Origin of the sequence: Pseudovibrio sp. W64 (assembly GCF_001623145.1) — a bacterium.
GTDB lineage: Bacteria > Pseudomonadota > Alphaproteobacteria > Rhizobiales > Stappiaceae > Pseudovibrio.
In genome coordinates, this window is record NZ_LMCI01000047.1 from 32636 (window position 1) to 90122 (window position 57487).

Annotated in this window: 54 protein-coding genes and 1 tRNA gene; 15 read left to right on the forward strand and 40 right to left on the reverse strand. The window is 52.6% G+C overall.

Features of this window, described 5'->3' with window-relative positions; translation table 11 throughout:
• Positions 1-42 precede the first annotated feature (42 nt).
• On the reverse strand, positions 43-492 hold the full coding sequence (locus PsW64_RS25790) for a GFA family protein (protein WP_063305477.1): 450 nt from the start codon (positions 490-492) through the stop codon (positions 43-45).
• An 84-nt stretch (positions 493-576) separates the two neighbouring features.
• On the opposite strand from PsW64_RS25790, the gene PsW64_RS25795 reads away from it, so the two are divergent.
• Positions 577-933, forward strand: coding sequence for a winged helix-turn-helix transcriptional regulator (locus PsW64_RS25795; RefSeq protein WP_057464141.1), 357 nt, complete (start codon positions 577-579; stop codon positions 931-933).
• Positions 934-987: 54 nt separating this feature from the next.
• Here PsW64_RS25795 and PsW64_RS25800 read toward each other — a convergent pair whose 3' ends face one another.
• From PsW64_RS25800 to hutI, 7 genes are all read right to left on the reverse strand, one after another.
• The gene (locus PsW64_RS25800; RefSeq protein WP_082831225.1) at positions 988-2547 is read right to left on the reverse strand and encodes a TRAP transporter large permease; all 1560 of its coding nucleotides are present in this window, start codon (positions 2545-2547) and stop codon (positions 988-990) included.
• Positions 2544-3062 carry a TRAP transporter small permease subunit gene (locus PsW64_RS25805; RefSeq protein WP_063305478.1) on the reverse strand — a complete coding sequence of 173 codons (519 nt, stop codon included), beginning with the start codon at positions 3060-3062 and terminating at the stop codon, positions 2544-2546. Before PsW64_RS25805 ends, PsW64_RS25800 begins: the two co-directional genes overlap by 4 nt.
• A gap of 190 nt (positions 3063-3252) precedes the next feature.
• On the reverse strand, positions 3253-4353 hold the full coding sequence (locus tag PsW64_RS25810; RefSeq protein ID WP_063305479.1) for a TRAP transporter substrate-binding protein: 1101 nt from the start codon (positions 4351-4353) through the stop codon (positions 3253-3255).
• Between the two features lie 158 nt (positions 4354-4511).
• Complete coding sequence (gene hutU / locus PsW64_RS25815; RefSeq protein ID WP_063305480.1) at positions 4512-6197, reverse strand: urocanate hydratase; 1686 nt, start codon at positions 6195-6197, stop codon at positions 4512-4514.
• 11 nt (positions 6198-6208) lie between these two features.
• Complete coding sequence (gene hutG / locus PsW64_RS25820) at positions 6209-7036, reverse strand: N-formylglutamate deformylase (protein WP_082831226.1); 828 nt, start codon at positions 7034-7036, stop codon at positions 6209-6211.
• Positions 7037-8605 (reverse strand): histidine ammonia-lyase, encoded by a 1569-nt coding sequence (gene hutH / locus PsW64_RS25825; RefSeq protein ID WP_063305481.1) that lies wholly within the window; start codon positions 8603-8605, stop codon positions 7037-7039. It lies immediately after the preceding gene.
• Positions 8606-8619: 14 nt separating this feature from the next.
• The gene (gene hutI / locus PsW64_RS25830; RefSeq protein WP_063305482.1) at positions 8620-9855 is read right to left on the reverse strand and encodes an imidazolonepropionase; all 1236 of its coding nucleotides are present in this window, start codon (positions 9853-9855) and stop codon (positions 8620-8622) included.
• 274 nt (positions 9856-10129) lie between these two features.
• Here hutI and PsW64_RS25835 point away from each other — a divergent pair, with 274 nt between their 5' ends.
• Both PsW64_RS25835 and PsW64_RS25840 read left to right on the forward strand, forming a co-directional pair.
• Positions 10130-11506: a formimidoylglutamate deiminase gene (locus PsW64_RS25835; protein WP_063305483.1), complete on the forward strand. Its 1377-nt coding sequence runs from the start codon at positions 10130-10132 to the stop codon at positions 11504-11506.
• Positions 11507-11549: 43 nt separating this feature from the next.
• Positions 11550-12260, forward strand: a complete 711-nt coding sequence (locus PsW64_RS25840) for a UTRA domain-containing protein (protein WP_063305484.1) — start codon at positions 11550-11552, stop codon at positions 12258-12260.
• A gap of 6 nt (positions 12261-12266) precedes the next feature.
• On the opposite strand, the gene PsW64_RS25845 is transcribed toward PsW64_RS25840, so the two are convergent.
• From PsW64_RS25845 to pdxR, 5 genes are all read right to left on the reverse strand, one after another.
• Complete coding sequence (locus PsW64_RS25845; RefSeq protein WP_063305485.1) at positions 12267-13136, reverse strand: SDR family oxidoreductase; 870 nt, start codon at positions 13134-13136, stop codon at positions 12267-12269.
• Between the two features lie 327 nt (positions 13137-13463).
• Positions 13464-14333 carry an ABC transporter permease gene (locus tag PsW64_RS25850; protein WP_057464094.1) on the reverse strand — a complete coding sequence of 290 codons (870 nt, stop codon included), beginning with the start codon at positions 14331-14333 and terminating at the stop codon, positions 13464-13466.
• Between the two features lie 9 nt (positions 14334-14342).
• The gene (locus tag PsW64_RS25855; protein WP_057464093.1) at positions 14343-15125 is read right to left on the reverse strand and encodes a taurine ABC transporter ATP-binding protein; all 783 of its coding nucleotides are present in this window, start codon (positions 15123-15125) and stop codon (positions 14343-14345) included.
• A 123-nt stretch (positions 15126-15248) separates the two neighbouring features.
• Complete coding sequence (locus PsW64_RS25860) at positions 15249-16235, reverse strand: taurine ABC transporter substrate-binding protein (RefSeq protein ID WP_063305486.1); 987 nt, start codon at positions 16233-16235, stop codon at positions 15249-15251.
• Between the two features lie 292 nt (positions 16236-16527).
• A complete protein-coding gene (gene pdxR, locus PsW64_RS25865; protein ID WP_063305487.1) occupies positions 16528-18042 on the reverse strand; it encodes a MocR-like pyridoxine biosynthesis transcription factor PdxR in 1515 nt (504 codons plus the stop codon).
• Positions 18043-18213: 171 nt separating this feature from the next.
• On the opposite strand from pdxR, the gene PsW64_RS25870 reads away from it, so the two are divergent.
• Entirely contained in the window at positions 18214-19551 is a 1338-nt protein-coding gene (locus PsW64_RS25870; protein ID WP_063305488.1) for an aminotransferase class III-fold pyridoxal phosphate-dependent enzyme, read from the forward strand.
• Between the two features lie 79 nt (positions 19552-19630).
• Positions 19631-22105 (forward strand): GcvT family protein, encoded by a 2475-nt coding sequence (locus tag PsW64_RS25875; protein WP_063305489.1) that lies wholly within the window; start codon positions 19631-19633, stop codon positions 22103-22105.
• Positions 22106-22143: 38 nt separating this feature from the next.
• Here the strand turns inward: PsW64_RS25875 and PsW64_RS25880 are convergent, their stop codons facing one another.
• The 7 genes from PsW64_RS25880 to PsW64_RS25910 all read right to left on the reverse strand — a co-directional run bounded on the left by PsW64_RS25880 (position 22144) and on the right by PsW64_RS25910 (position 30539).
• Positions 22144-22722: an AAA family ATPase gene (locus tag PsW64_RS25880; protein ID WP_063305490.1), complete on the reverse strand. Its 579-nt coding sequence runs from the start codon at positions 22720-22722 to the stop codon at positions 22144-22146.
• A gap of 212 nt (positions 22723-22934) precedes the next feature.
• The gene (gene xsc / locus PsW64_RS25885; protein ID WP_063286688.1) at positions 22935-24713 is read right to left on the reverse strand and encodes a sulfoacetaldehyde acetyltransferase; all 1779 of its coding nucleotides are present in this window, start codon (positions 24711-24713) and stop codon (positions 22935-22937) included.
• Positions 24714-24895: 182 nt separating this feature from the next.
• On the reverse strand, positions 24896-26701 hold the full coding sequence (gene pabB, locus PsW64_RS25890; protein WP_063305491.1) for an aminodeoxychorismate synthase component I: 1806 nt from the start codon (positions 26699-26701) through the stop codon (positions 24896-24898).
• A 243-nt stretch (positions 26702-26944) separates the two neighbouring features.
• Positions 26945-28417, reverse strand: a complete 1473-nt coding sequence (locus PsW64_RS25895) for a methyl-accepting chemotaxis protein (RefSeq protein WP_063305492.1) — start codon at positions 28415-28417, stop codon at positions 26945-26947.
• A 415-nt stretch (positions 28418-28832) separates the two neighbouring features.
• The gene (locus PsW64_RS25900; RefSeq protein ID WP_063286691.1) at positions 28833-29312 is read right to left on the reverse strand and encodes a MarR family winged helix-turn-helix transcriptional regulator; all 480 of its coding nucleotides are present in this window, start codon (positions 29310-29312) and stop codon (positions 28833-28835) included.
• Positions 29313-29520: 208 nt separating this feature from the next.
• Entirely contained in the window at positions 29521-30195 is a 675-nt protein-coding gene (gene msrA, locus PsW64_RS25905) for a peptide-methionine (S)-S-oxide reductase MsrA (RefSeq protein ID WP_057464084.1), read from the reverse strand.
• A 26-nt stretch (positions 30196-30221) separates the two neighbouring features.
• On the reverse strand, positions 30222-30539 hold the full coding sequence (locus tag PsW64_RS25910; protein ID WP_208981041.1) for a hypothetical protein: 318 nt from the start codon (positions 30537-30539) through the stop codon (positions 30222-30224).
• A gap of 310 nt (positions 30540-30849) precedes the next feature.
• Here PsW64_RS25910 and PsW64_RS25915 point away from each other — a divergent pair.
• Positions 30850-30939, forward strand: a tRNA-Ser gene (locus tag PsW64_RS25915).
• Between the two features lie 74 nt (positions 30940-31013).
• Here PsW64_RS25915 and PsW64_RS25920 read toward each other — a convergent pair.
• From PsW64_RS25920 to PsW64_RS25955, 8 genes are read right to left on the reverse strand one after another with little or no spacing between them, the layout of a single operon-like run.
• Positions 31014-32060 carry a site-specific integrase gene (locus tag PsW64_RS25920; protein ID WP_063305493.1) on the reverse strand — a complete coding sequence of 349 codons (1047 nt, stop codon included), beginning with the start codon at positions 32058-32060 and terminating at the stop codon, positions 31014-31016.
• The gene (locus PsW64_RS25925) at positions 32057-32245 is read right to left on the reverse strand and encodes a hypothetical protein (RefSeq protein ID WP_057462193.1); all 189 of its coding nucleotides are present in this window, start codon (positions 32243-32245) and stop codon (positions 32057-32059) included. Before PsW64_RS25925 ends, PsW64_RS25920 begins: the two co-directional genes overlap by 4 nt.
• 8 nt (positions 32246-32253) lie before the next feature.
• The gene (locus tag PsW64_RS25930) at positions 32254-32586 is read right to left on the reverse strand and encodes a DUF2190 family protein (protein ID WP_063305494.1); all 333 of its coding nucleotides are present in this window, start codon (positions 32584-32586) and stop codon (positions 32254-32256) included.
• 15 nt (positions 32587-32601) lie between these two features.
• A complete protein-coding gene (locus PsW64_RS25935; protein ID WP_063305495.1) occupies positions 32602-32814 on the reverse strand; it encodes a phage head-tail joining protein in 213 nt (70 codons plus the stop codon).
• A complete protein-coding gene (locus PsW64_RS25940; RefSeq protein ID WP_063305496.1) occupies positions 32814-34595 on the reverse strand; it encodes a prohead protease/major capsid protein fusion protein in 1782 nt (593 codons plus the stop codon). The genes PsW64_RS25935 and PsW64_RS25940 overlap by 1 nt, the downstream gene beginning before the upstream one ends.
• Positions 34592-36007 (reverse strand): phage portal protein, encoded by a 1416-nt coding sequence (locus PsW64_RS25945; protein ID WP_063305497.1) that lies wholly within the window; start codon positions 36005-36007, stop codon positions 34592-34594. Before PsW64_RS25945 ends, PsW64_RS25940 begins: the two co-directional genes overlap by 4 nt.
• Before the next feature lie 6 nt (positions 36008-36013).
• On the reverse strand, positions 36014-36532 hold the full coding sequence (locus PsW64_RS25950) for a hypothetical protein (protein WP_063305498.1): 519 nt from the start codon (positions 36530-36532) through the stop codon (positions 36014-36016).
• A gap of 57 nt (positions 36533-36589) precedes the next feature.
• Complete coding sequence (locus PsW64_RS25955) at positions 36590-37006, reverse strand: hypothetical protein (RefSeq protein ID WP_063305499.1); 417 nt, start codon at positions 37004-37006, stop codon at positions 36590-36592.
• An 87-nt stretch (positions 37007-37093) separates the two neighbouring features.
• Here PsW64_RS25955 and PsW64_RS25960 point away from each other — a divergent pair, with 87 nt between their 5' ends.
• From PsW64_RS25960 to PsW64_RS25970, 3 genes are all read left to right on the forward strand, one after another.
• Complete coding sequence (locus PsW64_RS25960; protein ID WP_206599583.1) at positions 37094-37333, forward strand: helix-turn-helix domain-containing protein; 240 nt, start codon at positions 37094-37096, stop codon at positions 37331-37333.
• 48 nt (positions 37334-37381) lie between these two features.
• Positions 37382-37579 carry a hypothetical protein gene (locus PsW64_RS25965; RefSeq protein ID WP_063305500.1) on the forward strand — a complete coding sequence of 66 codons (198 nt, stop codon included), beginning with the start codon at positions 37382-37384 and terminating at the stop codon, positions 37577-37579.
• A gap of 323 nt (positions 37580-37902) precedes the next feature.
• Complete coding sequence (locus PsW64_RS25970) at positions 37903-39159, forward strand: hypothetical protein (RefSeq protein WP_063305501.1); 1257 nt, start codon at positions 37903-37905, stop codon at positions 39157-39159.
• 71 nt (positions 39160-39230) lie between these two features.
• Here the strand turns inward: PsW64_RS25970 and PsW64_RS25975 are convergent, their stop codons facing one another.
• From PsW64_RS25975 to PsW64_RS25990, 5 genes are all read right to left on the reverse strand, one after another.
• Positions 39231-41129, reverse strand: coding sequence for a phage terminase large subunit family protein (locus PsW64_RS25975; protein ID WP_063305502.1), 1899 nt, complete (start codon positions 41127-41129; stop codon positions 39231-39233).
• Complete coding sequence (locus PsW64_RS25980; RefSeq protein WP_063305503.1) at positions 41122-41661, reverse strand: hypothetical protein; 540 nt, start codon at positions 41659-41661, stop codon at positions 41122-41124. The genes PsW64_RS25975 and PsW64_RS25980 overlap by 8 nt, the downstream gene beginning before the upstream one ends.
• A 118-nt stretch (positions 41662-41779) precedes the next feature.
• Positions 41780-42604 carry a helix-turn-helix domain-containing protein gene (locus PsW64_RS25985; RefSeq protein WP_063305504.1) on the reverse strand — a complete coding sequence of 275 codons (825 nt, stop codon included), beginning with the start codon at positions 42602-42604 and terminating at the stop codon, positions 41780-41782.
• Positions 42601-42777 (reverse strand): hypothetical protein, encoded by a 177-nt coding sequence (locus PsW64_RS27710; protein ID WP_161831347.1) that lies wholly within the window; start codon positions 42775-42777, stop codon positions 42601-42603. The genes PsW64_RS25985 and PsW64_RS27710 overlap by 4 nt, the downstream gene beginning before the upstream one ends.
• 237 nt (positions 42778-43014) lie before the next feature.
• Positions 43015-43860: a LysR family transcriptional regulator gene (locus tag PsW64_RS25990; RefSeq protein WP_063305505.1), complete on the reverse strand. Its 846-nt coding sequence runs from the start codon at positions 43858-43860 to the stop codon at positions 43015-43017.
• A gap of 92 nt (positions 43861-43952) precedes the next feature.
• Here PsW64_RS25990 and PsW64_RS27715 point away from each other — a divergent pair, with 92 nt between their 5' ends.
• Positions 43953-44123, forward strand: coding sequence for a hypothetical protein (locus tag PsW64_RS27715; RefSeq protein ID WP_193757866.1), 171 nt, complete (start codon positions 43953-43955; stop codon positions 44121-44123).
• A gap of 258 nt (positions 44124-44381) precedes the next feature.
• Here the strand turns inward: PsW64_RS27715 and PsW64_RS25995 are convergent, their stop codons facing one another.
• Both PsW64_RS25995 and PsW64_RS26000 read right to left on the reverse strand, forming a co-directional pair.
• Positions 44382-44654 carry a hypothetical protein gene (locus tag PsW64_RS25995; protein WP_063295098.1) on the reverse strand — a complete coding sequence of 91 codons (273 nt, stop codon included), beginning with the start codon at positions 44652-44654 and terminating at the stop codon, positions 44382-44384.
• A gap of 561 nt (positions 44655-45215) precedes the next feature.
• Complete coding sequence (locus PsW64_RS26000) at positions 45216-45506, reverse strand: GIY-YIG nuclease family protein (protein ID WP_063305506.1); 291 nt, start codon at positions 45504-45506, stop codon at positions 45216-45218.
• Positions 45507-46037: 531 nt separating this feature from the next.
• On the opposite strand from PsW64_RS26000, the gene PsW64_RS26005 reads away from it, so the two are divergent.
• The 3 genes from PsW64_RS26005 (at position 46038) to pheT (ending at position 51117) form a co-directional block, all read left to right on the forward strand.
• Positions 46038-47015, forward strand: coding sequence for a DUF2971 domain-containing protein (locus PsW64_RS26005; protein ID WP_063305507.1), 978 nt, complete (start codon positions 46038-46040; stop codon positions 47013-47015).
• Positions 47016-47582: 567 nt separating this feature from the next.
• Positions 47583-48665, forward strand: coding sequence for a phenylalanine--tRNA ligase subunit alpha (gene pheS / locus PsW64_RS26010; protein WP_063286698.1), 1083 nt, complete (start codon positions 47583-47585; stop codon positions 48663-48665).
• A 28-nt stretch (positions 48666-48693) separates the two neighbouring features.
• Complete coding sequence (gene pheT / locus PsW64_RS26015; RefSeq protein WP_063305508.1) at positions 48694-51117, forward strand: phenylalanine--tRNA ligase subunit beta; 2424 nt, start codon at positions 48694-48696, stop codon at positions 51115-51117.
• Positions 51118-51314: 197 nt separating this feature from the next.
• Here the strand turns inward: pheT and PsW64_RS26020 are convergent, their stop codons facing one another.
• The 4 genes from PsW64_RS26020 to PsW64_RS26035 form a co-directional block, all read right to left on the reverse strand.
• Positions 51315-51752, reverse strand: coding sequence for a DUF134 domain-containing protein (locus PsW64_RS26020; protein ID WP_063305509.1), 438 nt, complete (start codon positions 51750-51752; stop codon positions 51315-51317).
• 297 nt (positions 51753-52049) lie between these two features.
• Entirely contained in the window at positions 52050-52439 is a 390-nt protein-coding gene (gene bamE / locus PsW64_RS26025) for an outer membrane protein assembly factor BamE domain-containing protein (protein ID WP_244271719.1), read from the reverse strand.
• A gap of 648 nt (positions 52440-53087) precedes the next feature.
• Positions 53088-53375, reverse strand: a complete 288-nt coding sequence (locus PsW64_RS26030) for a GIY-YIG nuclease family protein (RefSeq protein ID WP_063305510.1) — start codon at positions 53373-53375, stop codon at positions 53088-53090.
• A gap of 344 nt (positions 53376-53719) precedes the next feature.
• On the reverse strand, positions 53720-54568 hold the full coding sequence (locus tag PsW64_RS26035; RefSeq protein ID WP_063305511.1) for a DUF4238 domain-containing protein: 849 nt from the start codon (positions 54566-54568) through the stop codon (positions 53720-53722).
• Between the two features lie 454 nt (positions 54569-55022).
• Here PsW64_RS26035 and PsW64_RS26045 point away from each other — a divergent pair, with 454 nt between their 5' ends.
• Positions 55023-55562, forward strand: a complete 540-nt coding sequence (locus tag PsW64_RS26045) for a hypothetical protein (protein ID WP_063305513.1) — start codon at positions 55023-55025, stop codon at positions 55560-55562.
• Here PsW64_RS26045 and PsW64_RS27830 read toward each other — a convergent pair.
• On the reverse strand, positions 55559-55798 hold the full coding sequence (locus PsW64_RS27830) for a hypothetical protein (protein ID WP_153042435.1): 240 nt from the start codon (positions 55796-55798) through the stop codon (positions 55559-55561). The two genes, PsW64_RS26045 and PsW64_RS27830, sit on opposite strands and share 4 nt — an antisense overlap.
• A gap of 275 nt (positions 55799-56073) precedes the next feature.
• On the opposite strand from PsW64_RS27830, the gene PsW64_RS26050 reads away from it, so the two are divergent.
• Positions 56074-56346 carry a hypothetical protein gene (locus PsW64_RS26050; RefSeq protein WP_057463957.1) on the forward strand — a complete coding sequence of 91 codons (273 nt, stop codon included), beginning with the start codon at positions 56074-56076 and terminating at the stop codon, positions 56344-56346.
• The last annotated feature ends 1141 nt before the right edge of the window (positions 56347-57487 follow it).

A 57487-nucleotide genomic window follows, 5' to 3' on the forward strand; every position in this document is an offset into this window, starting at 1 on the left:
GCGTTGGGGGTGAACGCTTACCTGCCTCACAGGAATGAAGTGTTAGCTGCTAACACCTTCTTCGATAACTTCTCGTGAGCCTTGCGGAGGCATTTCCGGGAATGCTGGAAGCTTCGGATCAATCTCATCCCACGACGGCGCCCTGCTGGAGTACACGTTTACCTGAGGCTCGATGACCTCCGGTTGGTCAACAGCAGATGCACGCACAAAGATCAAATCTGTCATGGCTGAGTTGAGTGAGTAAACAGCACTGCCGCAGGTTGGGCAAAAGCCCCTTGTGACCACATTTCCACTATTTGCAGGCTTGTCGAAAAATGTGAGCTCCCCAGTCACTTCAACCGCCTCTTTGGGCAGAGCTACATGAGTGCAATGTCCTGTTCCAGACGACTTGCGACAGTCATCACAGTGACAGTGTGCGGTAATCTGCGGCTTCATTGTGGATTTCAGCTGTACATTCCCGCAAAGGCAGGACCCTGTAAAAGCGCTTTCCATGATACTATCCTTAGTCAGTGTTGAGAGATGACTTAGTGACTTGTAAATTGCAAGTCACTATTCACCATAGGAGAGATTGGCGGTATGTCAACCGAAAACCGTTCCGGCTGCCCGATCGCAAATACGCTGGATATAGTGGGTGACCGTTGGAGCCTCCTGATCCTGCGCGATATGTTCAATGGAAAGAAGATCTTTTCAGAGTTTCTGAGCTCACCGGAGAAGATAACAACGAGCGTTCTGACAGTGCGCCTTAACCAGTTGGAAGCGGCTGGATTGGTGAAAAAAGAGCTCTATCAACCGAACCCAAAGCGCTACCAATATCTCTTGTCTGAGACGGGGAGGGACATTCTACCTGTACTTCAGGAAATGTGCCGATGGGCCAACAAGCATATGCCCGAAACCTGGATCCCGCCGGAGAGCTTTATGGAAATGAACCCATGAAAAAAGGCTGGACGCGATATCCAGCCTTTCCCAACTTCCAATGATGCCCTGCGGTCAGAATAACACCGACGGCAACCATGTCGCTATCTGAGGGAAGAACCAGACCATTGCCATCCCGACAATCTGTAGCAGGATGTAAGGCAACACCCCTTTGTAGATCATGCCTGTCGTGATCTCAGGAGGTGCTGCCCCGCGCAGGTAAAACAGCGAGAATCCAAACGGTGGCGTCAGGAAGCTGGTTTGCAGGTTGATGGCGATCATCACAGAGAGCCAGATTGGATCAAAGCCCATCATCAGCAGGGTAGGGCCTACGATCGGAAGCAAGATCACCGAGATCTCAACGAAGTCCATGAAGAAGCCCAGTGCGAAGATCAAGGCCATTACAAACAGTAAGGCCCCCATTTCACCGCCTGGCATCGCAGAAATCAGCTCTTCAATACGTGTATCACCGCCAAGGCCGCGGAAGATCAACGAGAACACACTCGCACCAATAATGGTCGCAAAGATCATGGCCGAAATCGAAAGCGTATTGGTCATCACTGGCGCTAACAGCTGAGATCGCCACATGCGCATCACGCTTTGCAGCAGACCACTGATGCTGATGATCAACAGCACAATCGCAACAAACGCCAAACCCCAGTCCGCAGCAGTCAGCTCGCTCTTTTGCAAGCGAATGGTGGTGAAGCCTGCAAGAGTAATCACTGCCAGCAATGCGATGACGCTGGCTCCGAGCAGAAGGTTGGATTTGCCGTTGCTCAACCGAAAACCAGCTAGCAGTAAAGCACCAACAGCACCAACCGCAGCAGCTTCCGTTGGCGTTGCTACACCTCCCAGAATAGAGCCCAGAACAGCAATAATCAGAGCCACAGGTGGAATGAGCACAGACGCAATACGGCGCACTGAAGTTGTACCCAGCACTTGCTTGTCCATAGCAGGCGCACAGCTTGGCTGAAGATAGGCGCGGACAAGCAGATAGACGATGTAAACACTCACCAACATCAATCCGGGGACCAGCGCTGCAGCAAATGTCTGCCCCACACTGATTGTCTCAACGGTGAACTTGCCCTCAGCAAACTGAGCCTGCTGGTAGGCGTTGGACATCACCTCAGAAAGGATGATCAGAAGCGTTGAAGGGGGGATAATCTGCCCCAAAGTGCCAGCTGTACAAACCGTGCCAGCTGCTAGTTTCGGATCGTAGCCATTACGCAGCATCGTTGGCAAAGCAATCAACGCCATAGTCACCACAGTTGCACCCACAATACCAGTGGAAGCTGCGAGCAACCCACCAACGAGCACAACGGAAATACCCAGACCTCCCCGAAGAGAACCGAACAACTTGCCCATTTCTTCCAGCAGGTCTTCAGCAATGCGGCTGCGTTCAAGCACAAGCCCCATGAAGACAAAGAGCGGGATCGCAATCAGCACATTGTTTGTCATCGTGCCGAAAATGCGCTGCGAAAGCGCACCCAACAGGCCGGTATCAAACGTGCCAGCCAATGCTCCAAGAATTGCGAAGAGAACGGCCACACCAGCAATTGTGAAAGCAACGGGATAGCCCAGCAAAATCGCAAAGCACAAGCCGGCAAACATAAAGATATCGAGAAACTCAATCACAGCTTTGGCTCCTCAACCTCAACACCACACAAGAAGAGGCCGTCGCGCAAAATGCCGGAAACACCCTGAATGATTAGGAGGCTGCAAAATGCTGGAATAAGGCTCTTAAGCAAAAAGCTCGCAGGTATACCGCCAACAGAGATCGGCCCCTCTAGGATCTTCCAGCTGTTGGAAACGAACGGCCAACTGATCCAGAGCAGCAGCCCGACAGTTGGCAACAGAAAGAGCAAAGCACCAATCAGATTGATGATGGCTTTGGCCTTGGGTGAGGCCTGCCCATAAAAGATGTCAACGCGCACATGCTTGTCAGCCAGAAGCGTATAGCCCGCGCCAAGCATGAAAACGGCGGCATGCATGTAGAGCACGCCTTCGCCGAGAAAGATGTAGCTGATGCCAAACAGATAGCGCAGCAAAACAATCGCAAACTGCAAAAGCAACATAAACAACGCAAACCAACGAATGGTATGGCCAACCATGCGGTTGATAGCGTCGAGTTTCAAGACAACAGAGGTCATCGGTAGAATCCGATCAGGCCAGAGTTTTTTCTTGGCTTTCTAGAGCGCACCTTCGAAAAATAGCTATTGGCTTTCGGAGAAAGGAGCGTACTAAACTGAGGAAAGCAGGAGAGCAGCCGGGGTGATGTACCCCGACTGGATATCGCGCTGAAAATTCTGACAAACTGGCAGTTTGCCAGAACACTGCAACTTAACCGTAGTTGATGTCCAGAAGGCGCATATTCATCTGGCCATTATCTGCCAGAGGTTTGTATTCCTTCATGGTTTCACGATAGGTGAGGAAGCTCTCAGTGATGCGTTTCACCAGCTCATCATCGTTCTGGCGCAGTTCGCCAATCACTTCACCAGCAGCGTTGCCCATTGCCAGAATAACGTCTTCTGGCATATTGCGAACCATGACACCTTTTTCCGCAACCAGCATCTTCAATGCCTTAGCATGGTTGGTGGTGTATTCAGTCCAAACATCGTTGTAGAGCGAGGAACACGCAAACGCGACAACTTGCTTCAAGTCATCTGGGAGTGCACTGTAAGCCTCAGAGTTCACAGCACATTCTTCAGCTGAAGATGGCTCGCCCACACCTGGGAAGTAATAGTTCTTGGCAACCTGATAAAAGCCCAGAGCTGAGTCTGTCCAAGGTCCGATAAACTCACCGGCATCCAGTGTTCCTGTCTGAAGCGCCTGGAACATGTCGCGGCCACCCATCGCCTGAACAGCCATGCCCATCTTGGTGCACATCTCAGAAGCAAGACCGGTGGTACGGAAGCGCAGCCCCTTCAGGTCTTCAGCAGAATTGATTTCTGTGCGGAACCAACCAGCAGCTTGTGGACCAGAGTTGCCACAAAGGAATGGCTTCAGGTTAAAGCGCGCATACATCTCATCATAGAGAGCTTGACCACCGCCATGCGCCATCCAGCCATATTGCTCATCAGCGGTCAAACCAAATGGCTGAGATCCGAACAGCAGGAAGCCTTTGGACTTAGAGCCCCAATATGCCGGAACAGAGTGGTAAAGTTCAGCAGTTCCCTCCGATACTGCATCAAACACACCACGACCCGGAACCAGCTCACCAGCTGCATAGAGTTTCACCTCAATGCGCCCACCGGAAAGCATGGTGATGCGATCTGCAAGCATCTGCGCTGCAACGCCGGGACCCGGAAGGTTCTTTGGCCACGAGGTAACCATCTTCCATTTGATCTTGTCGGAAGCAACAGCCGGAGCTGCCAAAGCAGAAGCAGCGGCGACGCCAGTTGCGGCAACACCTGCACCCTTAAGAAAATCACGTCTTTTCATAATTTTTCCCCTCAAAAATTAGAATAACAAGGGGCCGCGAACTGCGGTCCCTCATCGGTTTTGTTTAAAGTCTGGAGTGCCAGAATACGCGGCTAGACCAGTTTGCCCGGAAATGGAGGAACTGACTCAATCAGGAAAGGTTTGTGCTCCCGAGTCAGTTACTTACCTAGAGATGGTAAGGTCAAACCATTCTCCTTGGCGCAATCAATTGCCAATTGGTAGCCTGCGTCCGCATGGCGCATGACACCTGTCGCAGGGTCATTCCACAGCACACGGCCAACACGCTCATCAGCTTCTTTCGTCCCGTCACAGCATATCACCATGCCAGAATGCTGGGAAAAGCCCATGCCAACACCACCGCCATGGTGCAGAGACACCCATGTTGCGCCAGAAGCAGTGTTCAGCAGTGCATTGAGCAGCGGCCAATCAGAAACAGCATCAGAACCATCCATCATGGATTCGGTTTCGCGGTTTGGTGACGCGACAGAACCGGAATCCAGATGATCGCGGCCAATCACAACCGGTGCCTTCAGCTCACCGTTGCGAACCATCTCGTTGAATGCAAGACCGAGACGATGACGTTGACCCAGACCGACCCAGCAGATTCGTGCTGGTAGCCCCTGAAAGGAAATACGCTCCCGCGCCATGTCCAGCCAGTTATGAAGGTGCGGATCATCAGGAATGAGTTCCTTCACCTTCTGGTCTGTCTTGTAGATGTCCTCAGGATCACCAGAAAGCGCTGCCCAACGGAACGGACCAACACCTTTACAGAACAACGGACGAATGTAGGCAGGGACAAATCCTGGGAAGTCGAAGGCGTTCTCTAAGCCTTCTTCAAATGCCATCTGACGGATGTTGTTGCCGTAATCTACGGTCGGAATACCGCGTTCATGGAAGTCCAGCATCGCTTTCACATGCACTTTCATGGAGGCACGGGCCGCTTTCTCAACGGCCTTCGGATCGCTCTCGCGTTTTTCTTTCCACTGCGCCATGGTCCAGCCCTGTGGCAGGTATCCATTGATCGGGTCGTGAGCAGACGTCTGGTCTGTCACGATATCTGGACGAACACCACGCTCAACCAGATCAGCAAAAATGTCAGCTGCATTGCCGAGCAAGCCAACAGATTTGGCTTCACCTGCAGCCGTCCAGCGCTCAATCATCTCCAGCGCTTCATCAAGCGTCTTGGCTTTCTCATCGACGTATTTGGTGCGCAGGCGGAAATTGATGCTGTCTTCGTTACACTCAACGGCCAGACAAGACGCACCAGCCATGACTGCAGCAAGCGGCTGAGCACCACCCATACCGCCAAGACCACCAGTTAGGATCCACTTGCCCTTCAGGTCTCCACCATAGTGCTGACGACCTGCCTCAACAAAGGTCTCGTACGTGCCCTGAACAATGCCCTGGGAGCCAATGTAGATCCACGAACCAGCAGTCATCTGGCCGTACATTGCCAGACCTTTTTTATCCAGCTCGTTAAAGTGATCCCAGTTTGCCCAATGCGGTACAAGGTTGGAGTTAGCGATCAAAACACGTGGTGCATTCTCATGCGTGCGGAACACACCAACCGGCTTACCGGATTGCACCAGCAGGGTTTCATCAGCTTCCAGCTTTTTGAGGCTCTCGACAATGGTGTCGAAATCTTTCCAGGTGCGCGCAGCACGGCCAATGCCACCATACACCACCAACTCATGCGGGTTTTCAGCCACATCAGGGTGCAGGTTGTTCATAAGCATGCGCAACGGTGCTTCCGTCAGCCAGCTCTTGGCATTCAACTCTGGCCCGGTTGGTGGAAAGATATCGCGCGTATTCTTGCGAGGGTCTTGAGTGAGCGTATCGGTCATTGTCGGCTCCGTTAGCGACTTGTACTGGCGTTTGAAAATGCCCCTGCAAGGGCCTGCGCTTCTAACTGAGTAAGAATGGATTTGAGAGTGGCGCGTGTCTTGTCCGCGCGCTCTGGAGCGTAGGCCCACGGGCTCTGCTCAAACATATAGGCCCGCTGTGCAATCTCCATCTGAATGGCATGGATACCGGTCTCGGGCTTCCCGTAATGGCGTGTTGTCCAACCACCTTTAAAGCGGGCGTTGACCACCGTTTCCACGCTGTCATCCTGCCGGCAAGCATCAACGGTGATCTGCTCAATCATCGGAGCGCACGTCTGTCCAACATTACTGCCTATGTTGAAGACTGGCAGTTCGCCTTCAAACAGAAACGGGATGTTGGAGCGGATGGAATGGCAGTCGTAAAGAGCAGCAACACCAAACTTCTGCCGCACACGCTCCAGTTCTTCCGCAATCGCCTCATGATACGGTGCGTGGAACTTAACGCGACGTTCTTCAACTTCATCCTCAGATGGCTCTTGCCCGTCACGGTAAATCGGGCGTCCGTCAAAGTCAGTCAGCGGGCAAAGGGTGGTGGTGTTCTGCCCCGGATAAAGCGAGACACCTGAAGGGTCGCGATTAGCATCAATCACATAGCGATGCACTGGTGTCTGGATTACACTCGCGTTTTCCAGCAGACCGTCATAAAGGCGATTGATGTGCCAGTCCGTATCGGCCAGCGCTTGTCCCACTGTGTTGAACCTGTCCCAGATGTTTAAAGGCACATCAGTGCCCCCATGCGGTTGAGCCAGCACAATCGGGCTGTCGCCTCGTTTGATCAGGGGGGAGAAAGAATAGGTCAATTAGGCCTCCTCTAACTTGAAAAACTGAGCTTTGCTGGCAGCATCAAAAATTCGACCAGAAGCAACAAGTTCAGCCGCTTTTTCCAAATCTGGCGCCATGTAGCGATCATCTTCCAGTTCTTCCACCTCAGTGCGTACGGCTGCGATAACCTCCTGCAAGATTGGGCTGGTTTTGAGCGGTATACGGAACTCAATGCCCTGAGCGGCCATCAGCAGTTCAATGCCGATGATCTGAGAAAGGTTCGCATTCATATCAATCAGACGCCGCGCCGCATGGGTTGCCATGGAAACATGGTCTTCCTGATTGGCACTGGTCGGCGTCGAATCCACGGAGCACGGAGCCGCACGCTGTTTGTTCTCGCTGTAAAGGGCAGCAGAGGTTACGTCTGCAATCATAAAGCCGGAGTTGAGACCCGGATTTGGTGTCAGGAACGGCGGCAGACCATAGTTCAGCGCTGGATCAACCAGCGTAGCAATCCGGCGCTGCGAGATCGCGCCGATCTCGGAAATGGCAAGAGCGGTTTGGTCAGCAGCAAACGCAACAGGTTCAGCATGGAAATTGCCACCGGAAACAATGGAGCCGTCTTTGAAAACAAGCGGGTTGTCAGTCACCGCATTGGCTTCAATCTCAAGCGTATAAGCAACCTGAGCAAGAAGCCCCAGTACAGCGCCCATCACCTGAGGTTGGCAGCGCAGGCAGTACGGATCTTGCACGCGCTCATCATCCTCGCGGTGGCTTTCCCGGATTGCTGAACCAGACATCAGCTCGCGAATGGTAGCTGCGGCAGAGATTTGGCCTTTATGACCGCGCAGCTCTTGGATCTCTGGGCGGAACGGAGCGCCAGAGCCCATCAACGCATCGACGGACATAGCACCGGTAATCAACGCAGTCTTCGCAAGACGATGTGCCTGGAACAAACCCGCAAGAGCAAGCGCAGTTGAAACCTGCGTGCCATTGATCAGCGCAAGGCCTTCCTTCGCTGCCAGCTGAATAGTCGGAATACCAGCCAACTGCATCGCTTCTTTGCCAGAAACACGCACACCGCCAAAGAAGGCCTCTCCTTCACCGAGCATAACAGCTGCAACGTGAGAAAGTGGAGCCAGGTCACCGGAAGCGCCCACGCTTCCCTGACCCGGAACCACTGGCACAACATTGTGTGCCAGCATCTGCTCAAGACACTCAATCAACTCCCATCGCACACCAGATGCACCACGACCCAGCGACGCGAGTTTTAGCACAATCACCAGACGCACAATGTTTTGCGGCAACACATCACCAACGCCGCAGCAATGTGAAAGAATGAGGTTTCTCTGCAAGGTAGCAGTATCATCACTAGGGATTTTGACAGAAGCAAGCTTCCCAAATCCCGTATTCACCCCATACACCGGTGTATCGCCCTGTGCCGCTGCATGCACAACAGCAGCAGCCCGTTCAACGCCCTCTTTGCAAGAGCGGTCCAGTTCAACATTGGCCTCGGTGCGATAGATCTGTTGAAGCTGAGAAAGTGCAATTTCTCCCGGTTTTAAAACCAGCTTAGGTTTGGAAAAGACGGTGGGGGAACTAGTCATAAATGCCTCAGTGCTTAATTTGCTTGTGTTTTTGTGATGTCTTTGCCGAGGAAATACAGGCGGTTCAGTGGGTTGAACCCGATCCGGTAGGCCAGTTCGGCTGGCTCCTTAACATCCCAGATCGCAATGTTTGCCTGCTTGCCTGCTTCCAAAGTCCCACAAGTTTCCGCTTGCCCCAGTGCTTGGGCTGCATTGCGAGTAATCCCGGCCAGCGCTTCCTGCGGTGTCATGAGAAACAAGGTGCACGCCATGTTCATACACAGCAGAAGCGAGGTGAGGGGAGAGGACCCCGGATTGGCATCTGTCGCCAAAGCAATTGGAACACCAACATCGCGCAATTCCTGAAGAGGAGGATGCTGAGTTTCACGCAGGAAGTAGAATGCACCCGGCAGCAGAACGGCAACAGTTCCAGCTTCCTTCATGCTCGCAATACCGGCGGCGTCCAGATACTCCAGATGATCAGCAGAAAGCGCTTTGTGGCTGGCTGCCATAGCCGTGCCACCAAGATTGGAGAGCTGCTCAGAATGAATTTTAACTGGCAGGCCAAGCTCCTGTGCCCGGTCAAATACGAGGCTGACCTGCTCAGGTGAAAACGCAATCCCTTCACAGAATGCATCAACCGCATCGGCAAGGTTCTCGGCCTGAACAGCAGGGAGCACTTCATCGCAAACAAAGCTGATATAAGCATCACTGCGTCCTTCATACTCAGGCGGCAACGCATGTGCGCCGAGGAAGGTGGTCAGGACCTTGACTGGCCGAAGTTCACCAATCTTGCGGGCAACTCGCAGCATTTTCAGCTCGGTATTCAGATCCAGCCCATAACCGGACTTAATCTCCAGAAGCGTCACACCCTCCGCCAGCAATGCATCAACGCGTGGCAATGCATTGGCTAACAGGTCTTCTTCACTGGCAGCGCGCGTTGCGGCAACAGTGGAACGAATACCACCACCGGCGCGGGCGATCTCTTCATAGGTCGCACCATTCAACCGCATCTCAAACTCACGAGCGCGGGAACCGCCATAGATAATATGCGTGTGGCAATCAACGAGAGACGGTGTTGCGAGGCATCCGCTAAGATCGGTTTGCGAAGCCTCTTTCCAGCCCTCTGGCAAATCCTGCTCAGGACCAATCCAACAGATTGTGTCGTCTTCAATGGCAATCGCTGCGTCATGGATCAGGCCATAACCATCCGACTGCTCAGTAAGAGTTGCAGCTGTCAGGTTGGTGAGTACGGTTCTCCCGCTTGTCATGGACCCTCCCGAGATTCCACGTGAATTCACTTCAGTAAAAATCTACATGGAAATCGCTTAATGTCTATACATAAAAAATGTGCAATGTGCGTAATTCTTGAGCCAATGCGCCTGAGAAGGCTGAGTAAATAGCTAAGTTCAGCCATTTATGCCATTATGTGGTGATATTTTAGAAAAATGATGTGGTTGTGTGAGTTGCATTTATGTATATGCTTATTAATGTAAAAATGATCTGAGCTGATCATCGTTTCACATCAAACCTATTGAGTGAGCAATGAAAACCATCTTTGCAGGGCAGGCTTTACTTCCCACTGGTCTAACTGAAAATGTGCGCTTGCGCTTGGACGACAATGGCACAATCAAAGCCGTTGAGACTGGGGTAAAACCTGAAGGCGAAGAGGTTTCCGGCAAAAGCAGAATGATCTGTCCTGCTCCTGCCAACTTGCATTCACATGCCTTCCAACGCGCAATGGCTGGCATGACAGAAGTGCGCCAAAAGGGAAAAGACAGTTTCTGGACCTGGCGTGAGCTCATGTATCGCTTTTTGGGGCAGTTGGGTCCTGAGCAAGCTGAGGCAATCGCAGCGCTGGTCTATATGGAGATGTTAGAGGCTGGCTATGCCAGTGTGGGTGAGTTCCACTACCTCCATCACCAACCAGATGGAACACCCTACGACACCCTTGCAGAAATGAGCGATCGCATCTTTGCTGCTGCCAGCCAGACAGGCATCGGCCTCACGCATCTGCCGGTGCTCTATTCCTACGGTGGTGCAGGCGAACAGCCACTCAGTGGCGGTCAGCTGCGGTTCGGCAATGATCTGGATCGTCATCTGCAACTCATTGAGCAGGCGTCGAAAACGCTGGCTGCCACTCTACCCGCTGACTGTCAGGTCGGCATCGCACCACATTCACTACGGGCAACCAACCCATCTCAGTTGCGCGAGATTGCTTCCACGTTTGCAGGCAAGCCTGTTCACATCCACATCTCAGAGCAGATGAAGGAAGTGGAAGCCGTTCAGGAATGGCTGGGCGCACGGCCAATCGAATGGTTATTGAGCAATGTTGATGTGCAAAACAACTGGTGTTTTGTGCATGCAACCCACATGACTACAGAGGAAACGGTAGCCATGGCGAAGGCTGGTGCAGTCGCAGGTCTTTGCCCGATTACGGAGGCGAATCTCGGCGACGGCACCTTTAACGGCCCAACATTCATCGAAGCTGGTGGTGTCTATGGTGTCGGCTCGGACAGTAACCTGCGTATCTCGCTCTCTGAAGAACTGCGCATTCTTGAATATAGCCAACGCCTGCGTGATCAGTCTCGCAATGTCATGTTGTGTGGAGAAGGCTCTGTCGGCACCGCCATGTATCAGGCCTCTGCTAAAGGTGGCGCACAAGCACTTGGACGCAATACGGGGGAGCTGAAGGAAGGCCATTTGGCTGATGTGGTCGCAATCGACACCACTCGCGTTGAGTTTGCAGGTCTGAGACCAGACCAATATCTCGATTATTGGATTTTTGCAGGCGATGACCGTGTCGTGACTGATGTCTGGTCGGCCGGGCGTCACATGGTGAAAGACGGACAGCACATCCACCGTGCAGCCATCACGGCTAAATACAGAGAACAGCTTGCAGTTTTGCTGGAAGCAGCCTAACAACGCCGCAATCTATTCCATATGAAAACGACGGGACAAGCGCTTGCGATCCTATAAGGAAATTAGAGGCATTTTGCAGGAACGGATCACCAGCCAGCAATGGCAGCCCGGTGATTTGTTACCAAGCGAGCAAGCACTTTCTGAGGAGTTCGGATGCACCCGATCAACCGTCAACCGCGCGATGCGAGAGCTTGCGGACGCCGGTCTGGTCGAACGCCGCCGTAAAGCTGGCACCCGTGTCGTTCAACCGAAATCCCATCCTGCAACCATTTCCATTCCAGTGATCCGGCAAGAAATCGAAAACAAGGATCAGTCTTACAAGTACCTGCTACTGGAGCGCTTGGAAGCCCTGCCGCCGGAAGATGTTCGTGCCCAGCTTGGATTGGAGCAAAACGAGAAAGCTCTTTTTCTGAAAAGCTTGCATTATGGTGACGGCATTCCGCAGCAGCTTGACGTGCGCTGGATCAACATTTCTGCATTACCTGAAGCCTCACAGGAGAGTTTTGCTGATATCGGCCCAAATGAATGGCTGCTACAACGCGTCCCACACCCAAACATTGAGCACGTCTTCCGGGCCGACAAAGCTACAGCTGAGGAGCAACGGCTCCTGCAGCTGCAAGAGTGTGAGCCTGTTTTCACGATTGAGCGTCGCACATGGATTTCAGGGCAGGGCATAACTTACGTGCGTCTTGTGCACCCAGGCAGCCGTTACCGTATGGCAACACGCTGTTCAGCAACCCCCACCTTCAACTAGCGAGATCTAGCCAGTATTTTGCTTTTCCTTTTGCTCCAGTTGGGCGAAGTGATCTTCCAACCGGATTTTGCCATAGCACTTCCCAATCATGTCCATCCGCATAGCACTTAGGAAAAACTGTATCGGCCCATAAGTTTTCACGGAAGTGAACGTCTCCAGCATCCGCTGTAGTGCGATGCTGATCCAATTGGGGAGATGCGTGATCCTGGTTTTTTTGCTCAAGCTTTTAAAGGCGATCTCAGCCAACTCGTTGTGGGTGTACTTCACCGGGCCACCAACCTCGGCATAGGCTTGCCCTTCTTCGATAATCTCAAAGCAAGCTGCGGCGAGGTCAGCCCCGTGGATAGGATTGATGCGAAAGTCTCCAGAACCAAACATGTAAACCCGGCCAGATTTCGCCATGCCCCGGAATTCCTCAATATCTGAGAAGTACCCGCTTGGAGAAATAACTGTGCTTTTGATTGGCGCGGATTGAAGCACCTCAACAAAGTGCTGTTTGGCGCGCACGAGTTTCACATTCAGCAGTTTACTCGCGTTCAGCACATGGACATACGCAAAATGAGGGACGCTATTCTCCACTGCGAGATCAAGCAGGTTTTTGTTGGCCTGATAATCCACGTCGTTGTAACTCAAGCCGTCTTTCTGGCGGGTAATACCAAGCGCAGAGACGACAAGGTCAACATCATCCATCAGCCCGAGCAAGCTGTTTGCGTGAGTAACTTCCCCCTCAAAAAACTCACTGGCTTCAAGGCCTTTCGTGCGGGCTGCTTGTTCATTGCGCACAAGAGCACGAACGCACCAGCCCTGGCGCTGATAATAGGAGGTGAGATAAGAACCCAGATAGCCGGTTGCGCCTGCAATTACGACGGTCTTCATTACAATTCCTCAAACGATCAGGTGCCGCAAAAGGTCTGCTGCCAATGAAAATACGAGGCGCTGAGTACCTTTTGGGTATTCCGCCCCGGAAGTGCTTGCGTCGAGTAATGGCTCTTCAAAGGCGGGAGGTCTTTAAGTTTATAGGGGATGAGGTCGCGCAGAATTTTGGTCAAGCAACGCTTATTCCCGCTTTCAAAAATGAGAGCTTCCGCGGATAAAATCAACCGCTATTTGTGCATAGTCAAGGTTTCAGGACAAAGTGGATAAACAAAAAGGGAAGAGCCTCTCAGCTCTCCCCTTCTGGTGTTGAGTGGCCTTTTACTGCAATCAGCCTTTGCCTTGCCACGGAATGAGCAAGCGTTCCAAATACCGCATACCAAGTTCAATGGTGTAACCAATAAGCCCGATGACCATGATCCCGATCACCACCGTATCTGTTTGCAAAAAGTTCTTTGCAATCATGATCATGGAACCGACGCCCTTGTCTGCAGCAACCAGCTCTGCAGCAACAACAGTGCCCCAGCAAACACCCATGGCTGTTCTGAGGCCGGTGAAAATCTCCGGCAGTGCATTTGGCAAAATCACATGAAACAGGATCTGTGTGCGAGACGCTCCAAGTGAATACGCGGCATGCACCTTGGTGATCTTGACGCTGTTCACGCCAGACCGTGCTGCAATAGTCATGATAAACAAGGACGCTAGGAACAGCAGGAAGATCTTTGCGGTCTCATCAATACCAAACCACAGGATAATCAGTGGTATCAGAGCAAGCGGCGGAATTGGGCGCATGAACTCCACGATTGGATCGAATAATCCACGCGCAATTGAGGATAGGCCCATGGCCAACCCAAGTGGAATGCCGACAAGTGCACCTAACAGCACGCCGCCAAGGACGCGGAACACTGAAATGCCGATGTGATCCCAGAAGGCGACATTACGGAACCCTTCAGAAAGCAGCTTGCCCATCCGGGTAAGAGTTGCATTGACAGACGGCCAGTAGAAGCTTTCCAGCATGCCGAGGGCGCTGGCAATCCCCCAGGCAGATAGTAAAATGACAACAGTCAGGATCGAGTAAAACCGACCCGAATTAACCGCGCTGGCATCGCCAAAGCGAACGGTCTTCTGCTGCGTGAAAACATTGTCTTTAAGCCCGAGCCAGACAGAGACTCCTGAAGGCGGTGTATGGTGTTTGCTCATGTTGGCCTCCTATGCTGGTTCAAGAGCTTGGTCGTTGCCCATAATCTCTTCTTCCATGCCCCAAATAAGGGACAGGACTTCCTCACGCGTCTCCACAAACTCATGGGAAGCTTTGATCTGGCGTGGGCTCTCCACCAATCCGCGATCCGCAAACGGCAGCTCGTACTCACGTAGAATACGGCCCGGACGCGGGGCCATCACAATAAGCCGCTCCCCAAGGAACAAGGCTTCTTCAACAGAGTGTGTGATGAGAATGATGGTTTTGCGGGTCTCTTTCCAAAGCTTCAGCACAAGGCTCTGCATCTTCTCGCGGGTCAAAGCATCCAGCGCACCCAGAGGCTCATCCATCAGGATCACTTCCGGATCGTTAGCAAGGCAACGGGCTAAAGCGACGCGTTGCTGCATGCCACCGGAGAGCTGATAGACTGGCTTTTTGCCAAAATCCTGCAAGCCGACAATCTGCAAAAGCTCGTCTACTTTGCGTTTGGTCTCCGCTGCAGGCCGCCCCGCCATTTTCGGTCCGAATGCGATGTTTTTTTCAACCGTCATCCATTCAAACAAGGCGCCCTGCTGAAACACCATTCCGCGGTCAGAGCCGGGGCCTGTCACATCCACATTCTCACGGATGATTTTACCGGAGGTGGGGCGAAGAAAGCCTGCAATGATGTTGAGAAGAGTAGTTTTACCGCATCCCGATGGACCAAGAACGGAGACGATTTCACCGTCCTTCACATTCAAATTGACGTTGTTGAGAGCATGGACTTGATCACCGTTGGGAAGGGTGAACACCATAGAGATATTGTCGGCAACTATTCCACTCAAAGCGCTTCTCCCGGTTCTTTGGAAAATGCCTGGTTCGCCCGGTCTTTTTATTGGAAGAATGGCGGGACATTGCCCGCCATTTTCAAAAGTCTTTTATTTAAGATAGCTGGCGTCGACGAACTGGGAGTAATCATCCAGTGCTTCATCAAGCCCGCCAGCAGAAACCATGACATCCGCCACGCCTTTTGCTGCAGCCTGAATGCCACCGCCGAGCCAGTTCTCACTCAACTGCTCTTCACTGCTTGGGAAGCCAAAGTTCGCGATCATCCTCTTCGCAGGCTCAATATCCATACCCGCAGCACGCGCAATCTTGTCGTACATGGCGTTAGGGTCTGTATTGTAAGCAGTGTTGGCCTGATTGGTGACCTCCATGAACTTCTTCACCAGATCAGGATGTTCAGCAGCAAAGTCGCTGGTCACGTTCACCACATCAAAGGTATTGATGCCAACGGCCTCCTGCTCTGCACCAGTCATCAGCGGAGTGCCAACCGTTTTCATCCGGTCGAGCGCACCACCAAAGGCGCAGCCCATCGCCACATCACCGCGTACAACAGCAACAGCCGCATCAGCAGGGTTCATCTGCACAAGGTTCACCTTGTTGATATCAACGCCCAGATGGTCCAGCGTGCGGATCAGCTTGTAATGGGTGACGTTGCCAATCGGAGTGGCAACCTTCTTGCCTTCCAACTCCTTGGCATTTGCCTTGGTAATACCGGTGTCATTGCGCACAATGCAAAGGTCGTTCTCAGCATAAGTCACGGCGACGCCGACAAGTTTGATTGGAGCACCGGAGGAAACACCAACAACGAAAGGCACGAACCCATTGCTGTACGCAATTTGCACATCACCGGAAACCATGGCCTGAACCATTTCGTTTCCGTTGCCAAACGCCCGCCACTCAACTTCCAGACCCAGCGCTTCGTCGTAGGTCTTGTCAATCTGGGCTGCTTGGTTCGCGGTGGGCCATTCCAGAAAATAGGCTACGGTGATTTTCTCAAGCGCGTGAGCAGAGCTCATACCAAGACTCGCGACCATGCCTGCTGCAAGAGCCAGTTTTCCTGCAAGCTTCTTCAATGCCATCTCTATTCCCCCTCTGCGGTGCTAAGTTCTTATTCCCTCGTTATTTTTACGCGTTCCCTATTCTTGGGACTTCCTTAAACCTAAGCTTTCAGCAATTGAGGACACTATGAAACCGCAGGTCCCGGTAGTGCCAGTTGCTGAAACCCGATGGAACCAGACAGTATTTCTCGACCCGCATTCATTTATAAGTGCCCAATCTGCCAATATTATTCTCTATATCTCTGCGGAAGATTGGCTCGTAGCTTCTCAATAACAGTGATTCTTCTGTATAAATAAACGAAGAATCCTATGTTTATGCTGATGTATATGAGCAATCTCTACTTTTTGTGCTGCGACGCAGCAATTTATCTGCAGCCTCCGATAGTAATTCTATGCCCTTTGGAATTTTATCGGCGTGGATTGAAGAAAAGCCAAGGCGGAAATAGTTTTTACCTTGGTTCGCATCTGCAAAGAACACGTTCCCCGGCTCAATCAGCACACCCTGCTTCAGCGCCTCTTGGGCAAGAACCGTTGCATCCAGTTCAGGTGGCCCGCTCACCCAGAAGGACGACCCACCAAACGCAGAAACCTGCGCCCAGCCGGGAAAGTGCGTTTCCATAGCTTCGCTCAGCGCATTCCAGCGACTTGAATAGGCATGGTGCAACTTGCTGATCAACGCATCTTGTGAGCCCTGTGCCAGAAACAACGCAACACTGCGCTGGTTGTTGCCCGGCGGATGGCGGAGCATCAGCCGCCGCATGGCGCGGATTTCCTTGATCACCGGCTTCGGTGCCACAATAAACCCAATCCTCAACCCCGGCATGATGGACTTGGAAAGACTTCCCACATAAAGCACCCGCCCAGATGCATCGACAGACCGCAAAGCAGCGGTCGGTTGCCCGCGATAGTTGGTCTCGTACTCGTAATCATCTTCAATAATTAGAGCGTCGGACTGAGCCGCCCATTCCAGCACCTCGCGACGGCGTTTCATCGTCATCGTGGTGTTGGTGGGGAACTGATGGCTCGGCGTCACATACACCAGCTTGGCATCCCCAAGCATATCGGCCCGTATGCCTTCCTCATCCACAGGAATGGCCCTTATGTCGGAACTCCTGAGTCGCATGATGTTTCGCACATCAGGATATCCGGGGTCTTCCACTGCAACAGGTGTATCCGGCTTCACAAACAAATGCGCGATCAGAAACAGAGCATTTTGCGCACCCATCGTCACCAGAATCTCATCAGATTCGGCAATCACACCGCGCCGGATCAAGATGCGCCGCTGGATCTGTTCAATCAGCATCGGATCATCAGCCGTAAAGCGGTCGTCCGTCCAGGCATCCAGCCATTTGATGCTCATTGTCTGGCGTACACAATCCCGCCACGCGCTGATGGGAAACAGCGTTGGGTCCACCTGACCGTAGATGAACGGGTAGGGATAGCTGTGCCAGTTCTCGGTCTTCAATATATTGAATTGAGTGGACGGTGTAAGCCGCAACTTAGAAGCCCAATCCACACGATCACCGGGAACTTGTTCCTTGGGCTGGACCCGATCAGGCAGCTGTCCCAGATTCTCAATCACCTCTGGCGACACATAAAACCCGGATCGTTCACGGGTAATCAGATACCCATCCGCCGCCAGTGCCTGATAGGCCAGCATGACCGTGTTGCGCGAAACACTTAACCGTTTCGCCAACGCACGCGTTGAAGGAACAGGTGTGTTTTCAGCAAGTTGGCCGGAAAGAATAGCAGAGACGAGCATCTCCCTGATCTGGCTTTGCAGCGTCGTACTGTCATCCCGGTCAACGGAAAACAAGCTGTATCTCATGGCTGGCCCCTCCCTCCAAATCACGAGTGAAGTATCAGCATGAGTTCATCTGGCTCTATGGTCAAGAACAACTGGACCTATCTGACCTATTATTTCGGCGACAAGATATTTCTCACAGTACCTCTGGGGAACTGTTGGCGAATAACTCAGTGTTCTAGGAGAAAGATCGAGATGAGTGTCCTTGCAGAGCCGATTGAACAAGCGAAAACCAATTCTCTTGAGCAACACTGGATGCCGTTTTCCGCAAACAAAGAATTTAAGAGCGCACCGCGTCTCATCACCCGTTCAGAGGGAATGTACCTTTGGAATCAAAACGGTGACAGATTGGTCGATGGCTCTTCCGGGCTGTTCAACGTGCCTGCAGGCCATGCGCGCAAGTCGATTGCGGATGCCGTTCATGCGCAGATGATGCAGAACGGATACACAGCGCCCTTCCAGCTGGGCCAGCCGACATCCTTTGAGTTTGCGGCAAAACTCACCAAAATTATGCCAGAGCCTTTCAATCACGTGTTCTTTGTGAATTCAGGATCTGAGGCCATCGATACCGCGCTGAAAATGGTCATGGCCTATCATCGTGCAAACGGTGCTGCACAGCGCACTCGCTTTGTCTCCCGCGAGCGGGCATACCACGGCGTGAATATGGGCGGTGTCTCTTTGGCTGGTATGGTCAAAAACCGCGAAACTTTCCCGGTTGTCATGCCAAACATCGTCATGATGCGCCATACGTGGAACGAGGAAAATGCCTTCACAAGAGGCCAGCCGGAAACCGGTGTGGAACTGGCAAATGATCTGCAGCGCTTCTGTGAGACCTACGGCGGCTCCACAATCGCCGCTGTGTTCATTGAACCTGTTGCAGGCTCCACTGGCACGCTCGTCCCGCCAAAAGGCTATCTGGAGCGTGTGCGCCAGATCTGTGACGAGCACGGCATTCTGCTGGTGTTTGATGAAGTGATCACTGGCTTCGGACGTCTCGGAAAACCGTTTGCAGTGGATGCGTTCAACGTGATGCCAGACATCATCACATTGGCAAAAGCACTCACTAACGGAGCAATCCCGATGGGTGCCGTTGCAGCGTCGGATCAGGTTTATGAAACCATCACCGAAGCAGCGCCAGAAAATGCGATCGAGTTCTTCCATGGCTACACATATTCGGCACACCCAGCAGCCTGTGCAGCAGGTTTGGCGACGCTTAAAATTTACGAGGAAGAAGGCCTGTTCGAACGAGCAGCTGAGCTGAGCGATTACTTCCTTGATGCAATCTGGTCCCTGCAGGATATCCCGATTGTGAAGGATATCCGAGGCTACGGGCTTATGGGCGGTGTAGAGGTTCACCCGCTTCCCGGTAAACCGGGCATCCGCGGCAACGAGATGCAAAAGCGGTTGTTCTGGAACGGCTGTCACGCCAAATGGACGGGGGACACAGCCATCCTGGCGCCAGCGTTTATTGCAGAGCGAAGTCATGTCGATGAGATCGTAGACGCAATGGGGAAAACGCTCATAGCTGAATAGATCGAAGAAATTATTGTTTTGAGAAGAGCACATTTGTGCTCTTCTTTTGTTTTTCAAATTGGTTGAGGGGAGGCGATCAATGACGAAGTCTATTCCGCAAAATGCGCGTGTCGTGATCATTGGTGGCGGTATTGCCGGGTGTTCAGTTGCATATCATCTGGCAAAGCTTGGTTGGCAGGACATCGTGCTGCTGGAGCGCAAGCAGCTCACGTGCGGCACCACCTGGCATGCTGCAGGGCTGATCGCCCAATTACGCGCATCCAAAAACATGACGCGCCTCGCCAAATACTCGCAGGAGCTCTATGGCGAGCTGGAAGCTGAAACCGAAATCGCGACAGGTTTCCGCCGCAACGGATCAATCACAGTGGCCTTAACCGAAGAACGTCGCAGCGAGATCCTACGCTCAGCCGCAATGGCGCGGGCGTTTGGGGTGGAAGTAGAAGAGATCACCACCTCAGAATTGTTGGACCGCTACCCCTATGTAAATGCGCAGGATGTTACAGCAGCTGTCTACCTGCCAAAGGATGGGCAGGGTGACCCGGGCAACATCGCGCTTGCTCTTGCCAAAGGCGCCCGCCAACGCGGAGCACAGGTGTTTGAAGGTGTCAAAGTCACAGGCATCGCTAAGAAGAATGGTGCTGTCTCGGGTGTCTCTTGGCAGCGAGATGGCAGTGATGAGCAAGGTCACATCGCAGCTGACTATGTGGTCAACTGTGCAGGTATGTGGGCGCATCAACTGGGCAAAATGGCTGGCGTCAACGTGCCGTTACATGCCTGTGAGCATTTCTACATGGTCACAGATAACATCGTGGGCCTCCCACAACTCCCCACGCTGCGCGTGCCAGATGAATGTGCCTACTACAAGGAAGATGCCGGCAAAATCCTGCTGGGCGCGTTTGAGCCAACTGCCAAGCCGTGGGGCATGCAGGGCATCTCGGATGATTTCTGTTTTGACCAACTGCCAGAAGATATCGAGCACTTCGAGCCCATCCTGGAACAAGCGGTCAACCGTTTCCCTGAGTTGGCAGTGACTGGCATTCACACCTTCTTCAATGGCCCTGAAAGTTTCACACCGGATGATGCCTATCATCTGGGTGAGGCGCCGGAACTCAAGAACTTCTTTGTTTGTGCTGGCTTTAATTCCATTGGCATTCAATCCGCTGGTGGTGCAGGTATGGCGCTCGCCCATTGGATGGAGCATGGCCATCCACCCTTTGATATTTCCGATGTTGATATCCGGCGCATGCAGCCGTTCATGGGCAACAAAACGTTCCTCTATCAACGCTCGAAAGAAACGCTCGGCCTGCTATATGCCGATCACTTCCCCTTCCGCCAGAAAGCCACGGCACGCGGTGTCCGTCGCTCTCCGCTGCATGAGCATCTCAAACAAGCTGGCGCAGTCTTCGGTGAAGTTGCAGGCTGGGAGCGCGCCAATTGGTTTGCCGATCAAGGGCAAGACCCGACCTACGAATACTCTTGGAAGTGCCCAAACTGGTTTGAGAACTCCAAGCGTGAGCACCTCGCCATCCGCAACAATGTCGGCCTCTATGACATGTCCTCTTTCGGCAAAATCCGCGTTGAAGGCCCGGATGCGGAAAGCCTGCTCAATCATATATGCGGCGGAGACATGTCTGTGCCTGTCGGCAAAATTGTCTACACGCAGTTCCTCAATGAACGTGGTGGTATTGAAGCCGATCTCACCGTGACGCGCCTCTCAGAGACTGCTTATCTACTCGTAACTCCAGCAGCCACTGTTATCCGGGAACTCAGCTGGCTCAATAAGCACAAGGCTGGCGCTAATGTGGTCATCACCGACATTACAGCAGGTGAAGCCACATTGGTGGTGATGGGGCCAAACTCAAGAGAGCTGCTCTCCAAAGTCTCCAATCACGATTGGTCCAACGAGAACCATCCATTCGGAACCATGCAGGAGATCGAGCTCGGCATGGGTCTGGCCCGAGCCCATCGTGTGTCCTATGTGGGAGAACTGGGCTGGGAGCTCTATGTCTCAACCGACATGGCCGCTCATGCCTATGAGACACTCGTGGAAGCAGGCGCTGATATCGACCTGAAACTCTGCGGTCTCCACGCAATGGATTCCCTGCGCATCGAAAAAGGCTTCCGACATTTCGGTCACGATATCACCGAGGAAGATCACGTCGTGGAAGCTGGCCTCGGCTTTGCTGTCAGCCCCAAGAAACCATCCTTCATCGGCAGAGACGCGGTCTTACGGAAGAAGGAAGAGGGCCTCTCATCCCGCATGCTGCAGTTCAAGCTGAAAGATTCAGAACCGCTTCTGCATCACAACGAACCAGTCCTGCGTGATGGTGAGATCGTCGGTTACCTCACCTCCGGCAACTACGGCCACACTCTGGGCGGTGCCATTGGCCTTGGCTACGTGCCATGCAAAGGCGAAACAATCAAAGACATGCTCGCCTCCAGCTACCAGATCGACGTAGAAGGCACCCTGTGCGATGCCGAAGCATCTTTCAAGCCAATGTACGACCCCAAAAGCCTCCGTATGCGGGGACTGAAGGAAGTCGAAGACGCATAACTTAAGCGAGCACCTCGCGCTGTGTGCGAGGTGCTAATCTAATCTGATGAGTTTGATGCAGCTTCATTCATTTGCTCAGCTTTAACGCATTTGATCCAGCCGGCAATCCGTTCTGCAGCGTCTACAGCAGTCAGCTCAGTTACATCCAGCTCCATAAAATGCTTTGCATTTTTGCCAAGGAGACCTCTCGCTCTCTGGTGGTTTTGAGCTGCGTAGTCAGCATCACGCGGTTTGCGCTTCAGGTCTCTATCTGAACTCTGAATGCGTTGCTGGTTTTCTTCCAGCTCACAATGCACATGCACAACAAGTAGGGGACCGCGAGATAGCGAGAGCTGTTCAAGGCCAGCCCAGTACTCTTCGCAAAATGCACTCCCAACGGTAAGAGCTTCTGTCATGACCACAGGTACACCGGTAGGCAGCTCGCATATAAGATCATCAGCAAGGCGACGAACAGCCTTAATACTCTCGTAAAAAGCAGGGGTTTTCCGTTCAGTCAGAGCGAAGGCCAGATTCCAGACGGTGTGATTGTCTAAGAGACGGGCATCTATAGTGTCCGCTAACTCTCGGCCAATGCTCAGCTTCCCAACACCGGGATAGCCATTCAAAACAATTAGCATAATGAAGGTTCCAGAAGGGGTGTAGCATTAGCAGACTGAAGAGGGATGCACGTGAGAAGGTGTACTGGTGAGCCTATTCGAAGCCTGATCGTCAGGCAACCTCCGTTGTTCTGCAGACGCTTAAAAGAAAAAAGCCCGGGCAGCTTTGCTCTGCGCGGGCTTTAAGGTTCATGCCCCTCTGAGAGGAGGCGAGAAGGGCACTGGTGGGGGACTTACGCGAGTTCTTGTTCGCGCATATCTTCCGCGTTGATGCCAGCGACAGCAACAGGTGCTTTCATGGCGTCTCTGCGGAAAGGCTCACCAAGTTCCTGGTTGAGGATCACCTCAATGAATGTAGTCTCGTTACGCTCCATCTGGCCTTCAATGGCGTCATTCAGGGTCTTGGTCAGCTCATCGGTGCCGAACACCTGAATGCCCTTCAGGCCGCAAGCCTCTGCAATCTTGGCGTACTGAACTTCCAGATTGAGCTCAGTGCCAACGAAATTATCATCGTACCACAGTGTCGTGTTGCGCTTCTCCGCACCCCATTGATAGTTGCGGAAGATCACCATGGTGATTGGTGGCCAGTCATCACGACCACAAGCAGTCATCTCGTTCATGGAGATGCCAAAGGCTCCATCACCAGCAAACCCGACAACTGGCACGTCAGGACGCCCAATCTTCGCGCCCAAAATGGCGGGCAAGCCATAACCGCAAGGCCCGAACAAGCCCGGAGCAAGATACTTTCGCCCTTCATCAAAACTCGGATAAGCATTGCCAATGGCGCAGTTGTTGCCAATGTCAGAGGAGATGATCGCCTCTTTCGGAAGCGCCGCCTGAATAGCCCGCCATGCCATGCGTGGAGACATCTTCTGAGGCTCACGTGTACGGGCGCGCTCGTTCCAGCTTGTGCCCGGATCATCATCCTCGTGGTCCATGGAGGAAAGCTCCTGCAACCAGGCAGACTTCGCGTGGTGCACCAATGCTTCCCGGTCTTCACGTCCTTCATTACCTGCGTGATCCGCCAGTTCTTCAAGGATCTGCTCCGCCACAGCACGAGCATCTCCCTGAATGCCGACACTTACCTTCTTGGTCAGCCCGATCCGGTCAGAGTTGATGTCCACCTGAATGACCTTGGCGTCCTTCGGCCAGTAATCCATGTCGTAGCAAGGCAGAGTGGAGAACGGATTAAGCCGCGTCCCAAGAGCCAGCACCACGTCCGCTTTCGAGATCATTTCCATGCCCGCTTTTGAGCCGTTATAGCCAAGCGGGCCAACGGAAAGCGGGTGATTGCCGGGGAACGCATCATTGTGCTGATAACCACAACAGACTGGTGCGCTAAGCTTTTCTGCCAGAGCAGCGGACGCCTGAATAGCACCACTCAGAACCACACCTGCACCGTTCAAAATGACAGGGAACTTAGCGTCAGAAAGTAACTCAGCAGCCTTCTTGATAGACTGGACACCACCACGTGGCTTTTCCATGCGCACGATCTGCGGCAGTTCGATGTCGATCACCTGCGTCCAGAAATCGCGCGGTATGTTGATCTGCGCCGGAGCACACCCACGCCAGGCTTTCTCAATCACACGGTTCAGCACTTCCGCAATACGGGAAGGATCACGAACTTCTTCCTGATAGCAAACCATATCCTCGAAGAGAGCCATCTGCTCAATCTCCTGAAAGCCACCTTGTCCGATGGTCTTGTTGGCGGCTTGCGGGGTAACAAGCAGCAGAGGGGTATGGTTCCAGTAAGCTGTTTTGATCGGCGTTACGAAGTTGGTAATACCCGGACCGTTCTGAGCAATCGCCATGCTCATCTTACCAGTCGCGCGGGAGTACCCATCCGCGCTCATGCCCGCGTTACATTCATGGGCGCAATCCCAGAACTTGACACCTGCAGCGGGAAAGAGATCCGAAACCGGCATCATGGCAGAACCAATAATGCCAAAGGCGTTATCAATCCCGTGCATCTGAAGCACTTTTACAAAGGCCTCTTCGGTCGTCATTTTCATGGCACAAGTCCTCCCCATCACGTCACAGGCTCGGCTGTGATCTGCACATTCTGATATGCAGTCAAACCTAGCCTGAGCCAGCGGAGGGGTTTAGGGCCAGATTCCGCTATAGCATTGGTCAGTTTTGTAGAAGGTATTGAAGATGCAGCGGAATGCCATCGCCGATCCCAAACAGAGAAGCGCTAGCTTACGTCAGCGCTGAAGGAGACGAGGCTGGCATTCATCAATCCCCGCAGGGAGTTACCAACATAGACAGCGTCTGCCGCCCGCAAATCGTGCACAGTTAGATCCGCTTCCTCTGCATATCCATGCTCCAGCAAACCAGCGCGGAAAACTCCCGGCAATAACCCATGCGTAAGAGCAGGAGTGAGCAACTTGCCGTCTTTGCGGATAAACAGATTGGTGAAGCTGCCTTCAGTCAGATATCCAGCTTCATTGAGGAAAATGACCTCAGAGCATCCATAGTTAGCAGCATACTCTGCGCGGGTTTGATCGTAAAATCCGCGCTGGCTGGTTTTATGGAACAGGAACCGGTCCTGTGAATGCACGCGCTCGTCTGCAAGGCAGATTCGCCAGTCATCACCGCTTGCTGCTGGCATTTCCTGCGCCGTCAGCATGAACTGTCCGTCTTCATAAAGATCAAGCCGAACCCGCATATCGCGATCAAACACTGCAGCATGGTCTGAAAGCACGCTCAACGCCTGATCTAAGTTCCAGTTGAAACCGAAGTAAGACGCGCTGTCGGCCATCCGTTGCAGATGACGTTCCAGCAACGTGTAGCCTTCGTCAGGCGTCCAGCCCATAGTTTCAAACAGGGTGAAACGCTCTTCTGACGCCTTCAGGAAGTTCAGTTTCAGCAGACATTCATCATATTCAGGTGACGCACCGGAATCGAATACAACACCCGAGCCTGTCCCCATTTCAGCAGCGCCATCCTCGTCAATCACCAGAGTGCGGATCGCCACATTGAAGGTGAAATCGCCATTGGGCTCAATCATTCCAATGGAACCGGTGTAGATCCCACGCGGGCTCTTTTCCAGCTCATCAATGATCTCCATAGCCCAAAGCTTCGGTGCTCCGGTGATGGAACCACACGGAAACAGCTCTTCAATAATCTCGGGCAGTTCAGCTCCATCCACCAGCTCACCAGTGGTGGTAGAGGTCATCTGGAACAGGCTACGGTATTGCTCAACCTCACAGTGAGACGGAACACAAACACTGCCTGCTTTGGTGATGCGAGAGAGGTCATTGCGCATCAGATCAAGGATCATGGTGTTCTCGGCGCGCGATTTTACATCACTCTGCAGCCAGTCCCGAACACGCGCATCTTCTTCGCTCGTGCGCCCACGCTGAGCTGTGCCCTTCATCGGGCGTGTCGTCAGTTGCTTGCCCTTGCGCTCCAGAAACAGTTCCGGAGAAATCGAGAGAACCTTCTGATCACCCAGATGCAAAAGGGCAGCATATCCAACCGGTTGCTGGAACAGCAGATTGTCAAACAAAGCAGCTGCGCTTCCAGTCTGCTCAAGCTCTGCACGCATGGTCAGGTTGATCTGGTAGATGTCACCTTGCGCCAGATGCTGCTGTGTTTTGGCAAAAGCGCTCTCATAGTCACCTTTACTCATGTCAAACCGGTTGATGTGAATGGAAGGGGCGGCTTCATTGCCTGCAGCCTCAACCAGCCATCGGGCTTCTTCATCTCGGGTCAAGAGCTGAGGTGCATCGTAGACGCCGAACCAGGCAAGAGGCACATTGCCTGTGCCCTTAAAACGCTGCTTCAGCTTCTCTTCAAACGCAAAGCCAAATTCGTAGGAGAAGAAGCCTGCCAGATGGTGGCCCGCTTTACGTTCTTGTTCCAGTTGCTGAAGAAACTGAGGGACCTCAGAGAGAGTTTGGCAGGTCAGCACGCGTTTTGGAGCTTGGAAGAGACGCGCAGGCTCATGGCTAAGCCTGTCGACAAAAAGTACTGTTCCAAACGCAAACTGCGCCATACCTGTCCATTCTTATTTGGGTTACCCTTATTAAGAATGCTCAATACCAGCCCGTCAGACCAAGGCAATCATAAAATTGTCTCCAAGTCCGTTTCTTGAGTAATTTTGCGTAAATTGTGATCAATTTCAGCCCAAGAATCCGAAAATTCCCCTCAAGGCAGCCGTTTCAGAAGAGCAGAAGCGTCGCTCAAACGCAAAACGGGCCACCAAGGTGACCCGTTTCATCAGAATTTGTAGCGCAAATTAAGCAACGTCGTGGAAGAAGCGCTCCAGCGTATCGTGAACTTCATTGAGATCACCATCAACCTTATTGGCTTTCTCAGTCACTTCGAAGACGGAGCCTGTTGCCTCGTTCATGGCTTCACTCAGGCTGGCAATGCTCTGGGAAACTGCCATGGTGCCGTCAGCTGCAGCTGCAATATTAGCTGAAATCTCATTGGTCGCATCACCCTGCTGGGTTATTGCCTCTGCAATTGCACCAGTGTGGGCGTTCACGTCATCCATGGTCAACGTGATGGAGCCAATTGCGTCCACAGCTTCCCGGGTTCTGCCCTGGATTGCGGACACCTGAGACGCGATCTCTTCAGTCGCTTTAGAGGTCTGGTTGGCCAGCTCTTTCACTTCCGCGGCTACAACTGCAAAGCCTTTACCGGCTTCACCTGCCCGGGCAGCTTCAATGGTGGCGTTTAGGGCCAGCAGATTGGTTTGCTCTGCAATAGCCTGAATGAGCGTAACCACTTCACCAATGCGGCTTGCAGCTTCTGCAAGGCTGCCAATGGTGTCGTTGGTCTCCTGCGCACCGCGGGTTGCAGCTTCAACCATGTCGTTGGCCTGCGCAATCTGGCGTGCGATCTCGGAAATGGAGGAGGAAAGCTCTTCGGAAGCAGCAGAAACGGTCTGAACATTGCCGGATGCTGAATCAGAGGAGGAAACAACTTCAGTGGTATGACCAGAGCATTTATGCGTCGCGTTCTCCAGGCCTTTGGAAGCAGATACGATGCTATGCGTGTTTTGTGAAAGGCTCTTCAGCTGCCCATCCACCACGTCACGCAGACCGGAAATGTGTTTTTCAAAGAAGGCGATACGTTCGGACTGCTCTGCAATCTTCTGTTCGTTCTCTGCAACTTCAGCTGCAACCACTGCAGCTTGAGGGGAAGCAGCATTGTCTGCCGCGTTAGAAGCTTCAGCATCGTCCTGACCGCTCAGGAAGGCCATCGTCACGCCAGCAAGAAGAACCAGAATGATGAGGTTGCCAGACATGGTGCTCTGATCACTCACGAGGAAGTCAGGCAAAACGAACAAGCTACCAAGAAGATAAATTGCGGAAATTGCAAGGAAACTGCCAAGCGCGCCGCCATTGCGAGAAGAACCCAAAACAACCAGCGGGGCGAAGAACAGGATGTTGAAGTCCACTTGCCAGCCTTCTGCATATCCACCAAGAGCAGCAGCAGTGCTTGCAACCGCGGCCAAAATGGCGAGGCAAATGCCGGAAGCCAGGTCAGCTGCACCGGATTCCTTGTCTTTCAGCCACAATGCGGTTGGAATAGCAGCAAGAAGGAAAGCTGATCCCGAAAGAATGCTCATTGTGCCGGTATCACCAGCCCAACTCATCCCAAAGCTCAGGAGAGCAAGAACCCAACCCAAGGCAATCGGCCAACTGGTTGAACCCGTGTCAGATTGGCCTACCTCTTCTTCAAATCCGACTGCAGCACTCATTTCAGGTCTTCCCTTAATTGTATTGGTGCATGACACACCCAAATACATCCACCCAATTATTAAACGCATTCTGGATTTATAACTCTCTGATAACAAAGAGGAATGCGCACAACCTCAAGCAGTCAGACAGCACAATCGCAGCCGTAACCACTTGGTTGAATGAAAGAAATAATACGCACGAAAGGGCGAAATCACACAGCAATCGCTTCTAAAAGAGGCGGCCCTCAAAATTGAATTGCGTAAATTACTCCATTCAAATCTTAGTTGTAATTTGTATAAGATTTATGCTTAAGAGAAGCTTAATGGAGCGGAAGGGAAGTGTAAAAAGCAAAGAACACCGAAGCGTTCACTCCGGTGTTTCTGCGTTGAAAATAAACTGAAATCAATAAAAAAACTAAACCAGTAAAATTAAGCCTTAGGCTGGTTCGTTCTCTTCAACCTGTTCATCTTCCATTGGATCATCATAGCAAAAACGTGTGCAAGCAGAGCTTTCCACGTCATTCAGGATGAACTTGAGGAGAGAGGAGAGGTTGTCCAATTGGCTCTCATCGATGTCACCGAGCAGCGCATGAGCTGCTTTACGGCGCGCCTCAGCCACTTCAACGGCCTTACGCTTACCGCGAACGGTGAGTTCTACCATAACTTCCCGGCCTCTGCGGCGAAGACGTCGGACCAACCAGTCTTTCTCAAGACGGTCAATCAGGCGCACGGTGGCGGAATGGCTTAAACGAACTTCTTTCGCAACTGTACCGATGGAGATGGCCGGAGAGCGTCGCATAATAAGAAGAGCCGCGACGGCACTTGTTGAAAGATCTCCGTAAGCATCAACACTCGCATCTTCAAGTGCTGTACTTACCGCGGAAAGTTGGTCTGCAATATGATTGGTTCTCATCATAAATTAAATCTCTAAAATACTGTCCTGACGATTCTGACTTAGCGTCATTAGAGTTAATCCTAAAACTGCAATTTAACAAATGCAAGTTTAATAAAATTGAAAATAATAAGTATTTCGAAACCATGCAACCTGCAAAATCAATAAAAACCGCCGATTTGGTCCCTGATTATTAGCAGGTTGCAATTATCCATAAATTATTTTTGATCACCTATTGCTTAGGGGATTGGGGCGAAACCGGCAATGGGCAGGTCGCACCTGTGCCCGAAAGGCCACAGTATCCATCTGGATTCTTTGCCAAATATTGTTGGTGATATTCTTCAGCGTAATAGAATACGTCGAGCGGACCGATTTCCGTGGTAATCCCTGCGTTTTTGCCGATTTCCTTAAGGGCATCCTGATAAGACTTAGCTGTTTCTTTAGCCGTCTCAATATCTGCCTCACTCATCAAATAAAGCGCAGATCTATACTGTGTCCCCACATCGTTGCCCTGCCGCATTCCTTGCGTTGGGTCGTGACGCTCCCAAAATACCTTCAAAAGTTGTTCCAGAGAAATTTCTTCTGGATTGTAGACCACTTTTACAATTTCGGTGTGACCGGTCTGACCAGTACACGTTTCGTGGTAGGTCGGATTCTTTGTAGCGCCACCTGCAAAGCCAACAGCTGTTACATACACACCCGGCAGTTCCCAGAAGGCGCGTTCCGCACCCCAGTAACATCCCATGCCCACATAGAGCTCTTTCATCCCTTCAGGATATGGCCCATTCAGATCATGACCATTCACGAAGTGCTTTCCGGGAGTCATGATTGGTGTATCCCGGCCTGGCAGCGCTGTACCTGTATCCGGCATTTTAAACTTGTTTGAGAGCATTCTGAGAAACGACATATTCACTTACCTGTAAGAACTCTGCATCACAGCAGGGTTGTGCTGATGCGACGCCGCTTGTCGCCATACCATAGCATAATTAGTCCGAGAGGTCCGAATATAACCCACGGCGGCATGAGCAAAAGGCTTTGAATAATCGGATCCCAGAGAAGAGGGCTCACGTACCGCTGGATGGCCGCCTGGGATGCATTGAGCGTTTCTGGTGACAGATCAAACCAGATCAATCCCAGTGGTGAAGAGGTCCAGCTGGAGGTCGCAATGCTCTTAGTGGCATCCACGACAAATGAGACCAGCGCTATGGCGACAAACCACACACCTATAAAACGCAGAAAAAATCCAACCACGTGTCTGCTTCCTTTTTCTGTCAGCTATCTTTTAAACTCGCAATGAGCCTGCGTGTATCCACAGTACCTCATGCAATCTAAGGTGCAACCTATCAGAACAAGCATGCCAGACGCTCTTAAATTCCAGTCAAAACTGCGTAATGGATTGTGATTGGCTACCCGTAGACGGGCAGAAAAATGCCTTTGTTTTCATTCTGGTTCCACAGAGTGGGGATACATGGCAAAAAAATCAAAAAGACCTCTTGCGCCCCCCAATAGTTTTGCATATACCCCCTCTCACGCCGCCGGGCATACTCGGTGAGCGGAATGCGGAGAGGTGGCCGAGTGGTCGAAGGCGCACGCCTGGAAAGTGTGTAGGCGGGGAACCGTCTCCAGGGTTCGAATCCCTGTCTCTCCGCCATTACCATTTCTTTTCCCTTACATCTCAGTTGTTTAGTAGACGTTTTGTCCAGCTCATTTGAGTTGGTTGGACAATTATCTGTTCTCGTCTTGTGCTTTCAGGCTTCCAATTGCCTGAGTGGCTAAGCGCTGTTGATCAGCTGCCGCGGTATAGATTGTCAGCTCCTTCAAGCTTTGGTGTCCTGTCAGGGCTTTAATCACGTCTGCTGAACAACCTGCTTCTGCCAGTCTTCGTGCTGCTGCTTTGCGCAGACCATGGGGAGAGCAGTTAGATAATCCCGCTTCTTTCGCCCTGTCTCTGAACCAGTTTCCAAAGCCTGCCACTGAGAATGGTTTTCCAAACTCGGTGACAAGGAAGGTCATGTTCGTCTTTGGTGTTTGTGAAAGTGCATGCTGGAGGATGCCATGCAGCGGAATCAGCAAAGTGGTTCCGGTTTTCTGTTGGGTGACCCTCAAGTTATCTCCCGAAATATGCTGCCAGCCCATGTTTACAACGTCTGATCGCCGCTGAGCTGTATAGAGAAGTAGAGTGAGCGCAAGATACGCCTTGGTGCCTGCTGGGTGCTTTTCGATAAACTGCTCTATTTCTTCCTCAGTCCAACTATGAAAGCCCTCTGTCTTCTTCCTGAAGCCCTTCACTCCACGCGCTGGATTGTTGGCGATCATTCCCAGATCCATGGCAACGTCGAGCAGGATCTTCAGGAGAGATAGAACCCGATTTGCAGCTTGTGGCCTGTCTTCCATCTCTCCGAGTAGTTTCTTGATGTGTCTGCGTTCCAGGCGGCGTATAGGAAGCTTGCCAATCCTTTCCCTGAGCTTTTCGATAACTCCTCGGTAGGTGTGCTTGGTGCTGTCTCGTAAACCGAGGAACTCAGGTGAACGATAGTAGGCAACGCAGAGAGCATCAAAGCTTCCTGGCTTCGTGCGCTCTGCTGCTATGTTGGCACTCTGTGTTTTCACCCCTTCCAGTGCGCCGTAATACTGGCGCATGAAATCGTCGCCATAGGGTGTGCCTGTCAGATAGGTTGAGAACCCTGACTTGCGGAAACGGACACGGCGGGTGCCGTGCCTGTCTTTGTTCCAGCTGCAATATTGCGGCAGTCCGCTTCGGTTCCGTCTCATAGGAGGTCGTCCCAAGGATTAGGAGTATTGTCATTCACCTCTTGCTTGAGTGGCTCCATGACAATCTCTTGGGTTTCCGGTCGGATCGTGACGCGCAACTGTTCGGGAGCAATACCAACCTTCTCAGCTGCCTTGTAAGCCCTAACAACATCAGCCTGTTTAAATGGAACTGTTTGCCGTGCCATGCCTGCTCCTATGCTGAGTAGCCGGTGAGGCGAGCGCGTACGATTGGTTCTGCTGGGCCTGCTGCCAGCACTGCTGCACCAACTTTCAGATTGTCTGATGCAGTGGTGGTGAGACGCTTTTCAGCCTTATCCCAGTAAAGAGGCTCACCCTGTGCAACCTGCTCACTGTCGGTTTTGGGAAGCTCAAATACCCCCTGCATGACAGTCTCTACTTCTTCACCAGAGGCCGCATTGGTTGCGACCACACCAAACAGAGAGCCAACTTGAAGACCTTCACCACTGGAAACGTCATGTGGTGCAGTCAACGTGATGGCAACGCCATCCTGAATGTAATTCCTCATGTGCAATCTCCGCGCCTAAGCGCCCTTGTTTGAAATAATACGAACCCGACGAACTGTGCGACCTTGGCTTGCTGCAATCTGCCTATTGAGATCTGCAAGGGCGACGGCCATCTCGCTGTCAGATTTATAGGTGACTTCATCGCGACCAAAGCGAACGGTTTTGACACCCTTGGCTCTTTTCTTTTCCAACTTGTCACGACAAGCAATCAGCTCTTCCAGGCTAGCCATCACTTGCCCTCGTTCATTTGCCAGCCCCGCCAGTCGCCGAAGCAGGCACCGAAGTCGAGACGGACTTTGATCTTGATGCCATCAATCTCAAATCCGGCTTTGGTTTCGGTCTGCGGTCCAGGCTCACCTTCCAGATAGGCATACTCCAGGCCATCCATCTGGCTGTGGCTGGTTGCCAGATACCAGCGGTCCGGATTGTTAAAGCGACCTTCCACCACCATTCCCAGATCAGAGAACGGGTTCACATCGTCGATGCGGTTTGGTGTGATCTCGGCAAGTAACTTCTGTGCCAGCGTCTCCAGCTCGGCTGGAATAATCAGATGGCGAGGGGAGAGGTTGAGGCGCTTGCCGGACAGGCTCACCTGGTGGCGCAGTGCCTGACGCAATACAGAGAGTGTTTCAATGGACGGCTTGCCCTTGGTCTGCGCAAGGTTGCGGTGTCCTGCATGGAAAACCGGATTACCGTCTCCCATCTTTGGGCCTTTGCCACCATTCATCTCCAGCAACTTGATAAAGAACTCTGCTTCAAAGTCTGCTGCTGCAATGCCTAGTCTGCGCGGTAGATCGTTCAGAGCGCCAAGGTCATCGTTGATGAGTGCTTGGCGAGTGACACCGATCATCCGTCCGAAGGTGTCGATTTTGAAGCTTTCGGCGCTCTCGCTCATGGTGCCGTGTTTGTATTCACCATGCTCGTTGAGCTTCTCCAGATTCGGCGCTTCAGAAAGGATAATTCGGTGCTTTGCGCGGAAGTCTTTCACGGTGGTTTGTCGTGCCAGTTTCTTCAAAGCGCTTGGCACGCTCTCATAGGATTGGCGCAGTGTCCGCCCCACGGTGTTTCCCATGATGAGGGGAAAGTCACTGGTAGAATGCAGGGCGCGAGAGACAATCGTTGCCTGGGAAAGGGCCGTGGTTGAAACATTGGCATTGCGCAGACAATCGCGAGCCATCTCCGGAATAGACATTCCGATGAAGTCGCGGGCGCTGTCCTCCGGCTTATGGGTTGGGTCAATGCGCGTCATCATGGCGTCGGCCATGCGTTCGGCGCGTGTATGTGGATCGGTGTGATCTGCGAGAATTTGCGCCGATTGCGTCCGGATCGGCGGTGTTGTCCGCTTCTCGGCCTCGGTAATTGCGGCGGCTCGGATCTCGTCCAGTGTGGCTGAGCTGTCGATCTGGCTGTCAGTCCACTCAGTGGTCAGGTTCAATGTCCCTGCGATAGAGCGGATCTGCTGGTTGCGTTGTGCCATGTCTGGCGTGGGTGTTTTGGGTGGTTCCTGCGAGTTGGGTTGGTTCTCCGTTGGCATTGCTCTGATCCTTGCGTCTGGGTCCGCTGGCACACTGACAAAGCTGACTTCTCTTGGTTTGAACTGGGTGATGGTGCGAATGGAGCGTCCGGTGTCCGGATCTCTGCTGTCCGCCCATTTCTCTATCTGGTAGCCGATGGAAACGCCTGTAATCATTCCCTCGCGAATGTCGGCAATCACGGGGTTGGCGCGGCTGTCAGATGTAAACTTGATGGTGACGATGATGCAGCCGTTGTCCGCTCGTGCTGCTGTCACGGTGCCAAGCACGGCACTCAGGCTGTCCTGGCGATGGCTGTCTAAAACCGGAAGGCCGATAAAGGCTTCCGCTGTGGTGGCTGTGGGTTCCAGTCGCTCGATGTAAGCGCCACGGTCCACGCTGCCAAAGGCGGTGGCGGTTGCCTCGACGGTCCGCTGTTTTTCGTCGAGGCTGGAGGATTTGAAAGTCAGATCACGGGTGAGGAAGGCTGGGGCATTCATGCGGCTTTTCCTGAAGTTGAGGGAGCGGGGTTGGTGCCAGCGGACATCTGTTGACCAATACCCCGCTCCCTGTCTGTGTCGCGTTTGCGCTCCTCGTCGATTTCCTCGACGGAGAAGCCGCGCTGCGCGACAACCCGGGTCCGGCTGGTCAGTCCGTTTTGAATTTCAAGAATGGCGGCTTTGGCATCTTTTTCAGGGTCTACCCAAGGCCAAGCGGGTGGCAGGTACTCGGCAGCATGAAAGGCTTCCGGCTCTGCGGAATAGGCGCCTAGATCCAGCGTGCCACGCACGGCCAGCAATCCCACAAAGCGCTCATAGATCGGCTGTAGAAACTGTTTGACTAGCACAAGGTGCTGGACGCTCTCCACCTTGCGGCGGAACTCCAGCAGCGCGGCGCGGCTGGAGGAATAATTGGAGTTGGAATAGTCGCCTGTTAGCTGCTCGTAGGTGATGCCAAGCCCTGCTGCCATGGCTCTCAGTTGCCACTGGATGAAGGCAGGGAAGTCTTTCACGTCTGGCAGGTTGGGGAACTCGATATCCGATCCCGGTGGCAGGAAGTGCAGGGCTCCCGGTTCCATGCCAGTTTCCAGCAGGCCGTTCTTTTGCTCGCCATCGAATGGATTGGCTTGTCCGTTGACGTCTCTCACAAAGCCAGCAAACAAGGCCGCAACCCGCTGGCGTTCCAGTTGGGCGTCTTCGTAGCTGTCCAGCGATTGAGCGCGGAGCAGAACGGGGGAGAGCCATGAAAGGCCGCGCACTTGTCCTGGCTCCAGCGGAACAAACACATGCAGCATATCTTCTGCAGGCACGCGGATGTGTCCAAGGTTTTGCAGCAGGGCGGTGCCACGGCGGCGGGGCAGCACGTGGTAGGCGATGCGCTTGCCGTCTGCATCAAACTCAACACCTGCGAAAATGTGGCCTTTGCCTTCCAGCTCGCGGAATAAAGTGGCGTCCACCATGTCGGCGGGGATGAGCTTTAGCTTCAGGTCTGTGCCGCTCTGTACCAGCTGGACGAAGCTTTCGCCCTTTACCACGATCTCACGCATGAGTTGGGCTTGCAGACCGTAAAAGTCTTGGCGTCCTTCAAAGTCGCAGGCTTCCAGCCAGCTCTCATGGGCTTTCTGGATTGTGTCGCGGATGGTGTCTGTCGGGAATTTGGGGCGGGTGACGATGCCGGCACCGATGTAGTTGGCCACAAGGCCGGAAACGGCGGCGTGTCCCCATGGGTTGTTGGTGGAAAGCGCAACCCCGCGCTCTTGGATGGTCTTTGATCCGGCTGCGGTTGCCTCGGAAAGGTTGCCGATCCCCGCGATGCCCTGCCACCTGTGCCCCCGTCCAGCAGCCTCCAGCCCGATCATTCGGGCGACGAGGTGTTGAAGGCGTTTTGCAAGTGGGCGGCGGGGCTGGATCATGAGTGCTTACTCCAGCCCGATGTTGAGGTCATCGTCTTTGGCAACTCGCTGCATCCGGCGAAAGATTGCCCCTGCATTGACGAAAGCAAGAGAGCGAACTTCTTTGTCTGTATCGGCATTGCGCTGTGCAATCTGGGCAAGAATTTGCTCAATGGTTCCGCCAAAAGCTGTCGGTGCCTGCTTGATGACTTCTGTGCCGTCGCTGTTCTGGATGGTGCATTCTTTGTAATTGCAGATCCACACGTCACCGGTGTCTTTGAAGATTGACCAGAGGTCAGAGAAGTAAAGCGCGTAAGCGGTGGAGATCGCGGCGGCTTCTGTACGGTCTACTGAGGCTTGGCTCGCTAGATTATCTGCCAGTGCAAGCTGAAAGGCTGAAACAACAGAATACAGCTCGTCGCTGGATTTCTTGTCCTCGGAGATGCGGCGGGCAAAGCCGGGCACTTGCTCTCTGCGCTGAAGGGTTTTGAAAAGCTGGTCATCTACGCCAGCAAGCTTGAGGTAATGTCTGCGTTTAAGGGGCACTGCGCTCTCCTTGTTCGGTGTCGATTGACACTAAATATAGCGACATGATTTTGAGTGTCAAGTGACACTTTGAAATTCACAATCTTTCAACGCTGAAGCTATGAGGTCGAATTCTGGGTCTAGTTTTCCGGCGAATTGCATTTCTTCCAGGAAGAGGCGGAGTTTGGTGGTTATGCCGGTGAGGGTTGGGGCGGGGGTGTTGACGAGTTGTTGGTAGGTGGTGGTGACTGCATCGCCATAGGGGCGCAGGAGGGCTTCTTCCTCGGTAAAGCTGGCGGACTTTGGGATCTCCAGCTCGCGATAGTGCTGGCAGGCGGTTTTGTAGCGCTGTGCCAAGTCTGGGAGGGGATCGTGTGGGGTGGCTTTGGCGCTGGGTGTTGCCACCACGGCAATGCTGGCGAGGCTTCCGGTCAGCACCGCGCGGCGATCCGGGCTTTGGGCGCACTTCTCCCGTTCGCGAAAAAGGTCTTTCATCGCGTTCTCCATGATTGATATTTGTCTCGAAATCGCTACAATGTAACCATATTGAAATTTATCACTACGTCAAGGCGTTTTCGCTACATGGAGGCGAATATTACACCTGCTCAATGCAAAATGGCCCGTGCTGGCTTAGGAATGGGAGTTCGGGAACTAGCTGAGCTCGCTCAAGTCTCTACAAATACAGTTACTCGTTTTGAGCGCGGAGAAGAACTGAAGCCGCGAACCATTGAAGCGTTGCAAACGGCTTTAGAGAAATTAGGAATGGAGTTTATTCCTGAGAATGGCGGTGGTGTTGGGGTGCGGCTAAGAAAGAAGTTGTAGAATCAAATTTCTATTTCTACTTAAGATTGTATAGAAATGGAGTTAAATATGGAAATCAAACCTGGTTGCATTGTTTTTTTAAAGTCTTCGCAGAATCATCCGATGACAGTTTCTACAATTGAAGACGGACATGTGTTTGTCGTTTGGCAAGATAACAATAAAAAAATGGTAATGGAGAAGTACCCGCTTACAGTGTTGATCCATGAAGATGACTTGGATGATCCAGTCATGCCAGTAATTGGATAATTGCTTTTAATTTAACCAAGTGAGTTATCAAAGCTCACTTGGGACTTTTACGTATTCAACGGAACGACTAAGTCAATATTTTTGCATCAAAAGAGCCGTAATCTGCAGCTCACAAGTGGGTTTAGAAGAAAATCCCAAAGCTACCATGAAAACTATAGCTGACTTTGAAAGAAGTGTGCGCAACCCTTACGCTATAACTCTTGCTGACTTACAATCTGAGATGGAATCTGCTGGTGTGGAATTTATATCGGAGCACGGCGGTGGCGCTGGAGTGCGGTAAGGAAACTAATAATAATCTTCATGCGTTGTTGGGAGTATAAAACTTGGCAGAATTAGAAAGCTATTATTATGAAGTTCTTAAAAATCTTGAAATAATTGAGAATAATTCTAAAGTCTTACAGCGCAGTAATGATAGTGTTTCTATTTATGCAAGCCGGATTGAATATCTAAACTGGTGTATAAAAACATCTGATAAGGTGCTTTTTAGCGCTCGAGAATTAATTCGACTAAACAGTATCTGTGATGAAATTGTTTCGCTTCTTGATATATTACTTTCAAGTTCAGATGAAGAGACGTTGCAGGAGTTGGATAGTATTATTACTACTGCATTATCTTTATTTTCACCTCCGCGAAAAATCTCTGTAGATATTGAAAACGTTGATGAAGTTCTCAGCCATGCGCGTACTAGCACTAAAATGTTACAGCATGACTTAAACGTGGAATTAAAGAAGCAAAGAGAGCTTCTCAATGAGAACCGACGAGAGTCTGTTAAGGTAAGAAAGCAACTCGAAACATTACGGTCTGAGGTCAGTGTACAACAAGGCCATGCTGAAAGTTTAGCAGATAGTTATAAGGCTCTGTTTGATAATCAAGTTGAAGGTTTTAGAGTAGAATTTAAAGATATTCTATTGAAAATGAATGAAAATTATTCAAGTAGAATAAGTAAGTTTGACAAAAAAACTGATGAAACTTTAAGATTCCAGTTGAGAGAAATTGAGGAAAAAACTCAGGAAGCAGTAAGTGCCACCAAAACGTCTAGTGATAAAGCTCGCGATTTTGTTAAGGAAATAAGGAAGCTATTAAGTGCGGCAGGGGCAGATCTCATGTCCGGAGATATGCTGAAGCAGGCAAAAGTAGAAGAAGTTGAATATCGATTTTACACCAAGGTCGCATTATTTTTATACTTGCTTTCTCCTAGTATCCTTGTTGTTCTTGTTGGTTTCTCTGATATCGATCTGAATGACTGGATGTCACTCTTGAAGAGATTACCCGTTGCTGCATTATTTTTAGTCCCAGCAATTTACGTGAGTGGACTAGCAAGTAAACATAGAAAAATGGAGATTTCATTTCGTTCTCTTGGTTTGAAAATGGCAGCATTTGAACCCTACTTGAACCGACTAAACGATGAAGATGCAAATTTACTGCGGCGAGAGATGGCTGAGAAGTTTTTCAATTCTAGAATTTCTATTGAGAAAGAGCAGGAGCTGAGTACTAAGCAGTTGGGCTCACAGCTAAATGCAATTTCGGAGCCTTTAAGTAAAATAATAGAAATGATAAAGAAAACGAGTGGTTCTACCTAATCCGTTAACATGATTGTAAATTTTAAAAGATGAATGATCTGAAGTATAGTAAAGCTCGCGATTCAACTTATTTAACTTACCCACCTAGATTTGATAACTGGGTGTTCTCGTTTCAGCTTAGGACTCCGAGATCCCGCGGAGTCCTGTTGCTTATTTGAACTGAGCAACCCTTCGCAGTCCTCTGGCCTCATTGCCTTCTCCATAAGCGCCTTCACAGCCTGCTCCACCCTAACACCGCTCGCTGCCAACCCGTGCAGCGCAGCACTGGCATAAACACGGCAATCCAGCGGCTCATTCCTGACGCCGCTGTCAGCCACCCATTTGATTTTGGCAACCCCGCCTTTGTACACCCGAATGGGCTTTTCGGCGGTGATGCCTCGGAAGTAGTCCAGATCTCGCCCCTCAGGAAAATGGCAGTAGCCCGCGCTTGCGGCTTCTATGCGCAACCGTGAAATCAGTGTGTGTTTGAGGCTGTCCACGCCTACAATGTAGAGTGGTGCTAACTGGCCTGTCTTCGCCTTAGGCGGGCGTTTAGGCCATGAGGGTACTCCGGGGCCACCGCGACCCTTAATCGCCCACACACGGCGGCTCTGGCGCGTCTGAGCGTATTCCATGACGTTGGGTGTCCTGTGCCCGCCGCTGTCGATCGCAACGGCTGAAATGGGCAGAGGGGGCACGTCTCGTACGTGTGGGTAGCGCTTCAACAGCACAGCATCCAGCTGCTTCCACACCTCAGGAAACGCCGGATCACCCCAAAGCACCTGATAATCAAGGCTCCAGCTTTCCTCGCCCTTGCCCCAGCCCACAATCTCTAGCTCCAGCCGGTCGTCCTGCGTATCCACGCCCGCTGTGATCAGCGCCACCTCATCCGGCAGGATCTCACCAAACGGCTCACACCGGCTCAGCAGGCGCTCGGCTTCAATGGGTGCGGTGTCGCGGTCCTCATAGGCTTCTCCCAGCCGCGTATTGACGAAGGTTTGCAGCCGTGGCGGATCGCTTTTGACGGTGAGAAACTCCGCTGCCATCTCGCCCCACGTCTCAAACGGAGAATACAGCCCCGGCAACCAGAAACCCGCCGTGCGGCCATCGCCATCCTTCGTCGCCTGCCATTGGCCTTGCGCCAGCATCTTCAGCTTGTGGCGTTCCTCAATCGGCTCCCCGCAATGCTCACAATGCAGTGTCGCCTTTAACGGTTCGCCTTCCGGCCACTTAATCCGCGCCCAGGCGATGACTTGTAGGGCGCCACAATGCGGGCAAGGCACAAAGAACTTGCGCTGATCGGATTCCGCATAGGCTTTTTCGATGCGCGAGACACCGGAAAGGGTTGGCGTGGAACAGAGGTAAATCTTCTTCTTGCCTGCATAAGTCGCTGTGCGCCGGATTGCCAGTTCCACCGGATCGCCCTCGCCATCCGCATCCACCGGATAGCCGTCCACCTCATCCAGAAAGATGTAGCGCACGGGTGTTGAGCGCAGACCTGTTGGCGCGTTGGCACCTGTCATCACCAGCTCGCCACCCACAAAGCTTTTCATGGCGATGGTGTTGCCTTTCTCGCGGGTTTTAGGCGCGGCCACTTTGGCCTTGAGGGCTGGCGTGTCGTTGATGAGCGGATCAATGCGCGTGCGGCTGTTGCGCTTGAGCATATCCAGCGAAGGCATCACCAGCAGCATCATTCCTGGCGCATGGTCGATGACATAGCCGATCCAGTTCAGCCCTGCCTCCGTCTTGCCCACCTGAGCGCCCGCCATGAACACCACCCGCTCCACCTGTGAGGCGGTGGAGAGGCAATCCATGATCTCGCCCAGATACGGCACGCGCTCGGTTTTCCATCGCCCTGGCTCGGCACTGGTGGGTGGCAGCTGGCGATAGGCGTTGGCCCACTGGCTGACGGTGAGCTGGCGCTCCGGTGCCAGCGCTTCGCGCCAGATTGCGTCTGCCCATGAAGCGGTGGTGGTGGCGAGGTCAGACATTGGCAAGATCCTTCAGCGGCGTTTCTGCAAGGTCGGCGAGGTGATCACGGACGATGCGGTCTAGGATGGCGTAGGTTTCTCGCGGATCGCTGCCCAGCTCGGCGGAGAGGGTGGAGGCAGCGCGGCTCGCCCAGCCCATCCACGCATCGCGCTCGCCTCTGGCCCGCTCAAAGATCGCCTTTTGTGCGGCGTGCTTGTCGATGATGTTGCCAAGCTCGCGTTCCAGCTCCAACTTTGCCAGCTCCGCCTTGATGCGCTCCAGCTCGCCTTTTGGGGTGAGGGGAGGTGCATCAACCAGAGACTTGCGCTTGGCGGCGCTGGTGTTGGCGACGTACCAGGCTTTGCCGAGCTTGATATCAATCCGCCCGTTGCCAAGCGTTGGCAGACCTTCCTTGATGAGCTGGGACACGCGGCCCCGGGACATTCCCAGAATGTCCGCGAATTGTGCCTTGGTTGCGGTGCGTTGCTCTGGCTCGGCAACTTGCCCGAAAATGCTGATTTGTTGCTCGCCCGAGCTATGCGCTGAATGCATGGTTTAGCCCTAAATTCCTCTCTAAACTGCTGTTTCGTTTAGGCAATTTCAAAACGATCTGTGACCAAAGCGTGGGATGTCGCATACCCGTATTGAGCATTGATGGGAGGGACCCAACCTAGCCCGCCCCCGCCAGCTGCGGATCGATCCAGCCCTCCGGCGGTGCGACTTGCTGCTGGTGGGTGGTAGCGGGTGCCGCTGGTGATTGGGTGGTGGGCCGCTTGGTGGGCTTGGGCTTGAGGTCTGTCCCAGCTTGCAGAAGATACGCTTTGGAGAAAACCTTGGTGTCTACCATTCCTCCAAAGCCTTTTCGGAACTGCTGCGGATGCAGGCGTTCGTCCTTGAGCAGCTGGTAGGCCGCTTGCACATGAGACCAGATTGGGTCGTTGGTGCTGACAAAATGCTTCTTGGCAACTGGTGGCGCCTCGTGTGCGGGCGCGTGTTTAGTTATTTTTATTTTATTATTTGTTTTATTTAGCGTGCCAGCGGTGTCACCTTTTTCAGGCAGGTTCTGGCACCCTTTCTCGTCTGTTTTGTCACCTTTAGGGGTATAAAAGGTGTCAGGCGTGTCACCCTTTTCCTCATAAATGGTGTCAGTGGTGTCACCTTTTACAGAGGCCAAAACCAGCTCGTAAACGTTGGAATGACCTCTGCCGGATTTCCGTTTGATGGTGATGTAGCCAAGCTCTGAAAGCTTCTTGATGGCACGTTTTGCAGTTCGTGGACTGGCGTTGGCTTCAGCGGCGAGCGTTTCCATAGACGGCCATGCTCTGCCTGACCTGGCGTTGATGTGCTCGCACAGGATGATACCCACGCGAACATCGTTTGCAGAGAGGTTGCGGTCCTTGGTGATGGCAACACACCAGTTCTGCTTGTCCGAGTACTGAACAGCGAAGGAGCTGGCGAGAGATGCCTTGGCTTGGATTTTGGTGACGTTGCTCACTGGATCACCTCCAGCACTTTGGCGAGCTTCAGCAGGCGTTCGCTGGCTTCCTCTTTCTCGACTAGAAACGTCTCTGGATTTGACCTGCGGCGAGTGCCGATCCTACGCACTTCATAGGCGATGGCCTTCAGCTCTTGCGGGACATTCAGGGAGGCTGTTTGCAGACTGTTCATGGCCGTTTCCTCCCCTCTGAGAATGGAGAAAAAGAGGCTGGTCGTTTTGAGAAAAAGCCCAATAGTTTCAGTGGGGGTGTTGCCGAGGCTGGGCAAACTAAAGCATTGATTTTAAGTCGACAGGTTAATCCCTGTCTCTCCGCCATAACTTCCCTTGAAAAGCAGAATATACCAACGCCAACTGGCATCGCTTTTCTGCGACTATCCTCCTTATATCCATACCTTTTGCGCGCTCAACTAGCGCCCGCGATGCTGTTCAATCACTTGCACGATCCGGTCCGTCATCATCCGCACCTCGGGCAAGTGCCGCCGGTCGTCATGCATTGTCACCCATTGGAACTTTGTCAGGTCCTCAATCACCGGCCCGCATCGCCGTAACTGAGGCGACGTATCCCCCAGAAAGCTTGGCAGAATGGAAGCGCCAGCGCCTGCGCACAGCATGTCCAGCAGGGTGTGTTGAGAGCTCACTTGCATCACCATCTCACTGCCATGCTGCTCCAGCAGCCAGCGTGAGGATTTTGTCGTGGCGTATTCCGGTGCGATGCCGAGCCACCGCTGTTCCACCGCCGCATCAGCTCCCGCCGCCACATAGGGCGCGAACTCCACGGGCGGCAGACGCTTGCTCGCCAGCCCGATCTCCGCAGGCGCTGAGCTGCGCAGCCCAATATCGATCTCGCGCTTTTTGATGTTCAGCCGGTCCTCGCTGGTAATGAACACCACCTCAAACCCATCCTCCGGCTTGCACAGCGCACCAATATGCATGCTGAGAAACTTCATGGTCCAGCTTCCGGCAGAAACCCGAACCTGCGGCCTGCGAGACTTCGCGCTCAGCCACTGCTCAAACCCGGCATAGGCGCACTGAAACGGCTCCAGCTGCTCCAGCACATCCCCCCCGTCCTCGGTCAGCACATACCCGGCCTGCACCCGATCAAACAGCTTCAGCCCCACATCCTCTTCCAGCTGCTGCATACGGCGGCTGAGCGTGGCAGGACTACACGACAGCCTCTGCGCGGCTTCACTCAGCGTACCGCAAGCCGCAAGCACGAGGAATGCATTGAGATTATCCAGCAATCGAACCTTCATTTTTGAAAACTGCTTTTGAAATTTGGCCGCTATCCGGCAGAAAGAACACAGGGAAAGATAGGCTTAGTTCTCCTCAAAGAAAAGAAGCCAGAATGTTGATTTTCCCACTTCGTGAACCAGACAGACACCCACCAAACCCAACGCCGCGGCAGTTGGAAGACTATTACACCAACTACGCCAGCGCCTGCGCACGGCCCTATTACATCGCGTTGGCCTCCATCATGGCGGTCGTCTTCACGCTGTTCTGCGTTTTTACGCCATAACACCAGCACAAAGCTCTGGCCTGCGGAGCGCGTTACTCACCGCAGACCAGCAGGGTGCAAGCGCTTGCGAATGCCGGTCGCGGGCAAACAACAAGCGAGAGGGCGGCAGACAAAGGGTGGTGAGGCTCCGCCCACGGCGAAACGCCACTTTGCACCGGCACAGTGAAAAGGCGCACCTCATACATCGAGTAGAATGACGAGAAGAGGCGCCAACGCAGCCGAACAGGGCAGGGGGCTCAGCGCCCCGCGCCCAACCCGTTACTCAAGAAGCGTCAATGTTGTACTGATCGGTTGTGGGTCGACGACCTGCTGTAGGACCCCACAGGTCTTTCTCAACGCTTCTATGCGGTCTCGCAAGGCATAATGCAAAGTGAACAAAGCATCCCGCTCACTGCTCTGGTTCATCCGCTCACTCAGCACAAGCTGCTGAAAATAAGCAAGATTTTCAAGATCAGAAACAGCGATGAGAACTTCATCTAACTCATTATCGATAGTATTTGTGGCGCTTGGCGCGCATGCAGAATCGTCCATTCCAATCCCCTTACTGACTAGGGTGTTGAAGATCCGCAACGCCAAAAAAGCTTCCTAGGGCTCGCTGGCGAGCGGGAGGCTAGAAACCTGAGTCAGACAGGCGAGCTTATTCCCTCCCGAAGGAGGTGTTGTATTCACCGCCCTCCCGCTCATAGCAAAGGGTCTGCGCACTATAAGATAGGCACAAAAAAACCGCTAGACTACGGGAGCGGGTACCGCTGACGTGAGGTTTCTAGGCCTTACATATGAGTGTGAAACACAACCCCACAACCTGTCAACGCCCAAACCCAAAACCTCCCCCACTCATGCATTTCTGCAACGTTTGGTGAGGGACTTCCCTCAACGGTTTGAAGGTGCCGTTCCCCACGGCGTCATCCCGGGCGAAGCGTAGCGAAGACCCGGGACCCAATCCACCTCACCACTAACGTCACACTCGCCAATCAACAAAGCCCTCACCACAAACACCCGAAAGCTCCCCAACCACAGCGCTCGCGATAAAAGGCAAAATGATCCCCCACGGTGTCTTCCCGGGCGCAGACCCGGGATCCATGCCCACCAGCCTCACCCAAAATGTAAGGAGAGTGACGAATCCTCCCAATGGGGGTTCATCTCCTCAATGGCCTGAATTTTCCAGTCCCGCTTCCAGCGCTTCACCTGCTTCTCTCTGCGAATAGCCTCATGAGGTTCCTCATAAACCTCATAGTAGACAAGCTTGGAAACATCATACTTGGCCGTAAAACCGGGATTCATCTTCGTCTTATGCTGATGTACACGCTCAGGCAGATTATTAGTCACGCCCGCATAAAGCGTCCCATGCTTCCGGCTCGCAAGAATGTACATGTAATAAGACATGCACCAAGTATGCAGCCAGCAATCCCCCGCCGCCACTGCACAAACTCACCAATGATTACAGGGAGTATAGATCCCGGCTCCTTGGCCGGGAAGACATCAGAGGCACCCGCTCTGCTCATCAGTGCCACTGCAAAGCCAGCCCCACCTCAAACCACAACACCCTCACACCCCAAGCCTCCGCTCAGAGCCCGCACCCCTTAAAACCCCACATCCTCTCCCGGTGTCCTCCCGGGCGCAGACCCGGGACCTATACCCCCGGTCTCAGCGGGCAATGTCAGGCTGCAGTAACAGGGCACAACCCTCTTCAGCATCCGCCACTTCAGCAAACGCCTGCAGTCATCAAATGAAGTCCGCATCAGCAAAAGACGAGGCGCCATCCTGGATGAAGATCTGGACCTAGAATGGGCTAAAAAAGTAATTTCTCAGTGTCACCAAGTTGATTGATGATGGAATGTCTGATGTACTTTCAATAGTAAAAAATTTCTGTAACTATTTGATTCGTTGATTATTATTTATTGTAGGTGTGAGAGAATGCTGGATCATGCTGGTAAAGAAGCAATGCAGGAAACCTTATTGTTCTTAATGAGTGTGTTTTCACCGAAACAATATGATTTTTTCTCTGCCGTAATGGGTGGTGCTAAACCTAACTTTGTTCATTATACCTCGGCTGAAGTGGCCTGTAGCATCATTGAGAATAAGCGGGTTTGGTTACGTCGCTGTTCTTCAATGAATGATTATCAAGAAGTGCAGTACGGAATTAATTTGATCAATGAATACATGCAGACAAAAAAGGATACTGTTGAGCGTGTGCTTAACTCTATTCAAGAAGGGGCATTTAAGGCCGTTTTTGATAACTTAGAAGGCTGGCTTTATAATCATAAATATCACACGTACTTAACTTGTGTGTCGGTGCACGAAGCTAGTGAAGATGATACCGGTAGACTATCGATGTGGAGAGCATATGGAGGTCAAAGCGGAGTTGCGTTGGTTTTAGACGGCTCTGTTTTTGCTAACTTCTCCAACTCTCTTGGGGCATTCTCTACGCAGGTAAGTTATCTGACAGGTAAGCAAATAGGCGAGGAGATAGATAATCTCCTTTCACGGCTAGAGCAATATTCAGAGAAGATAAAACAGCTCGAAGAAGTCTGGTTTGTAAATAGTTGTATTCAGTATTTTCGAAAGTTAATAATTGCTACAAAGCACCCGGGATTTGCTGAAGAACAAGAATGGCGACTCTATCATACACCTGACTTTGATCCTTTTGGGATACTTGAGAAGGATGTGAAAATAGTAAGAGGTGTGCCGGAGATAGTTTATGAGTTACCGATTCAACCCACCGAAGATCTTCCTGATTTAACAATCAACAACCTCCTCAAAAAGGTTATTGTTGGTCCGTCAGATAATCCCTACGACACAGCAGAGGCGATTGAACATAAACTGGAAAAAAGTGGATTTAGAAATCCTAAAGAGCTAGTCAAAGTTTCCGGTATTCCACTTCGTTGGAGTTAGTTCGGTCGAAACGGCTTCGGCTATACTGAATGTAAGTTGGTTGAGTTTTCTGGGATTGGTATTTTTGAAGATTTCTAATCATGAATGTTTTACCTGCCCTTCCCATCCTCCACCATTTCCGCTACCCTCCGCTACACCACCACCAATCCTCAAAGGATTTCTAATGCCGCTGCGCGTGAACATCGCTGTGAAAATCACCGCCCGTGTCCATGATGGTCCGGCGTGTGGGCGATTTATGCGCTTGGCTTAAAAGCTCCTAATGCACGAGTGAGAACCGCACCGCAGAGCTATTGTGCTCGCCCGTTTGTGCGTCTTCATTCAGGCAAGAGCGTTTAGGCAGCGGGGCAGGGCGTGCCAATCCACGAGCAGCCCCAGCGGGTGTTTTCATCGCAAATCCTGAAGTTTCCGCTGAAAAACGGGAGTATTGAGGAAATCTAAGAGCTCGATTATCAATCAGCCCCTTTATTGCGCTGCCAGCATTCGCTAAAAGACCTCCACGAATTTTATTTGCCCGGCCGGGACTCAAGTTCCAATCAGCTGCTGGCACATCCAAACCCTTGAGGGATTATGTCCGACCTCGAAACACTCGAAGCCGAGATTAACACCGCGATTGCCGGTGCTGACTCTGAAGCCGCACTGGAAGACGTGCGCGTTGCCGCCCTTGGCAAAAAGGGCAGCGTTTCTGAAAAAATGAAAACGCTTGGCAAAATGAGCCCGGAAGAGCGCAAGGAAATGGGTCCTGCGCTCAACGGCCTGAAAAACCGCGTTGGTGAGGCTATCACCGCTCGTAAAGACGTGTTGAAGGTTGAGGCACTCAACGCGCGCCTCGCCTCTGAAACCGTTGATGTGAGCCAGCCACTGCGCACCACTCCGGCAGAAGAAGGCCGCATTCACCCGATTTCTCAGGTGACTGACGAGCTGATCGCCATCTTCGCTGACATGGGCTTTTCCGTTGCTGAAGGCCCGGACATCGAGACGGATGAGCTGAACTTCACCGCGCTCAACTTCCCGGAAGGCCACCCGGCCCGCGAAATGCACGACACCTTCTTCTTCAACGAGAAGGAAGACGGCGAGCGCATGTTGCTGCGCACGCATACATCTCCAGTGCAGATCCGCGCGATGAAATCTCAGGAGCCACCGCTGCGCCTGATCATGCCAGGCCGCACATACCGTTGTGATAGCGACCAGACCCACACACCAATGTTCCACCAGTTGGAAGGCCTCGTGATCGACAAGACCACGCATATCGGCCACCTGAAGGGCACATTGGAAGAGTTCCTCAAAGCGTTCTTCGAAGTGGATGATGTAGAGCTGCGCTTCCGCCCAAGTTTCTTCCCGTTCACCGAGCCATCCATGGAAGTGGACGTGAAGTGCGACCGCTCCGGCGCTGAAGTGAAAATCGGAACCGGCAACGACTGGATGGAAATCCTCGGCTGCGGCATGGTGCATTCCAACGTTCTGCGCAACTGTGGTCTCGACCCGGATGTGTACCAGGGCTTCGCATGGGGCATCGGCATCGACCGTCTGGCCATGCTGAAATACGGTATGAACGATCTGCGCGCCTTCTTTGATGCAGACGTCCGCTGGCTCAAGCACTACGGCTTCCGCCCGCTGGATATGCCAGCGCTGGTTTCCGGTCTTTCCAAGTAATTTGGTCCAAACGTAAAGAGCTAATAAAATGAAATTCACCCTTTCCTGGCTCAAGGACCATCTTGAGACCGATGCAAGCCTTGATGAAATTGTAGAGCGCCTGACGCTGATCGGGCTGGAAGTGGAAGAAATCTCCAATCCAGCTGATCGCCTTGGCACGTTCAAAATCGCCCGCGTTCTGGAAGCCGAGCAGCATCCGAATGCGGACCGTCTGCGCGTGCTGAAAGTGGACACTGGCGAAGGTGAGCCCTTGCAGGTTGTCTGCGGCGCCCCAAACGCCCGCAAAGGTCTGATTGGCGTGTTCGCAAAACCGGGCGATTACATCCCCGGCCTCGACGTAACATTGTCCGTCGGTAAAATCCGCGACGTAGAGAGCCACGGCATGATGGCCTCCGAGCGCGAGCTGGAGTTATCCGACGAACACGACGGCGTCATCGATCTGCCAGAAGACGCACCAGTCGGCACCCCGTTTGTTGCATATGCTGGTCTGGACGATCCGGTCATCGAAATCGGCCTGACGCCGAACCGCTCCGACTGTGCAAGCGTGTTCGGAATTGCACGTGATTTGGCTGCTTCCGGCTTAGGAACGCTAAAAACCCCGCAAAAAACGCAAGTGAACGCACATAGCAACGCAAACGACCTAAAAATCCTTTTGGATCTAGGGGATAGCCCGGAACACTGCCCTGCATTCGGCTATCGTGTGGTCCGTGGCATCAAAAACGGCCCGTCTCCTAAGTGGATGCAGAAGCGTCTGGTTGCTATCGGTCTGCGCCCGATTAATGCCCTCGTGGACATCACCAACTACATGACCTTCGATCAGGGCCGCCCGCTGCATGTCTTTGATGCAGATAAGGTTTCCGGCAACCTGACCGTTCGTCACGGTAAGGCTGGCGAAGAACTTGTTGGCCTCGACGGAAAAACTTATGCCGTTGACGAGAGCGTCGTTGTCATTGCTGACGACAACGGTTTGGAGTCCCTCGGCGGAATTATGGGTGGAGAATCAACAGGTTGCGACGAAAACACCACAAACGTGGTGATCGAAAGCGCACTCTGGGATCCGCTCAACATCGCCCGCACAGGTCGTAAACTGGGAGTATCTACCGACGCCCGCTACCGTTTTGAGCGTGGTGTGGACCCGGCGTACATGGTGGAAGGCCTTGAAACTGCTACAAAATTGGTCATGGACCTGTGTGGCGGCGGCGAAGCATCCGACGCGCACGTTGTAGGAGAAGTGCCACAGGAAGAGCGTATCATCGACTTCCCACTCAGCGAAGTCAAACGCCTCTCCGGTCTGGAAGTATCCCACAGTGAGATCAAAGCTATCCTCTCCCTGCTCGGCTTCTGGGTCGCTGGCAACGGCGATGTGGTCAAGGTTTCTCCTCCTAGCTGGCGTCCGGACATCCACGGAAAAGCTGATTTGGTAGAAGAGGTTATGCGCATTGTCGGCATCGACAAAGTGCCAACTGCTACCCTGCCGCGCATGGAGCCAATCTCCCAGAAGGTTCTGACTGTTAGCCAGATCCGCCGCTCTAATGCCCGCCGCGCACTCGCAACACGCGGCATGGACGAGGCCGTTCTGTGGTCCTTCATTCCCAAAGCCCACGCAGAGCACTTCGGCGGCGGTAACTCACTGCTATCATTGGCAAATCCGATCTCCGCAGACATGTCCGACATGCGTCCGTCCCTGCTGCCTGGCCTGCTCTCTGCAGCACAGCGCAACGCAGACCGCGGCTACGCCGACGTCGCTCTCTTCGAAGTTGGCCAAGTCTTTGAAAACGATAGCGAAAAAGGCCAGAAGATGGTCATCGCCGGCATCCGCCGTGGCACCGCCAAACCAACAGGTTCTGGTCGCCACTGGTCCGGAAACGCTGAAAACATTGATGTTTTCGACGCGAAGGCAGATGCGGGTGCGGTACTGCAGTCCATTGGTGCGCAGGTAAACAACCTGATGGTCTTCACCGACGCTCCGGATTACTACCACCCAGGCCGCTCCGGCGCACTCAAAATGGGCCCGAAAAACACCCTGGCGTACTTCGGTGAGATCCACCCTAAGACATTGGAAGCATTGGACATTGAAGGCCCGCTCGTGGCGTTTGAAGTCTTCATCGACGCTGTTCCTCAGCCGAAGAAGAAAGCGACCAAATCCAAGGGTGCGCTGAATGCTGCGGATCTTATGCCGGTAAAACGGGACTTTGCGTTCCTGGTAGACAGCTCTATCCCGGTTGAGAAGCTCCTGAAAGCTGCCAAAGGTGCGGATAAGGCGTTGATCACAAACGTGAATCTCTTCGATATCTACGAAGGGCAGGGCGTGCCGGAAGGCCAGCGCTCCCTCGCGATCGATGTAACCCTGCAGCCGACCAAGAAGACCCTCACCGATGAGGATATCGAGGCGGTCTCAAACAAAATTGTTGCGTCCGTTCAAAAGGCTACCGGCGGTACCCTGCGCGGATAACTCCCGCTGAACAGCGCTGACGAAACACAAAAACGCGGATTCCGGAAAATTTCGGAATCCGCGTTTTTTAATGCGAAATCGGCGAAATTCGACCCGTCAGCACGGGCATAACCTCACCCGCCCACGGGGATATCCAGCCCGTCAAGCACAGCCCAGCCCAGCCCCAGCACCACAAACCACAACCACCCAGCGCCGGCCTAAACCGCCCCCTCGTGCCCGTCCGCCTCATCCAGCTGCACAGGCTCAGAGATCACGCTCGCCCGCCCGCAGAACCCGCGCCGCCGGCGCCGCTGCATACGCTGGCAGTCCTCGTCGCTCAACTCCGCTTCGGGCAGGCAGGAGCCATCGGCTGCAACAGCACCACCCTCAATCTTCAGCGCAAGCCCCTCCGTCAGCGCCGTCGCAACCACCGTGCGGGCGTGGGAGACAAGGCGGGAGAACGTAGGCCGCGAAATCCCCATCAGATCAGCAGCAGCCGTATGTTCCAGCCCTTCCGCATCAGCCAGACGCAACGCCTCCATCCCGTCCTGCGATAAAACCGCCGCCTGAAGCGTGCGCAGCGGCACCCCCTGCGGCTTGAAAAAGCGCACTCCTGCGGTTCCATGAATTCGGCGTGGTTTTCTTGGACGTGGCATAACAAACACTCCTTTCACAGCCTCTCCCATAAGAACCACCAATGATTTAGGCAGGGGAGACGCACAGCAACATAAATCTAGAGCAGGGGGCGTGAGGAAAAGAGAACGCGGCCAGCTCTAATGAGCATATGTTCATTATACTGCGCCTCTCATCAGTCTCTGACAAGCTAGGAAAAGAACATATGCTCATAATGCCACCTCACCACAACGGGCATAACCAGCAACACACAGGGGCATAAGCAGCAAAACCGCCCGAAGCTTCCACCCCGAGCGCGCCAACCCATCTAAAAATCTATGCTACATGTTCGCGGTAATAAGTCCGGTACGAACCTCGTCCTCCACCTCAATCATGGAGTAGTTCCTCAGCAAACCGTCCTGATCAAAAAACAGGGCCACTTCCTTGGTGGTCACATCCTGCCCGCTGGCAAGCAAATCAACCACCGGAATGAAGTTCTCAACCTTCGCCTGCGTCCGTACATGCCTGTATTTCCAAATCTCATTGCCGCTATCGGTAAAATCAGTGGTGTTCGGATCGCCCAACGCAACGCGCACATCTTCCTTGGTTGTCTTGCCGTTCTCCAACTGGCTTTCCAGCCCTTCACGCGTCAAATGCCGAAGGCTCTCATTACCAACAGAAGCGCAGCCAGCCACAACCAGCCCAAGCCCCAGAGCGAGGATAACGTGCACAATTCGCAAATCTATGCCCCTTTGCGTTGGTTTGCGTTGCTCCGTAAATGCAACGCATAGCGAGTTCTTCTTAACTGGGAATAGAACTTCGTTCTCTTAGCCGAGCGTGCCGCCAGAGCGCAGCCCTGTAAACCTGAGATAAGACTCGTGTAAGAACTGTCAGGGGGCAATAGAAAGAGGGAATTACGAAATTAAATCAAAGCGCTAGAGGGCGCCTCAGTGCACACCAAACACCAAAGCCGGCAAAAAAGCCTGCACACTTCATGTGGAAGAAACCACCACACGCCCACGTGCACCAACGGGCATAACCCGGCAAACATCATTTTGCGTTGCTATGCGCAACTTTGCGTTTTTCTGCGTTCCTATGAAATTCGGGAGATCAACGAACCTGAGCACACCGCTAAACCCGAAATCTACGGCAAAAAAGGGGAATAAGTGCAACAGCGCTTCGCCTCATACAGTGCACCAACCACACCACTCAAAATCCAACTTATCCCCGCACACTCAACCCGCTTCAAACCACCTCTCCCTCCACCGTCATCCCACACACCTCCCTCTCGTCACTCCACACACCCCGTCTCATCATCCCGTACACCTCCATCTCGTCATCCCGCACTTGATGCGGGACCCAGAGCCAAGCCCAGAAGTCTATCGAACCAACTCCAGATACAAGTCCCGCCAGGTTGGATTAACACCCTCAATTAAATCAAGCTTCCACGCCCTCCGCCAGCGCTTCAGCTTTTTCTCTCGAGCAATTGCATCTCCAATTCGCTCAAATTCTTCGAAGTAAACCAACCGCGACACGTCAAACTGAGTCGTAAACGACACCGCCACTTTCTCCCGATGCTCATGAACCCGCCGCCCCAAGTCATTGGTTACGCCAGTGTATAGGGTCCCGTTTCTCTTGCTGGCTGTCATGTAGACGTAATAGGCCATACCTCACTCTGCGCTGAAGCAAGTGCGGTCGCAACATCATGAAATAACCAGCTCGTTATCAGAGGTAATTTCCAGCTGGGTCCCGCATCAAGTGCGGGATGACGTCCTTTGCGGCTCTCGTCTCAATCGCTGCTGCAGCCGTTTCATATACTCTCCAGCTCAATCTTACACCTTGCCGATACCTCACCATCCCCTTGCACTCACAGCGCTGCCTTCCACCGTCATCCCGCACAAGCGCAGCGCGATGCGGGACCTAGGGTGAGAAGGTAAAGAGGCTGTGTTTAAGGATGTAACAACTCCCTCGCCTGAAATCTGTGAGTGTACAGCAGGGGGCCGCATCGCGTTCAAGATGACGTTTGAGGCAGTAAACCATCGATGATTGATCTTTGCTTGCTGGCTATAATGTTGCTCTGCTCAAAAATGGTAGAGTTAATTAAGTGAACCTGAGAGGAAGTTAGCTCGATAAGTTTTCTGTCTAAAGCTTGGCCATAAGGCGAGACCGCCACTTTAGATGAAATGGGGAGCCAGAATTCTGTTGTGGGGTCTTCTAGGTTGCCTGTCTGTCCTAATCTAACAAATGGATGATCACCAATTATCAGTTCGTCAGACTCTTTTGTAACGACCCCATAGGCGAGCCCGCGGCGATTAAGAGTAGCAAGTATCTCGGGATCATGATTTTTACGCGCCGTAACTCTGGTGTTTTGCTTGAATTTATCGAAATTTGCAGGGTCTTTTACGTTTTTTAATTCTTCAGCATCGATTTGAATATTGTTTGCTTTTGCATATTCTTCGAACTTCTGCGTTGCTTGTTGCCATACGTCTTCAAAATCGGCCTCAATGCCTAACTTGCGAAATATATCTGGGGCACGTCCATACTGGTGGTAAAAAAACACATTCCAAGTGTATTTATCATTCTCAGAAATAGGTAGGCAAATTTTCTTTTCTGAAAACTCGATTATTCTTTCCACTAACGGTTTTGCATCTGACTCAATTTGAGAATAATTCACTTCAAGTGCTTTATCTTTGTTCCCCTTCTTGTCAGTAAACGTATTCAGCTCGCTTTCTACAAAGGCATTAACGATCCCTGTCTGGAAGGGTTCTCCCTCTCTTTTCACCCAAAGTAAGTTAGATTCGTCAGCGAAGTTTTTTAAAATAAATTTTGGTATAAAATGATGCCGCTTTGATTCAGACATTTGTATCGCCCCGAATTGAATAGGTGTTTGGTAAAGCTAATTAAAAATAACCCAGAATACATCCCCACAAAATCCCACGGCTACCTCAACACCATCACGCATCTTATTCTCTGACAAATGTACGCAGTAAGAATGACTAGGCAAGGATATAAAGTTGTCGATTGACAACCTAAATGCAGAGGGACTAGGCTTTTGGGGAGAAGGCGGCATGCCAAGAAGGAGGTTGAGGCGGTCCTTTGCGAGCTGGAAGAGCTTGGATGGACGGTCAGGCTTCGCAATGGCAAAGGCCATGCTTGGGGGCTGCTGTTGTGCCCCTTTAATGATGAGCAATGCCGCTGTGGTGAGTTCTGTCAAATGTCGATCAGTTCAACACCGCAAAATCCGTCAACGCATGCAGTCAAACTCAAGAAGAAGGCGCTGAGCTGCATTTACCTGAACCAGAAGGAAGCTGAGGATGTCGAACCTGTTTGAATTCGATCTCGTGTTTGCTCTGGGAGAAGGGGAGCATGATGTGTTTGAGCTAGCTGATGCTGTCTACGCGGCGGGTTTTGATGATGCTGTTGTCGGAACAGGGCAGTCGGGTCTGCTCGCCGTGGCGCTGGAAGTTGAAGGTGAGCAACCTGATATGGTGATCCTAGAGGCCGCACGCGCCATTATCCCGCATCTTCCAAAAGGAAGCACTTTGAGAGAAGTGCGGCCTGATCTGGTGAGTCTGGCCGATGTTGCTAAAAAACTCAGTGTGCAACGGCAAGCCTTACAAAAGCGCAAGGTTCCACAACCTGCAGTGCAAGGCCTCTATCGGGTAACTGAACTGGCAAAATCGCTTGAACAGCAAGTTGAGCAACCCACAGCAGGAGCGCGCCGCCCTCGGTTTTCTATGGACGCAGCAAAGCCTTGGCTCGCAGCTGGTGCTGGAGCACAAACGGTGAATGCCCGGATGGCTTTGGGTGAGCTGGATCCACAGTCGCTACAACCACGCAAGCGCTCCACCTAAACCGTCACTGCACTTCCCCCACCGCCGTCATCCCGCACAAGCGCAGCGCGATGCGGGACCCAGAGCGAAAAGGCAGAGCGGTCGAACTGGAGGTGCAACAACACCTCGTTCTTGGAAGTTGGGAACATCCAGCTGGGTCCCGCATCAAGTGCGGGATGACGCCCTAAGGGCTTCTCACATTCCCTTGAAACCGTCTCCCCTCCGCCACACAACGCGCGCTTGCAAACCTTGACCATTGACACCGCATGCATCTGGTTGCATGCTCTTGGGTGAGGCCCAAAACCTCTCCAAACAGCGGTACCCGCTCCCGTTAACTAGCGGATTTTTTGTGCCTTTTTTCCAAAAGTGCGCAAACCCTTCGTTATGAGCGGGAGGGCGGTGAATACAATACCTTCTTCGGAGGGGAATAAACCCGCCTGTCTGTTTGCAGGTTTTTGGCCTCCCGCTCGCCAGCGAGTCCCAAAAGCTCTTTGTCGCGCGGCCTTCAACACCCTAAACAGAGGGATTGAATATGGTCGACTCCGCATGCGCATGCAGCGCCACAAACACTCTTCAGAATGAAATTGACGAAGTCCAGATCGTCGTCTCTGATCTTCAGAACCTCGCGTACATGCAACAGCTTGTACTCAGCGAGCGCGTGAAGAACAGTTGCGAGCGGGATGCTTTGCTCACTTTGCACCACGCTTTATGTGACCGCCTGGAGGCACTGAAAAAGTCCTGCGGATTATTGGAGCGGGTCGCCCTTCCGCAGCCGGTCAACACCAATGTTGTGTCTCTGGATTAACGCACTGTGACAGGTGCTCGGGCGGTGTCACACGCACCCCGTGTTCACTGCCACAGGGAAGCCTCCACACCAAGGCCTCCAACCTCGGGTAAGAGGCACAACCCCGCAAATGAGCACCCTGCTGGTCTGCGGCCGGGCAACAAACGCCCGCAGGCCAGCATCCCAAAGGGCAGGGGATGCACTCCAATCTGATTAAACACAGCACGATCAGGCTCTCTGAACGTGAAAGTGATTCATGCCAATCAATCTAAAAATAATGGCAGGAGTTGCTAATATATAAGTTTATTGTGGAATAAATAGGATGTTTTTACGAATCGTGAAGCCTGCCAAACCGGGTGATATACACCCCGTAAAACCCAAAAACCCTTGGTATTTCAGGGAGCTTGTAACGGCAGTTGTGTCGCGCCGCGGCAAGGCACCCCCGTCAAGTCACTGTCTCTAAGTAGTTTTTCCTTTTGACTTTCAGAGCAATTCGCCCAAACTCCGTTGTGTGTAATCAATTAGGTCTTGAAGTTACATTGGGACTAGGAAAATGCGCTGGTATCAGCTGTATTTGAATATCTTAAAGAGAGATAAGCTGCCTTGGCACATCGAAGATGTTTCCATGGCCAATAACCTGCATCTCGTCTGACGACCTCCGCCTGCAGTGGAGTCGCTCCTGCTGCACGGCCGCATGTAAGCTAGCCTCCTGCCTCCTATAGTCCACCAAAGATGCAGAGTGTAGAGGCCAGCCAAAACATGCAACACCCCCAAAACAGGTAATATTAGGCACTCATTCCAACACTGCATCCCCTACGCAGCAGAAGAACTGTGCTTTGATATTGGCAATACCATCGGCACCTCCGGTTTGCGCTGCAGGTGTGTCGTGATTGCTTCAGATAATGACGTTTGTCTTTGCTCCTGTCTCCCAAGTGTTGAGCGCGCTTGGGGCAGAAGAACGGCACCGCCATGCCTGAGACTTGCAGCGGGGAAATATACAGATCACAGCACAGCCAAGATTATGCAGGCAATAACTCTGCACGATCAAGTAATGCTCATGTAAAAATCAGCGCCTTGTGTATTGCATAAAGGTACATGTGTCTGTGATCTGTATATATAAACGATTATTTATTCACATATCCATATTGTTACTTATTGTGAT

Bases quoted from the DNA above. Each gene is read 5' to 3' on its own strand.
- PsW64_RS27830 (WP_153042435.1), bottom strand. From the start codon at position 55,798: ATGGTCAAGGTTTGCAAGCGCGCGTTGTGTGGCGGAGGGGAGACGGTT.
- PsW64_RS25850 (WP_057464094.1), bottom strand. From the start codon at position 14,333: ATGAGCAAACACCATACACCGCCTTCAGGAGTCTCTGTCTGGCTCGGG.
- xsc (WP_063286688.1), bottom strand. From the start codon at position 24,713: ATGAAAATGACGACCGAAGAGGCCTTTGTAAAAGTGCTTCAGATGCAC.
- PsW64_RS25980 (WP_063305503.1), bottom strand. From the start codon at position 41,661: ATGCATTCAGCGCATAGCTCGGGCGAGCAACAAATCAGCATTTTCGGG.
- PsW64_RS25920 (WP_063305493.1), bottom strand. From the start codon at position 32,060: ATGAGACGGAACCGAAGCGGACTGCCGCAATATTGCAGCTGGAACAAA.
- PsW64_RS25835 (WP_063305483.1), top strand. From the start codon at position 10,130: ATGAAAACCATCTTTGCAGGGCAGGCTTTACTTCCCACTGGTCTAACT.
- PsW64_RS25860 (WP_063305486.1), bottom strand. From the start codon at position 16,235: ATGGCATTGAAGAAGCTTGCAGGAAAACTGGCTCTTGCAGCAGGCATG.
- pdxR (WP_063305487.1), bottom strand. From the start codon at position 18,042: ATGAGATACAGCTTGTTTTCCGTTGACCGGGATGACAGTACGACGCTG.
- PsW64_RS25880 (WP_063305490.1), bottom strand. From the start codon at position 22,722: ATGCTAATTGTTTTGAATGGCTATCCCGGTGTTGGGAAGCTGAGCATT.
- PsW64_RS25870 (WP_063305488.1), top strand. From the start codon at position 18,214: ATGAGTGTCCTTGCAGAGCCGATTGAACAAGCGAAAACCAATTCTCTT.
- pheT (WP_063305508.1), top strand. From the start codon at position 48,694: ATGAAATTCACCCTTTCCTGGCTCAAGGACCATCTTGAGACCGATGCA.
- PsW64_RS26045 (WP_063305513.1), top strand. From the start codon at position 55,023: ATGTCGAACCTGTTTGAATTCGATCTCGTGTTTGCTCTGGGAGAAGGG.
- PsW64_RS26035 (WP_063305511.1), bottom strand. From the start codon at position 54,568: ATGTCTGAATCAAAGCGGCATCATTTTATACCAAAATTTATTTTAAAA.
- PsW64_RS25960 (WP_206599583.1), top strand. From the start codon at position 37,094: ATGGAGGCGAATATTACACCTGCTCAATGCAAAATGGCCCGTGCTGGC.
- PsW64_RS25855 (WP_057464093.1), bottom strand. From the start codon at position 15,125: ATGGTGTTCACCCTTCCCAACGGTGATCAAGTCCATGCTCTCAACAAC.
- PsW64_RS26020 (WP_063305509.1), bottom strand. From the start codon at position 51,752: ATGCCACGTCCAAGAAAACCACGCCGAATTCATGGAACCGCAGGAGTG.
- pheS (WP_063286698.1), top strand. From the start codon at position 47,583: ATGTCCGACCTCGAAACACTCGAAGCCGAGATTAACACCGCGATTGCC.
- pabB (WP_063305491.1), bottom strand. From the start codon at position 26,701: ATGGCGCAGTTTGCGTTTGGAACAGTACTTTTTGTCGACAGGCTTAGC.
- PsW64_RS27710 (WP_161831347.1), bottom strand. From the start codon at position 42,777: ATGAACAGTCTGCAAACAGCCTCCCTGAATGTCCCGCAAGAGCTGAAG.
- PsW64_RS25965 (WP_063305500.1), top strand. From the start codon at position 37,382: ATGGAAATCAAACCTGGTTGCATTGTTTTTTTAAAGTCTTCGCAGAAT.
- PsW64_RS25955 (WP_063305499.1), bottom strand. From the start codon at position 37,006: ATGAAAGACCTTTTTCGCGAACGGGAGAAGTGCGCCCAAAGCCCGGAT.
- PsW64_RS26005 (WP_063305507.1), top strand. From the start codon at position 46,038: ATGCTGGATCATGCTGGTAAAGAAGCAATGCAGGAAACCTTATTGTTC.
- PsW64_RS25895 (WP_063305492.1), bottom strand. From the start codon at position 28,417: ATGAGTGCTGCAGTCGGATTTGAAGAAGAGGTAGGCCAATCTGACACG.
- PsW64_RS25810 (WP_063305479.1), bottom strand. From the start codon at position 4,353: ATGAAAAGACGTGATTTTCTTAAGGGTGCAGGTGTTGCCGCAACTGGC.
- PsW64_RS26050 (WP_057463957.1), top strand. From the start codon at position 56,074: ATGGTCGACTCCGCATGCGCATGCAGCGCCACAAACACTCTTCAGAAT.
- PsW64_RS25930 (WP_063305494.1), bottom strand. From the start codon at position 32,586: ATGAGGAATTACATTCAGGATGGCGTTGCCATCACGTTGACTGCACCA.
- PsW64_RS25935 (WP_063305495.1), bottom strand. From the start codon at position 32,814: ATGGCTAGCCTGGAAGAGCTGATTGCTTGTCGTGACAAGTTGGAAAAG.
- PsW64_RS25945 (WP_063305497.1), bottom strand. From the start codon at position 36,007: ATGATCCAGCCCCGCCGCCCACTTGCAAAACGCCTTCAACACCTCGTC.
- PsW64_RS25975 (WP_063305502.1), bottom strand. From the start codon at position 41,129: ATGTCTGACCTCGCCACCACCACCGCTTCATGGGCAGACGCAATCTGG.
- PsW64_RS25805 (WP_063305478.1), bottom strand. From the start codon at position 3,062: ATGACCTCTGTTGTCTTGAAACTCGACGCTATCAACCGCATGGTTGGC.
- PsW64_RS25925 (WP_057462193.1), bottom strand. From the start codon at position 32,245: ATGGCACGGCAAACAGTTCCATTTAAACAGGCTGATGTTGTTAGGGCT.
- PsW64_RS27715 (WP_193757866.1), top strand. From the start codon at position 43,953: ATGTTGATTTTCCCACTTCGTGAACCAGACAGACACCCACCAAACCCA.
- hutH (WP_063305481.1), bottom strand. From the start codon at position 8,605: ATGACTAGTTCCCCCACCGTCTTTTCCAAACCTAAGCTGGTTTTAAAA.
- PsW64_RS25790 (WP_063305477.1), bottom strand. From the start codon at position 492: ATGGAAAGCGCTTTTACAGGGTCCTGCCTTTGCGGGAATGTACAGCTG.
- msrA (WP_057464084.1), bottom strand. From the start codon at position 30,195: ATGTCGTTTCTCAGAATGCTCTCAAACAAGTTTAAAATGCCGGATACA.
- PsW64_RS25875 (WP_063305489.1), top strand. From the start codon at position 19,631: ATGACGAAGTCTATTCCGCAAAATGCGCGTGTCGTGATCATTGGTGGC.
- PsW64_RS25995 (WP_063295098.1), bottom strand. From the start codon at position 44,654: ATGGACGATTCTGCATGCGCGCCAAGCGCCACAAATACTATCGATAAT.
- PsW64_RS25795 (WP_057464141.1), top strand. From the start codon at position 577: ATGTCAACCGAAAACCGTTCCGGCTGCCCGATCGCAAATACGCTGGAT.
- PsW64_RS26030 (WP_063305510.1), bottom strand. From the start codon at position 53,375: ATGGCCTATTACGTCTACATGACAGCCAGCAAGAGAAACGGGACCCTA.
- hutU (WP_063305480.1), bottom strand. From the start codon at position 6,197: ATGACCGATACGCTCACTCAAGACCCTCGCAAGAATACGCGCGATATC.
- PsW64_RS25900 (WP_063286691.1), bottom strand. From the start codon at position 29,312: ATGATGAGAACCAATCATATTGCAGACCAACTTTCCGCGGTAAGTACA.
- hutI (WP_063305482.1), bottom strand. From the start codon at position 9,855: ATGACAAGCGGGAGAACCGTACTCACCAACCTGACAGCTGCAACTCTT.
- PsW64_RS26000 (WP_063305506.1), bottom strand. From the start codon at position 45,506: ATGTCTTATTACATGTACATTCTTGCGAGCCGGAAGCATGGGACGCTT.
- PsW64_RS25845 (WP_063305485.1), bottom strand. From the start codon at position 13,136: ATGAAGACCGTCGTAATTGCAGGCGCAACCGGCTATCTGGGTTCTTAT.
- PsW64_RS25990 (WP_063305505.1), bottom strand. From the start codon at position 43,860: ATGAAGGTTCGATTGCTGGATAATCTCAATGCATTCCTCGTGCTTGCG.
- PsW64_RS25940 (WP_063305496.1), bottom strand. From the start codon at position 34,595: ATGAATGCCCCAGCCTTCCTCACCCGTGATCTGACTTTCAAATCCTCC.